The following is a 56899-nucleotide window of genomic DNA, read 5'->3' on the forward strand; positions in this document are numbered from 1 at the left end:
AATCTTCCTTTGAGCCAACCTCAGTTCAAAATGGGAATGTGTACGTTTTTTTAAAGAATGTCCGCATCCTACACCGACAACACCCTATATTGTAGTACGCAATATGAGGTGTTGTCGGTGTAAAATATATCCGATAAAAAGATAAATGTCCACTATTTAAAATGCAGAAGCCTGTGTTACTGTTTTGAATTTAGATTCATTATATATCGAAAACTTCCTTTGGGCGACCCTTTAATTATTAGTACATAGAATAAAAACTCCATCCCTTTCATTTTACTTCCTGGAATAGCATTTCTATTTGCTGAAAACACCCTTGTTTTATCTGGTAAATTAGGTTTTATTTCTTTTCAAAATTTAATTTGGAATTTTAGATATTTTCACGTATCTATTTTTATAAAGCCTTTATGCTTACTTCTCTTTTTTTTATATTTTATTGATTTTAGTTGTCTGATAATTAGCGCTTTGTGTGTTGTGTCTAAAAGTGCTATAATCGTATTCAAAAGTAGCAAAACCGTATGGCTAGGAATTCTACTTTTGTTTATTGAGAAAAAGAATCAAAATAGTAACTCTTAAATTTAATACGAATGAAAACGATCAATGACAGTTAACCCGAATCACTTTCCATGTGAAAGAAAAAACGTTAGAGAACGAATAATACTAATCTTTAATTGATAGAAATGAAAAATGCAGTAAATCAAACTAAAAAGATTTCTTTCCTGCTTTTGTGTATGTTGTTTTACAGCTTGGTTATAACGGCGCAGAGTGGGATATTAATAAAAGGAACAGTCGTAGATGATAATAATGAATCGATAATTGGGGCTAATATTACATTAAAAGGCAATAATTCAATAGGTACAATCACAGATATAGATGGTAATTTTCAAATCACAGTCCCTAATTCAAATGCGGTTCTTATTATTTCATTTATTGGTATGACCTCTAAAGAGGTAAAGGCAGAAACCAGTAAGATAATGAAGGTGATGTTGGAATCCGATAATTTACAACTGGAAGAAGTTGTGGTTGTGGGGTATGGACAACAGAAAAAAGCGAGTATTGTTGGTGCTATAACACAAACCAACGCCAAAACTCTGGAACGCGCTGGTGGTGTTTCCAGTCTTGGACAGGCGCTAACAGGAAATCTGCCGGGAGTAATAACCACTGCTTCTACCGGTATGCCTGGAGATGAAGATCCGAAGATTGTGATACGCGCGCAGAGCTCGTGGAACAACAGCGATCCGTTGGTGTTGGTAGATGGTATTGAACGTCCGATGAATACCGTAGATATTTCTTCCGTAGAAACAATTTCAGTACTTAAGGATGCTTCGGCCACTGCTGTATATGGTGTAAAAGGTGCCAATGGAGTAATACTGATCACCACTAAACGTGGACAGGAAGGAAAAGCACAAGTTCAAGTAAAAGCCAATGCTACGGTGAAAGTAGCATCAAAACTACCAGAAAAATTGGATGCTTATGATACTTTTATATTAAAGAATAGCGTATTGGAACGCGAAATGGGAATTTACCCCAGCGGATGGGGGTATTATAAACCTATGGATATTATTGATAAATATCGTAACCCGGCTAATGATGAAGAGTGGGACCGTTATCCCAATGTAGACTGGGTAGACGAACTTTTCAAAAGTCACGCTATGTCTTACAATTTTAATACCAATGTGTCAGGTGGTACTAAATTCGTTTCCTATTTTGTTTCTGTAGACTTTGTACACGAAGGTGACCTATTTAAGACTTTCCAGAATAACAGAGGTTATGAATCGGGTTATGGTTACAATCGGTTGAACTTTCGTAGTAATCTGGACTTCAACCTGACAAAAACCACCAAATTCTCGACCAACCTGTTTGGTTCCAATGGCGTACGTACATTACCTTGGGGTGCAAGTACAGGCGACCAGACTTATTGGGCTTCCGCTTACCGTACGGCCCCCGATGCTATGCGTCCTGTTTACTCAAACGGTTTGTTTGGCTATTATGACCCACGGAAGACTGATGTTCCTAACTCTGTTTCAAGTATAGCCGTATCGGGTATAGAAAAACAAACAACAACCCAGATTAATACCGACTTTATCCTGACGCAGGATTTAAGCATGATCATCAAAGGGTTGAGTGTGAAAGCTAATTTCTCGCTGGACCATACTTTCCTCGAGCATGAACGTGGTATTAACGACGAGTACCATTCTCCACACCGTATGTGGGTAAATCCAGATAGCGGAGATATTCTTTATGAACAAGGTGAAGATTTTAAAGAACAAATAATTTGGGGCACTAAAGCTGGTACAATAGATAAAGGGCAAAATTATCGTAAACTCTACTATTCAGGACAGGTAAACTATGCTCGCCAGTTTGGTAAACATGATGTGGGTTTAATGGGACTTTTCAGCCGTGAGGAATGGGCAAAAGGTAACGAATTCTATCACTATCGCGAAGACTGGGCGTTTCGTGCTACCTACAATTATGCTATGAAATATCTTGCTGACGTTAACGGTGCTTATAACGGTTCTGAAAAATTTGGTCCGAATAACCGGTTTGCTTTCTTTCCCTCTTTTTCAGCTGGGTGGATGCTTAGCGAAGAAAAATTTATGAAATCGCTCAAATTTATTGATATGCTGAAACTGCGCGCCTCTTATGGTAAAGTTGGAGATGATAATGTAGGTGGACGTTGGCTCTACCAAAACCAGTGGGCTTATGGAGGTAATGTCGTAATGGGAACCGTAACAGCTGCTACGCCTTATACCGTTTATCGTATCAGCTCTTTAGGTAATGCGGATGTTTCTTGGGAAACCGTAGAAAAGAAGAACTTCGGTGTTGATTATTCATTTCTTGGAGGCCTTGTCTCCGGTTCGGTAGATATTTTCAATGACACTCGTTCTGATATCCTTGTTAATGGATCAGATCGCGCTATTCCTTCTTACTTTGGTGCATCGGCTCCGATTGCCAACCTGGGTAAAGTGAAAAGTAAAGGATATGAAATATCGCTAAGACTTAACCATGTTTTTAATAATGGTCTCCGTTTATGGGGAAATGCCAATATGACACATGCTACCAATGAGGTTGTATTTGCCGATGATCCTGAGTTGAAAGCTGCATACCGTAAAAAAGCAGGGTATGCCATAAACCAGAATCATTCGTTTATTGATAACGGATTCATTAATTCATGGGATGATCTGTATGGAACTACGGTTTCGGAAGCTAACAATGCATCAAAACTCCCGGGCGATTATGTAATTGTTGATTATAACGGTGATGGTATAATTGATGATGACGATCAAGCTCCTTACGAATATACCGGAACACCACAAAATACTTATAGTACGACTTTGGGTGCCGAATGGAAAGGTTTTAGTGTCACTGTTCAGTTTTATGGTGTGAACAATGTATCCCGTACCATTGATTTTCCAACTTTTCATTCCTCGTCAAATGTGGCTTATGTGGAAAGTCAGTACTGGAGTAAAGATGGTTCGGGGGAAATTCCAATGCCTCGCTACGGAACCTCCGCTCCATCCGGAGCCAATGGTACCCGATATATATACGATGCTTCTTACCTGCGTTTAAAGAATGCTGAGATTTCTTACACATTTGGCGGAAAGTCAGTAAAGAAATTCGGTATGTCCTCGCTGAGGCTCTATTTGAATGGAGACAACCTCTACTTGTGGACCGATATGCCCGATGACCGCGAATCGAACTTTAGCGGAAGCGGAAGTTTTGGTGCATATCCAACCATGAGACGTTTCAATTTGGGTGTTGATATAACCTTTTAATAACAAAAGAAGATGAAAAAATATTTTAATAAGATAGCATCTATAGCGTTTATGCTGAGTCTTCTGGTATTGGGTGCTTGTACTGATTACCTGGATAAGGCGCCACAGAGCGATATAGATCCGGATGATGCCTATAAGAATTTTACTAATTTTCAAGGATTTGTAGAGCATTTATACAACCACATTCCATTGATAACAGCCGAAGATTATCACAATAACTGGAATTATGGTGAAGATGAATATTGGGAACCTACCGAACAACGTTTAGCTGCCAATCAGTTTGACCAAGGTAATTATTGGGCATGGGAGACTGCTGCGTATTCATGGTTTAAAACTGGAGGAAATCCAAACAGTTTTGAGAATAATGATAATGATCCGGCTAAAAATGGAAAAGGAAATTTGTGGGGATTATCATGGATGGCGATTCGCAAAGCCAATGTAGGTCTTGCCAATCTAGATAAATTAACTGATGCCTCGACCGAAGAACGTAATTTAATAGAAGGGCAATTGTATTTTTTTAGAGGTTGGTTTCATTTTATGTTGATGCAATACTGGGGAGGACTTCCTTATATTGATGAAGAATTGGCTTCTAACACAATATTTAAGCTTCCACGGTTATCTTATCAAGAAACTGCAGACAAAGCCGCTGCTGACTTTGAAAGAGCAGCAACATTGCTCCCGGTTGACTGGGATGATACAACTGCCGGAAAAGCGACATTGGGGAATAATAATATTCGTATTAATAAAGTGATGGCGTATGCCTATTTAGGCAAGAACCTTCTTTGGGCTGGTAGTCCGCTCATGAATAATGTATCAGGGGGAAATGCTTCGTACAATGCCGAATTTTGTAAGAGAGCAGCTGATGCTTTTGTGCAAGCCTTAAAGATATGTGAAGATAATAAACGTTATGAGTTAGCTGATTTTTCGGAATATACTCAATTGTTCTACACTTATAACCAAAGTGGTAAAATCCCGGGATTAAAAGAAGCTATCTTCTATGAGAATTTAATAAAATCGAACGGTCGCTTCCGCTACAATCAGGTAAATGATTATCGTCCACCTAGTTTAATAAACGAAGGTATCAAATGTTATCCCACTGCCAACTATGTAGATCTCTATGGGATGGCAAATGGGCTTCCTATTCCCGACATAACCAAGCCGGATGCAGAATCGGGTTATAATCCGGAATATCCCTGGGTAGGCAGAGATCCTCGTTTCTATCATGACATCATGGTAGATGGAGAAAAATGTGTGTTGGATGCTTCAAGAGTCGGTGGCGATCTTGAACGTCAATATGCCAGCCTTTATGAGGGCGGACGTTTCAGAGATGACCCATTGAATAGAGCTAAATCCGTGTTTACCGGATATATGCTGTCAAAATATATCTCAAAATATAATAATTCGTGGGAAGGCTATAGAGACAATTGTGTAATGGTATTAAGTCTTATGCGCCTGGCTGACGTATATTTGATGTATGCAGAAGCAACGATTTATGGTTATGGTGGGGTAAACAGTAAAGCTACAGGATATCATCTAACACCAATAGATGCGGTTAATAAGATCAGGGAAAGAGCAGGCGTAGGCTTGATTAATAATAAGTTTACAGGCAGTACTGAAAACTTTATGAGCGAGCTTCGTCGGGAACGCGCAGTTGAACTGGCATTTGAGGGACATCGTTTTATTGATTTACGTCGTTGGATGCTACTTTTAGAAAGACCTTATACACTGAAAAAGGCTGTTTATTTTGATCGTGGCACGAATGACGATGAACTATACGCTGATCCGTTGAATGCTCGTGTATTGAATCTGAGGGAAGAGATATTGCTCGAAAGGAAATATGAAGAGAAACACTATTGGTTTCCTTTCCTGAGGGACGATGTAACTATGTATCCGGAGTTTGTGCAAAATCCAGGTTGGTAATAGTGGAATAATTTAATTGATATCAAAATGAAGAAAAAGATAATACATATAAGCTCTTTACTTTTGGTCATATCTATGCTGAATGTGAGTGATATAAAGGCACAGGACAGAAAAGACAGCCTTGTTAATGTTGCTTTCGGACAGGTTGACAAGGAGGATGTCATTGGAGCTGTTTCTACAGTCAATATAGCCGATTTAATGGAGAAAAGCTATTCTACTTATTCTCTTGATGCCATTCAAAGCATGGTAGGAGGATATACTGGAACTATCTGGGGGCAGGGAGCTTTGATTCTGGTCGATGGTATTCCTCGTAGCCAGTGGACTTTACACTCTACTCAGGTAGAGTCAGTTACAATCCTGAAAGACGCGAGTTCAGTGGCTCTTTATGGCAGCAAAGGGGCCAAAGGAGTGGTTCTTATCACTACAAAAAGAGGGATAGAGCAACCGCTGTCTATTAACGTACGTGCCAATACGGGTTTTTATGTACCAAAGACTTACCCAACTTATTTGAATGCTGCTGAATACATGACTTACTATAATGAAGCTTGTCGTAATGACGGAATAACCGAAAGGTATAGTCAGTCAACTATTTATAACACGATAACCGGTACGAATCCCTATCGATACCCGGATGTGGACTTTTATAGCTCAGACTATTTAAAGAAGGCATATAACAAAACCGACGTGATAGGTGAACTGTCTGGAGGAAATAAACATGCCCGTTATTACTCGAACTTCGGTATGACTTACGAAAATGATTTGGTAAAGTATGGCGAAAAGAAGGAAGATAATACACTCACTTTTCGTTTGCGATCGAATATTGATATGAATCTTACCAACTGGTTGACAGCTTCGGCCGATGCAGCAATCGTTATAGCCAATGGCTATTACGGGGATGGGGATTTTTGGGGACAGGCGGCTACACTTCGTCCAAACTGGTTTTCGCCATTGATACCGGTCGATATGATAGATACTAATAATAGCTCACTTCAGGCAATGGTTGGTAATAGTCGTCACCTGATAGATGGAAAATATCTTTTAGGAGGACTGTCTACCAACCAAACCAATGCCTTTGCAGATATGTTAGCCGGGGGGTATACTAAAGCGCGAAACCGTACATTTCAGTTTAATGTATGTGTAGGTGCCGACTTGGGAAGTATACTTAAAGGGTTATCTTTTAAAACAGCTTTTAGCGTGGACTATGCGGATTATTATTCGGAAGTGTGGAGCGAAGCTTATGCAGTTTACGAACCCACGTGGACTACAGTCAATGGTAAGGACATGATTAGCGGTCTAACCAAGTATAATGTGGATAAACCTTCCACCAATGAATCTATCGGTACCACTAATTATACGCAAACCATGTCTTTTAGAGCACAGTTCGACTACAAGCGTACGTTTGCCCACAACCACAATGTAAGCGGAACATTAATGGGGTGGGGATACCAGCAACAGTATTCCAGAAGTGACGATACTGACGAAGCAGGAAGTGATTACCACCGTATAAGCAATGTGAACATGGGGCTTCAAGCTGGTTATAACTATCAGCAAAAATATTATGTAGACTTTACAGGTGCATTAGTTCATTCTGCTAAATTACCTTCAAAGAATCGCACAGCATTCTCTCCTACATTTACGGTAGGTTGGCGGCTGAGCAATGAAGATTTCTTTAAAGATAATGTTTCATTCGTAGACGATTTAAAACTGACTGCTTCGTATGGTAAATTGCATCAGGATCTTGACATCTCTGACTATTACTTATATAAAACAAAATATAATACTCAGAGTTCCTATTTTCAATGGAAAGATGGTGGTCAAGGCGGGTGGTTTTCCGGTATTGAGCGTAGTGGCAATGCTGAACTGTCATTTGTGGAGAGAGAAGATTTTCGCATAGGATTGAATACTTCTTTGCTGGATGGATTGGTGTCACTGGATGCAAATTACTTTATACAAAATACGAATGGATTACTTACGCAAGGTGCTTCAACCACATATCCATCGTTTTATAGTAGCCTTTTGCCCTATATCAACTACAATAAAGATAAACGTACAGGGGTAGATTTCTCATTGAACCTGAAAAAGAAAATGGGCGAGGTGGATGCTACACTTGGATTCTCAGGAATGTATATCTCAACCGAAGCTGTTCGCAGAGATGAAGCTTACCAGGAAACCTATCAAAATCGTGCAGGAAGAGCTTTAGATTCTTATTGGGGGTATATCTGTGAAGGATTCTTTCAAGATCAGGATGATATTAACAATCATGCATCGCAAACATTCGGTACTGTGCAACCGGGAGACCTGAAGTATAAAGACGTGAATAATGATGGTATTATTGATACGAAAGATCAGGTCGATCTGGGACATAATGGATGGAGTGTTGCTCCGTTTAGTTATGGAATCAACCTTACTCTTAAGTGGAAGAATTTCACATTCTTCGCATTAGGGACAGGTCAGTCGGGAGCTATTGGTTTCAAAGACTCGTCTTATTACTGGGTAAGAGGGAGCAGCAAATATTCAGATATAGTTAAGGGTGCATGGACGGAAGCTACTAAAGAAACGGCTACTTACCCCCGGTTAACCACAACTGATAATAGCAATAATTTCAGGAACTCTACTTTCTGGATGTATAAAACCGATCGTTTTGACCTGAAGAGGATACAAATTACATATGACTTTCCGAAGTTTATGTTCAATAATTCTTTTGTAAATGCCCTGAGTGTGTATTGCAATGCTGATGACCTGTTAACCATATCTAAAGAACGCGAACATATGGAGATGAATGTTGGAAGTTCGCCTCAATGCCGTTTCTTTAATGTCGGTGCTAAAGTGTCATTCTAAATTAACATAGTTGAATAATAGAATATGAAAAAGAATATATTATTTATTTTGACGATTGCTTTGATCTTTTTAAGCTGTGATGACTTGTTTTCTCCTGCTAATGAGAATTTCAAAGATCCATCTCACATGTACACTGAGCCAACTTTTGCACAAAGTTTCCTTATGAGGGCTTATTCAAAGATGCCTGGTTATTATGATAATAGTGATTATGCTACAGATGATGCGGTGACTAATCAGAAAAGCAATAGTTACTTGCAGGCAGCTACAGGTACCTGGACTGCAAATAGCAATCCCTTCAATCGTTGGGGTGATAGCTTTGACGCGATTCTTTATATTAATTACTTCCTTGATTATATTGACGGAGTTTCATTTGTGAATAGTGAAGAAGTGAACCAGCTGATGCGTATGCGTATGAAGGGCGAAGCGTATGGTATGCGTGCATATCACATGTACTATCTGTTGCGCAACCATGCAGGATATACAATAGACGGACAGTTGATGGGTGTACCTATCATCAAAGAATTTTTGGAAAGTACTGTTGATTTCAATTTGCCACGCGCTACATTCGCTGACTGCCTGCAATTTGTTTATGAGGATTTGGATAAGGCGGATGAACTATTACCTATGGAGTATAAAGACTTGACTTCTTCCAATGATATACCCGAAAAGTATAGGTCTATCACAACAGAAACAGCGCTTTATAACCGGGCGATGGGTGTGAATGCCCGTCAGCTATGTAGTGGATTGATCGTGCAAGCAATTCGCTCCAGAGTATCTCTTCTGGCAGCTAGTCCCGCTTTTCTGGATGGTAGTAACTCTGCATGGGAAAATGCGGCTAACTATGCGGCACAAGTGGTTGAATATGCCAATGGAAAGCCTGCTGCTAATGGACATACATATTATACAAACACCTCTGAAATTGACGGTTTGAGCGAAGGCTCCAATCCGCCAGAAATGATTTGGAGAGCAAATCTGTCGACTAATAACTCCAGTCAGGAAGAGCAAAACTTTCCACCCACATTATTTGGTAAGGGATATATGAACCCTACCCAGAATCTGGTAGACGCATTTCCAATGGCCAATGGTTATCCTGTTAACTATTCCGACCCGACAAAAAGCGGATACAATGCTTCAAATCCTTATGAAGGAAGAGACCCGCGTTTGGCTGCTTACATTATCTATAATGGAAGTACAGCAGGGGCTTCAAACTCTGTGATTTATACAGGTGGTGCATCGGGGAATGATGGTGTAAATGCTCTGGAAACTTCTACCCGTACAGGTTATTATATGAAGAAACGTTTGCGTATGGATGTAAATCGTAATCCGGCTTCTATTACTGGGAAAACGCATTATGATCCTCGTATCAGATATACAGAGATATTCCTGAATTATGCTGAAGCGGCAAATGAGGCTTGGGGACCCACAGGGAAAGGAAGTCGTAGTTATTCTGCTTATGACATCATCAAGGCTATTCGCGAAAGAGCCGGAGTGGGTAAAGACAATGGCGATCCTTTTCTGGAAGAATGTAAAGCTGACAAAAATAAAATGCGTGAGTTGATTCGCAACGAACGCCGCTTGGAACTTTGCTTTGAAAGTTTCCGGTTTTGGGATATGCGTCGCTGGGGAATGAACTTGACGGAAACCGCTCGTGGGGTGGATGTAAATAACAATGTATACACTTTCTTGAATGTGGAAGAACGTGTTTACAAAGATTATATGCAATATGGCCCCGTGCCTTATTCAGAAACATTAAAGTATGATAATTTGATTCAGAATAAAGGATGGTAAATCGTTATTGTAAACAGAATTTTAATTCGAAGGATATGAAGAAAAATAAAAGATATATATGGCTGGTGTTTATTGCTACTTTGATAACATCATGTAGTAATCAGGATGTGGACTTTCCTGACTTCGATTACCAGACGGTTTATTTCGCCAATCAGTATTATGCACGTACAATAGAACTTGGAGAAGACTTATATGTAGATAATTCTATTGATAATGAGCATAAAATGTTGATCAAAGCGACAGTAGGAGGAACTCGTAATAATGATAAAAAAAGAACAATCAATTTCAAAGTGGATGAGTCTCTCTGTAATAATCTCTATTTTGTGGATAATGACAATCCAGTTGTTCCTATGCCTGCTTCATATTATAAGTTGGCTGGTAACCAGATCGTCATTCCTTCGGGCGCCCTTTCTGGGGGAGTAGAGGTGGAATTAACGGATGCATTTTTTGAAGACCCTAAATCGCTTACTACAAATTATGTAATTCCATTAGTAATGACCGATGTACAAGGTGCTGATTCGATTCTACAGGGTAACCCGCAGCTAACTAATCCCGACCGTTGTATCGGTAGTGATTGGACTGTGCTACCTAAGGATTTTGTTCTTTGCGCAGTGAAATATGTGAATCCTTGGCATGCAATTTATGTAAGAAGAGGGGTTGATCAGATTACAACTAATAGTACAACGACTACGAATGTTCGCCATAAACAATATGTAGAGAATGATGAAGAGGTAAATATCACTACTAATTCTTTAACGAAAGGTACATTGGCTCTAAACATAAAAGATAGTGAAGGCTATACGGTTAACTATGATGTACTTCTGAACTTTACCGATGATGGTATTTGTAGTGTTAGCGGAAGTACAGATTCTTATGAAATATCCGGTTCGGGTAAGTTTGTATCGAAAGGTGAAAAAAATAGTATCGGAGGCCTTGACAGAGATGCACTTTATCTGGAATATAATGTGGATTTCAAGAATCTGAACATGAAATATGCTACTAAAGATACATTGGTGGTTAGAAACAGGGGAATAATACCCGAGTATTTTTCTGTAGAAAGAAAATAATTTTAAAACGAAGAAAGTATGAAATACATAAATAAATTATTTTTGGTTGCTACAGCATCTGCTCTATTGATTTCTTGTGCAGATCTTGATTATAAATCAGATCTGTTGGTAGAGAAACCGGATGATGTAGCTAAAGCTGAATACCTGAATAGTTTTGATTTGTTGAAGTCTTATATCACCAAAGATAACAACTCTCCTTTCAAACTTGCAACTTTCATCTCTCCTACGGCTTTTGAAGCTAAAGAGTTGGCTTATTCTACAGTGTTGAACAACTTTGAAGGCATTGACGTCAATGGAGCATTCCTTCCTGTCGATATGCAAAATACAGACGGGACATGTGACTTCAATAATGTAAACTCCATTGGTAGGGCTGCTAAAGATGCTGGTATTACTATATACGGAGGAACCCTCTGCTCTAATCAGGGCCAGCCTGCCGCTTATTTGAATAAGTTGATTGAACCAACCGTGATTCATCACGAAATGAAAAAAGGTACGGACAAAGTTCTTGACTTTGAAGAGGAAGTGATTGGTACGGAACTCATGTCCATTCAAAAAGACGCAAGCAAGAAGTATAATACCCGCATTGAGAAAGATCCTGTTGATGGTAATAATAAAACAGTCTATGTGGGGCCTAATGGAGATGGGTATTCAAGAGACTATTATCTCCCGATAGTAAGAGTAAAACTACCTGATGGAAAGACATTGGCAGATTATCAGAGCTTGAGTTTTGACGCATATTTCACTCCCAGTTCCAATACTGGTCAATTCAGATTGTATTTTTATTCCGCAGACGGAACTCGGAACCAATTTAATTTAGAAGATGCGGCTAGCTTAATAGGAGGTATAACGGGTAAGTGGCAACGCGAAATTACTGTCAATCTACAGAAAGAATCTCTCACAGCTCCTCCTTACGGAATCGCTTTGCCCGCCAGTGTGGCAAGTCTTAATGAGTTTGATATGGCTTTCGGGGTTGCGAGTTACAGTGCGGATTTCTATCTTGATAACATTAGTTTCAACTATGAAGAAACAATGGTTGGTGAATTTATTTTTGCTGATTTTGAGAGCGATAATATCGGTACCACCTATCCTTCCGTACAAAAGTTCGGCGACGACAGGCTCACTATTGAAGTTGTGTCCGATCCCGCAGGAGGTGATGGTAAAGTGGTTCAGGTTGGTCCTAAAAAGTCAGTGAACGAATATCACCTGCCTATGTTTGACGTGAAACTCCCAGCTGGTAAGACGCTGGGTGATATGAATGGCATAACCCTTGATGCCTATTGGGATGGAAGTGGAAATAACGGAGATATACGTGTGTACTTTTTACCTCCCGGATGGACCAACAGAGATCAATATAGGTATCAAAATTTCTCACTTGGTGATATAGTAGGTAATACACAGAATAAATGGGTGCGTAAAGCTACTATCGGTATACAAGGTGAAGGTGTATGCTCGTTCACAATTTCAGATGACCTTAAAGGTCTCACTGAATTTCAGATCGCGATCGGCCCTTGTACTCACACTCCGTTTTTTTATTTGGATAATCTTGGCTTTACCTGGCAATCGGAAGGTGGAGATGAGATTATTGAAAAAACAGATGAAGAAAAGAAGGCTATTCTTACTCCAGAACTTGAGAAGTGGATTGCAGGTATGGTTGAAGCCGGAGGTGAAAATATTACGATATGGGATGTGATAAGTGAACCGTTAGATGATACCAATAATGAAAACACCTTCAACTGGGGTGAATATCTAGGCGAGAAGGAGTATGCGCGTGTAGCTGTGAAGACAGCGCGAGAATCGTTAGAAAGTGAACTTAAACTCTTTGTAGGCAACACATTCTATCAAGGTATCGATATCAGTGGAAATGCGGATAAACTAATCGGTCTTGTTCGGGATTGGGAAGACAAAGCGGATGATGCTACGAATACAACTGTGATAGACGGATATAACATCCGTTTGAATGCCGTATATTCTGAAAATGCTACATTTCAATCAGCCTACGAACAAGAAATTATTGATCTGTTTACTAAGTTTGCCGCGACGAAGAGACCTGTACGTCTGTCTGGTCTTAGTGTAATGATAGAGGACGAGGGTGGAAATTTCATTTCTTTTGCTAAATCATTAAGCGCCCAGCGTGAAAGAGCCGCTGATTTTCTAGCATTTATCATGAAACAATACCGCCTATTGATTGATGCGGAATATCAATATGGTATATCTTTCGCAAGCATGACCATTACAGATGGTGGTAGTACCCTGTGCCCGTGGACATCCGGGTTCGGACGTACTGAAATATATGAAGGTATTGTAAATGGATTGAAAACAGACAATGCAGAGTAAGATGTGTTTTTAATTAAATTAGATTAAATATCCATGAAACAAATATTTAGAAATTTTCATATAGTGAAATTCATGCTGTTTGCCATTTTTATATTGGCCTTGTGTGGATGCAAAGATGATGATATAGAAACGACTCCCAACGGAGGTGAATTGGTAAATAAAACGGTCGAAGAAATCAATTCTAACCTCAGGGCTTTACAAAAACTCGTTACTGCTCAAGACGCAGACAAAGCCGTAAAAGTTTGTACTCAAATCTCCAATTCCACCTACAAGGTGGAATTGGAAGATGGTAACAGCTTCAATGTGCTGACTTTTGTTACTACGATAGGAAATACCGAAGGACCTGTGTATTCTCCTGTTATCAGTACTTTGAAAAGTGGCAATACTTATTTTTGGACGCTTGATGGCGATTTTCTTACGATTGCGGATCAGAAGCTGGAAGTTATCGGTGAAGAAACACCGGTAATTGGCATTGACTCTGATAATTATTGGACGGTGACATATGGTACAAATGCGCAGCGTCTGAATAGGAAAGTGGAAAATGGGACAGTAAAAAGTCTTTTCGATGAAGTGATTCTGACAAAAGATAAAGAAGTGAAGTTCTCCCTCAGGGGTGATACTCCTTTTCTTACATTAAGCAGAGTTTTCGGAGGAGGGGTTGATCCTATAGAACCAACGGGAGTTTTACGGCGTCCCATCTCTCCCGAAAATCCGGCATGGTTTATTCACATTGATTCGTGGAATACTCCCGATCCCCAAGCTATTATTGACCTTATTCCGGATGATATTCGTCCGTATGTCGTCTTCAATATATCACTTTCTATTTCGCGTGGAGACAATGGTGATTTTAACAATGTGGCTTATGGCTATGAAACAGCTAAGTCTTGGTTGCGTACTTGTGCAGAGAATAACGTTTGGGCTATGGTACAGGGAGCCAGTGGTGGTATATGTCATTGGCCTGACTATCAAAGTTATTCTCAATTTCAAGGTAGCCTTTTTGAAGAGTTCTATCGTGACTATCCCAACTTTATAGGTTTCAATTATGCCGAACAGGGTTGGGGATTCGGAAGTAATTCTGCTACCTATGATGAACGATTGCAGCACTTTGCAGGTCTGATGCAGTTGAGTAATGAATATGGTGGTTACTTAACTGTTAGCTTCCTTAACCCTAGCGGTGCGGCCTCTAATTCAGGTGTCGCTATGATAAAGAGAAGTAGCAATTTTGCTGATGCTTGCAAAAAATATCCTGAAAACTTTATTTCTTGCGAAAAATATACGCAAACTTATGGTTTCTTCGATATGGAAAGCACTTCTCTTGGCCTTTTTGTTTCAGGATTTGCGGGAAACTATGGCATGCGCTTTGATCAATGCGGGTGGTATAGCGATAAAGCTAAAGGTGAGATGGGATGGAATAATGATTCAGACTTCCCCGTGGCTACAGGCGCTATTCCTATTATAGAACATACTATGTTCACCGGACAAACAGTATTCGATGGTCCTGAGCTTATCTGGCAACAAAGTTTCAAAGAGGTAGGGACATCAAGTGCAGGAGATGGCTTTACCAAACGTAACTGGGAGACGTTCAAACAGTTTGATAATATTAATGTGGATATTTATCGAAAGATTATTGATGGTACTATTCGCATTCTGAGTCGCAAAGAAGTTATCGACCGTACTAAGTTTGTGGTGGTAAACGATATAAATCCAACTGGTTCTAATTACGATCCGGGGTATTCTGCTCCTGCCACTCTTTTCAAGGGACTCTATCTCATGGATGAAGATGGTATTCAGACCGATCATCACCTCTACTTCAAGAAGACAGGGCGTTATCCGGCAATCCCAACTGTGGCAGAATTGGCAGATGATCTTGCTAATAGCTTTATATATAAAATTGAGGCTTCTCAGTTTAATTCAGGAACGGGTTGGGGCGATATAAAGATAAAGCAAAATAAGTTTAACACGGTTTTCCCAGAAGAGTATACCAGTAACGGCATGTATGCCGGCCGTCATGAGAATGCATGGGTGGCTTATAACTGCTACGCTGATACTAAAACGGCCTCCATTCCTTTCAAGTATAACACTTGCGAGAAGATGGAACTGTCATTTGGTAAGTATTCTGTGGCCGCTATCAAGGAGCATGCCAATAAAGTTGACTTCTACTTGACCAATTACACGGAGAACGCTGCCCAGACTACTGATGTAATTAAAATATATGGAAGTTCTTCTAAACCATCGTACACTTACACAAATCGCGTTTCCGGTAATTCGTGCTCTGTAAGTGAGGAATGGAAAGACAATGTTCTTTCGTTGACTATTAAGCATAATGGTGCAGTAGATATTTCTGTAAACTGCTCCGGAACAGCTACCGGTCGTGAGACTTCCTATACGCATGCACAGGTAAGTACACCACTTAATCCGGATATGTACGAAGGACCACGGCAATATGAAGCAGAATATTTTGAATATAAGAATGTAGCCGAAGTTTTAAAGAATGCTATCAAAAATACCGGTTCGTTGAAAAACTATACTGCATTAGGATATCTCAACTTTGGTAACAGTTCTGATGCTTCGGTACGTGATCAGATTTCTGTAAATACAGATGGCACTTATACTATTAAAATTAAGTATAATGCTCCAACCGCCACAGTCAATACTGTTGACCTTTATATTAATGGTTCGAAGGTTACTACACCGGAATTTGCACAAACAGCTTCTAGCGACGATCCATGGCAAACAGTAGCCGTCTCTGTATCTTTAAATAAGGGCAAAAATGTGATGGAATTTAAGGCTAATGCTAGTGCTGTTGGTGAACTTTATTTTGATAACATTATAGTCGAAAGCATCTCGATAACTAATTAAATCGTCTTATAAATATTTATCTTGAGTAAAACAGGCATCTTAAAGATGTCTGTTTTATTAGGATATAAAAAATGAATATAAAATATGAAAAAACATAGTCTATGCTGTCTGATGCTTGTAGGAAGTTTTTTTATTCATGCACAAGACCTGACTCTCCGTTACGACCAACCCGCCAAAGTTTGGGAAGAAGCTTTGCCTTTGGGTAATTCCCGTCTTGGAGCCATGGTCTACGGAATTCCTCAGCGAGAGGAAATACAACTCAATGAAGAAACCATTTGGGGTGGAAGTCCTTACCGTAATGACAATCCGAAAGCTCTGGAGGCTTTGCCCGAAGTTCGAAAACTGATATTCGAAGATAAGAATGGGGAAGCAGATAGACTGATTAACCGGACGTTCTTCACCAAAACACATGGTATGCCTTTTCAAACAGCAGGAAGTGTGATCCTGAATTTCTCAGGGCATGATGATTATAAGGATTATTATAGGGAACTTGATCTCAATCGAGCCGTAACCACCACTCGCTACACTGTGGACGGGGTAGTGTATACCCGCGAAACCTTCTCGTCCTTTGCCGATGATGTTATCATTATGCAAATCACTGCCGGTAAGAAAGGGGCATTGAGTTTTGAAACTGGTTATGTGAACCATTCGGAGCACAAAATCTTTAAGAAAGAGAATGTACTTGTACTTGAAGGTAAAGGTTCCGATCACGAAAGCATATCCGGAGCTATCTGCTACCAAACGCATACATTGGTGAAAAACAAAGATGGAAAGGTAGAGGTAACAGACAGTAAGATTTCCGTAACAGGGGCAACTTCCGTTACCATTTATATTTCTATTGCTACTAATTTCGTGGATTATAAAACAATAGGGGCCAATCAGAAAACGAAAGCAGCCGCATTGCTTGCCACGGCAAGCCAGAAAGGATATGCATCTGCGATAAAAAAGCATACACAGTTATATAGGGAACAATTCGAACGCTTTAAACTGAATCTGGGAGGCTTGCCCGGAACATCCGATTTAACCACAACCCAGCGAATCCTTAATTTTCAGAAAGATCAGGATCCGGCTTTAGTTACATTACTATCTCAATTTGGTCGTTATTTGCTGATCTGCTCATCTCAACCGGGTGGCCAACCGGCCAACTTGCAAGGTATTTGGTGTAATAGCATGCATCCGGCATGGGATAGCAAATATACCATCAATATCAATACCGAAATGAACTATTGGCCGGCTGAAGTAACCAATTTGTCGGAAACACACGAACCTTTATTTCAAATGTTGAAGGAATTAAATGTTAGCGGACGAGAAACGGCTAAAGCGATGTATGGCGCAGAAGGTTGGGTAGCACATCACAATACCGATTTGTGGCGGGTAACCAGTCCAATAGATTTTGCCGCAGCCGGAATGTGGCCCACCGGAGGGGCATGGTTGAGTCAGCACCTTTGGGAACGCTATCTATTTACCGGTAATAAAGAATTTCTAGCAAACGCTTATCCGATATTGAAAGGAGCCAGCGATTTCTTCATGACTTCGTTGGTTGAACATCCCAAGTACGGTTGGATGGTGGTATCTCCTTCGGTATCTCCCGAACATGGGCCTATATCAGCCGGTTGTACAATGGATAATCAATTGGTGTTCGACATCCTTACCCGTACGGCTGAGGCTACTCGGATACTTGACGGAGACTCTGGTTACAGGGAACGTTTACTTGCAATGGCTGCAAAATTGCCTCCCATGCAAATAGGTAAGTATTCTCAACTTCAGGAATGGCTGGAAGATAGAGATGACCCGAAAAGTGATCATCGTCACGTATCCCATCTGTATGGACTTTACCCTGGGAATCAGATCAGTCCGTACACGAATCCTGAGCTGTTTGAGGCTGCTCGCAATTCTTTAGTTTACAGAGGTGATATGGCCACGGGTTGGTCTATTGGTTGGAAGGTTAATCTATGGGCGCGACTGTTGGATGGTGACCATGCTTATAAGATTATCAATAATATGCTGACATTGGCTGGAAAGGATTATCCTGACGGAAGAACCTATCCCAATATGTTTACAGCTCATCCGCCTTTCCAGATTGATGGTAACTTTGGGCTGACTGCTGGTGTTGCTGAAATGTTGCTTCAAAGTCACAACGGAGCTGTACAACTTTTACCGGCACTTCCGCAAATCTGGAAGAATGGTTCTGTATCTGGAATTATAGCACGCGGAGGTTTCGAAATCAGCCTGAGCTGGCAAGATGGAAAGGTATCCGAAGTGAAGATTTTATCCAAAATCGGGGGCAATCTCCGCCTTCGTTCTTATACGCCATTGAAAGGAAAAAACCTCAGAGAAGCCAAAGGAGATAATCCAAACCTGCTTTTGGCATCTGCTTCTATTGCTAAACCTATAATTTCAGATAAAGCATCCTTGAAAGGAGTTTCCTTGGATACTGTATATGAATATGATATACTTACCCTGCCAGGCAAAACTTATATATTTAAGTATATGAATTAAATAAAACTTGAAATATACAATAATTACAGTATTTGAGTAATGAACTTTTATAGCTATCTAAATAATAAAATATACTTTTAGAAGTGTTTATTATTATCTTTTAGATAGTTAATGTTATATGTATTTATATCTAATAATAGTAAAATAGTATTCATTTGTGGATAATTGAGGACGTATTTTGTTCTGATTATTTTGTATTTTTATCAAATACAATACTCGGTTATATATTACTAAAAATAATAAAGAATGTATTATGAATGATTTCATTCGGAACTTAAACAAAGACACAGCACAAAAGATTCGCGATATTGAAACAATGGAAAAAGATATGCTTAAAAGAGCCTTTCTATCAGCTCTTGTTTTGGTAGATGCTAATCTAAAGTTGAAAAATTTCACAATAAGCTATCAGTTTAAAGATGAAAATGAAGAAATATTCTTTTTCAAATACCTAAAACCTCAATTAGTATCTCAGCTAATATATCATTGTCAGGTTTATAATATCGAAATGAATTATCCAATAAGTGGTGTACATAATCAGCGTGAATATCTCAATCGTGAACTTGAGAATTTGCAGGACTACATTGATCGCAGACCTGAATTTTATAGTTATTATCGCTTAGGAGCCACTCATAATGATGTCTCTTATTTTACACGTGATAAACTGATAATGGGACGTCAATATCTTGAACCAAAAATGAGTGAACGGGAGCCTAGATATTCAACCAATGGAGATTACAAACGAGCTAAATTATTAGCGAATGAGCAATTGGAAGTTTTATTAAAAACGCGTCTCAATGAATTAGAAAAACCTCATAATGAAGAACAGCAACTTTCATGGGCGACAAAGAAAACTTATTTAATAGAACTGCTTTATGCTCTTGATTCATTCCATGCTTTTGGAAAAATACCATTAAAGAGAATAGTGTATGTTATACAGAAATTATTAGGTATTGATTTGGGGAATATTTCCAGTGCTTTTGCAGAAATGAGGGAGAGGAATGAGCCTACACCATTCCTTGATGGTCTTAAGGACGCTTTATTAGAGCGAATGAAACGAATAAATACGAGAAAGAAAAAGAAATAATCTGAATTATTAGAACTATTCCTCTATGTTTTTTCCATATTTTTCATTCTAAAATAAACTTGATTTAATGAAAAATTTAATCAGTAAAATCCCTTCCAATAGCGCTTTTTAAGAGAATTATATAAAAAAATATTCATAACCTCCTTATCACCGATCTGTTTTGACTGAAATTTGTATATATCAATTCAATCAGAGGGGCATTCTTGAAATGTTCCTCTGATTCTAAAACCTGTATGATATAACAAATAAAGATTTACCGGAATGGATGAAGATCATCATTGAACGCTTTGATAAAATCGGTGAGAACCTTGAAACGATGAGTTGGGTAAAAGATGTCTTGGTGGTGATACATTGCTCAATAATCATGATATGTGTTAAGTCCTTGGGGTAACCAAAAGAACGCTTGTCAGGTATAGACAGAAGAAACTTGTTCCCTATTATACCTACGATGATGGTTAAACGTACTACAAGGCATCCGAGGTTACAATATATAGGTGTTATGTTACCATGACGAACATTCTTATATCAATGCCAACCTATAATCGTTTATATTTGACCAATAACAAACCATTTCCATAAGCGTTGTTCTCTGTCAGTTTCCATTGGGATCTCATTGGAATATCATCAAATAAAGGAATGCCTTCACCTACTATTACAGGCACATAACATATATGCATTTCATCTATCAATCCTGATTTGAGTAGCATGGTGGCAATTTCTGCACCACCTGCAAGGAATATGTTTTTACCTGATTGTTGTCTTAAATTGTTGACAGTCTCAATTATATTCTCCGTAATGAACCTGATGTTTTCTTTATCCCCCCAATTATTATGTGAAATCACATAAGTCATTTGTTCGCTATATGGCCAGACCATATCTGTATTCACCATTTCCCGATACGTTCTTCCACCCATAATAATGGTATCTATGCCGGCTATAAATTCATTGTAACCGTAGTTGTTTTCTTCCGTAATGGGATACTGTGATAAAAAGTCTACGCTGCCATCTTTTTCAGCGATACGCCCGTCTATAGATGAGGCGATGTAAAGGATGATTTTTTTCATGTTTATTTTTTCTTGTGTGGTTATGTTAGCTATTTATATAGTTAAAGTCATATTTACGCAGAAGCGTGGTACTCCAACCATCCCGACATAGAGGCACTGGCATGCCTGGTAAACGAAAACAGAAGAAGTCCACGCTATACTTTGTATAGCATGAACATTTACTGCCGCCTCGTTTACCTTGTTTTATGTTGAAAAGTGCCAGTTTTCTATGTAGGGTTTCAGCGAACGTCATGATACTATTTAAACGGCACCAGCCGTTGTTTCATACTTAGTACAAATATAGCTAATCCTTTTGATTTCATCTGCTTTGCTCTCCTATTTCTTTCTCTTACTTCCTGTTTGTAGAGAAACATTATTCAGAATTTTAAAAGTTATTCCTATATATATTTCCATATTTTTATTCTTAGGATAAACTTGGTTTTGAGAAAAAGATTATTCGAAATCCCCTTATAGCAGAGCCTCTCAAGGTGGTCGTAGAAAAAAACACCCACAGTCTCCTTATCACTTATTCGTTTTTGTCTGAAATTTGCATATATCAATTCAAGCAGGGGGATATTCTTGAGGTATCTCTCTGATTTTAAAACCTGTGTGATATGACAAATAAAGATTTACCTGAATGGATGAAGATCATCATCGAACGTTTTGATAAGATTGATAAAACCCTCGAAAGAATGAATCGGGTAAAAAAATGTTTTGACGGTGATATCTTATTGGATAATCATGATATGTGTCAACTTCTTGGGGTTACTAAAAGAACTGTAGCTAGGTATCGCCAAAAGAAGTTATTGCCATATTATACATATGACAATGGCCGAGTGTATTACAAAGCATCCGAAGTGGAGCAATTCATGATAAAGAAAGGGAAATTGTGAGTTATGTTGAAATTAAAGAAGATACGCTAAACATATCGGGATAATTAGCCTACTTTAAACTCGATAGCAAGATTTATTATAGAGAAGCAGACCTTCGGGAATGAGAAACAAAAGAATCAATAAATGATGGAAAATTCATTCAATTCAAAGGAACAAAAGATTAGGAGTTTGACTATTTCCTTTCAACAAATCATTGACGAATTTGATAAATTCGATGCGTCGTTTAGAAATCCATTACTAAATGAAAAATTCCTAAGTGATGCTGAACTGGCTAAACTATTGCACATAGACCGAAGGACACTTAAACGATATCGCCAAGCCGGCAAAATACCGTATTACCGATTGAACGTAAAAATCATCTATAAGGAATCTGAAATCTATAAACTATTAGAAGAGAATTTTCATCCGGCTTATACATTAGAATGATTGCGAAAATAAATTTAGGATTTGGAGTGAAACGGTACAAGATACCGTTTTTTTCGTACTCCCGTGATACGGAAACAGGTATAAGACAGATGTTCGTAAGCGAGACGTAAAGTTTTTACATTCTTATAAATTAATTATCAGTTAGATATGGCGGTGCAGTCGATTCCTGGTGGCACTTATATATTCTTTTAGGTTACCTAAAAGGGCATCAGCAAAAGCCAATTCAAGTCAGTTCGATTTCTGTCTCTGCAACTCCTCATGAGAATCATTTCTTTACTGTTAGAGTGAGCAAATTAGAGCAAATCTTTCAATCCATAATTTTTCGTAGGTATAAATACAAAGTATATAAAGCTAGATAATGTATTATGTATTTATTTAAAGAGTGGATAACAACTTATGTCTATGATACCCTTAAAACCTTAATCCCATGGTGTAGACTGTGGGACTTTTATTTAGGATACTTTTCCTACACAATGTAAAGATGCTCATAACGATCAAGCAAGTTCAAGCCTCCGGTTCTCATCCAAATATTCTTTGAATATTTGGGGAGAAAACTTGCATGACCTATTCGCATCTTATTTTTTGTGCTTGGAAAAGTACCCAATTTGGGAATGATTGCAAATTTATTATATTTGATGAGGTTTTACCAATAAAATAGAAATATGGCACAGAAAAGTAACCCTAACAGGATAAGAGGTAGTTGTGTTCATTTGGTGTTCAGGTACAAAAAAAGAGTCACCTATGAAAGTAACTCTTTTTCTTTGAAAATGTGGGCCATCTTGGGCTTGAACCAAGGACCTCCAGATTATGAGTCTGTTGCTCTAACCAACTGAGCTAAAAGCCCTTACGAAAAATTAGCAGTTTTTGAATTACTAATTTATATGTTTCGTTTCACATTTTTTTGTTTCACAATTTTCGAAGTATCAACTTCAAACGAGCGCAGGATTATGAGTCTGTTGCTCTAACCAACTGAGCTAAAAGCCCGTATTAGCAATTGAGATTGCGGATACAAAATTAACCCTTTCTGTGGAAATATGCAAGAAATGGGTGAAATTTGTTGTTAAAACTTGTAGCGGCGTTTAGGATTTTTAGGGAACCATCCTTTCTTTACCCGTTCCTCCTGTTCAAATACTTCCTTGATGGTCCAGAAAGAAGAGAATGCAAATACTCCACAAAGAGAGGAGATCAGAATGTTTTCCACGTAAAGCGAAACGCCCACACCTATAACGCCAAGCACAAGAAATATCCACCAGCATCTTATACCCCAATAATATTCGGCCTTAACCACTACGGGGTGGAAAAGGCCTATAATGAGGAAAGTACAAATACCGATAAATAATCCTGAGAGGTGGTATTCGTTTAGAAATTCCATAGTCTGGTTATTTGTCCAGACGGATAGGAATCTCTTTTTTGATGCTTTGCTCCAGTGAGATTAATGTTTCTGTAGCTGTAACACCTGGAATCTCCTGCATTTTGTTGTTCAACAACTCCATCAGGTGCTCATTGTCGCTTGCATACACTTTGGTAAGCATTGTGTACGGACCTGTAGTGAAGTGACATTCAACGATTTCAGGGATCTTCTCCAATTGTGCTACTACGTCTTTGTACATTGAACCCTTTTCAAGGGTAATACCAACGTAAGTACATGTTCTGTATCCTAGAGATTTAGGATTAACGTGATACCCTGAACCCACGATGACACCCAGGTCAATGAGTCTTTGCACGCGCTGGTGAATAGCAGCACGCGAAACGCCACACTCAGCTGCAACGTCTTTAAAGGGTATACGGGCATTCTGTGAAATGATGTCCAGAATCTGCCTGTCAAGGTTGTCTATTTTTTCCATAAATTCAACGATTATATGCTTATGTTATCAAATTGTAAGCAAATATAGGACTTTATTTTATTTTTCCTATACAAAAGTAGGAAAATTGCATGAAAAGATAAAAAAACGTCGGGGGATTGCTGCTTACGCAGCGATCCCCCGACGTGGAAGAATATAGCGTTTTGCTATTTATTTAGCTTTTTCAATTTCAACCAATTCAACTTCGAAGATCAAAGTAGAGAAAGGTTTGATCTGGCCTTGGTCTCTTGAGCCGTAACCCAAATCCTGAGGAATATAAAGTTCCCATTTAGAACCAACAGGCATCATAGTCAATGCTTCTGTCCATCCTTTGATTACTTGGTCGGCACGGAAAGTAGTAGGCTCGTTACGCTTGTATGAGCTGTCGAATTCGGTACCATCAATCAAAGTACCTTTATAGTGTACCTTTACTCTTGAACTTGCAGTAGGAACTTCACCCTTACCTTCTTTGATTATTTTATATTGCAATCCGCTTTCAGTTGTTTGTACGCCTTCTTTTGACTTGTTTTCAGCAAGGAATTTCTCGCCTGCTTCTTTGTTATCAGCGTATTGTTCAATGACAGCTTTTTCTTTGATTTTATCCACAGCACTTTGGCTATAAGTTTGTGCAAACGGCATAGTCATTTTGGTAGTGTCATTGGTAACACCTGCTACGAAACCTGCGATCATGTCGTTTTTGCTCAGGGTTTTAGTCGTGTCGGTACCAAATATTTGTTGGTTAAGACCTTCTACCCAGTTTTTGCTAACCATCTGACCAATTTGCATACCTGTAAGGTAAGCGATGTCTTTTTTGCTTGTTTTCTGCGAACCTTCATTGAAACCTCTCATGAAGTCGGCCATATGAGTTGTGTCCACACCTTGTTGGAGCAGGAACATTTGCAGACCTTCTGTGCGAGCCATACCGGTTGCATAAGAAAGTGAGTCAATGTCAGTTTTTAACGTTGCTTTTGGGCTTTGAGCCGTACATGATACCAAGCTAGCTGCAACGGCAGCTACCATCAGAATACTTACTTTTCTCATTTTGCTTTTTATTAATTATTATAATACTTCTATTAGTTCTACATCGAATATTAATGTGCTGTGAGGTGGAATCATCTCACCAGCTCCCTGAGCTCCGTAGCCTAACTCGGATGGAATGTATAATCTCCACTTTGAACCTTCGGTCATTAATTGAAGAGCCTCTACCCATCCCTGGATTACCTGATTTACACCAAAAACAGCAGGCTGACCACGTTTGATAGAGCTATCGAAAAGAGTTCCATCAATCAGCGTGCCTTCGTAGTGGCATCTCACCTGATCGGTTGCTTTAGGTTGTTTACCATTTCCTTCAGCAATCACTTCATATTGTAGTCCACTTGGCAATGTTTTAATTCCGTCTTTCTTTGCATTTTCTTCAAGGAATTTTTTTCCTTGTTCCACATTGGCAGCATTCATTTTTGCTTCCAGTTCTGCAAAATATGTATTTACAATCTCACGGGCTTCCTGATGGGAGATGGCAGTTGGGTTACCTTCAAGTACATCGCTGATAGCCTGGGCGAAATCTTTTACTGAGATGCCTTGTGCACCCATACTGAGTAAGTTTTGGCCAATACCGAGGCCGATAGCATAACTGAATTTATCCATTATTCTCTTTTGATTTTTAGTTGTTTATGCAGGGCTGAACATTTCGTTTTCAGCTATTTGTGCATAACAAAAGGCAAAAGTACATCAATTATTTGAATCATCCCCTTTTTAATTAATTAATTTTTCTTATTTTGGCATGCGGCAAGGGCGGCAAGGTGCCGCTGTCAGGTTGCTGTGCAGATGGCGATAAATTGAAATGGACTTATGAAGAAATTAGTTGTTTTATCGGGTGCGGGTATGAGTGCCGAAAGTGGAATCAGTACGTTTCGTGATGCTGGTGGGTTGTGGGATAAATATCCTGTAGAGCAGGTTGCTACTCCCGAAGGATATCAACGTAACCCGGAACTGGTGTTACGTTTTTATAATGAACGGCGTAAACAGTTAACTTCTGTCGAGCCTAACCAAGGGCATAGGCTGTTGGCTAGGTTGGAGAAAGATTATGATGTGACGATCATCACGCAAAATGTAGATAATTTGCATGAGCGGGGTGGTAGTAGTCATATCATTCATTTGCATGGTGAATTAACCAAAGTAACTTCCAGTTACGCACCGAATGATTCCCGTTATATCAAGGAATTGAAACCGGAAGAATATGAAGTAAAGATCGGTGACCTGGCCGGAGACGGATCTCAGTTGCGTCCGTATATTGTGTGGTTTGGTGAAGCGGTACCAATGATAGAAACAGCTGCAAGTTATGTGAGTCAGGCAGATATATTAGTGATCATCGGTACTTCTATGAATGTGTATCCGGCAGCAGGGTTGTTAAATTATGCTCCTGTTGGGACACAAGTTTACTTGATCGACCCGAATGAAGTAAATGTTCAATCTTCCCGTAAGATTGAGGTTATCCGGAAGGGGGCATCGGAAGGGGTTGCTGAGTTATTGACCCGGCTTCGTCAGTAACCGGAGTACGAACCAAAGATGGTAGCATATAGTGCTGGCCCAGCCATAGTGTTTAGCCATGATGCGGAACCTTTCTTTGAGCGATGCTTTACGGTTTGCCGTTGTCATTCCTTCCTCAAGGTAATCAATGATCGTTAGTTGGGTGTTATGGAGTGTTTTGGATTTCTTCATGATACGAATGCACCAGTCAAAGTCCGATGAGTAGCGGTATCGCAGGTCATAAGGTTCTGCCAGCGAGCGTTTTGCAAAGAAAGCCTGATGGCAGACCAGCATCCCTTGTTTAAAACTCTTCCAGGTCAAAGTTTCCGGAGCAGAAAGGCGACGCATGCGCAGAAAGTGGCGTTGCTCATCGACTAACGCAGTTTCACCATATAAAACATCAGGCAACCCGGTTGAGTGGATGGATTGTACCATTCGCATCAGCGTATCATCTTCGCGAAGGCTATCGCCTGCATTAAGAAAGCAAAGGTAGTCGCCTGTGGCCAACGCTAAACCCTTGTTCATGGCATCATAAATACCTTTGTCCGGCTCGCTTACCAGGATGTGGATGTATGGACGATACTTTTCTATAATTGCCGGTGTTGTATCTTTGGAAGCTCCATCAATGATGATATATTCAATGTGGTGATAGGTTTGTGCAATCACACTTTGTATAGTATCTTCCAACACCTTTTCGGCATTGTAAGTAACAGTGATAATACTGAACTTGGGGTTGAGGCGATTATGCATGCGTACCTGTTACTTTATTATAAATGTCGATATATTTTTTAGCGATAATTCGTTCGGAATAGCTACTGACTACTTTACGTACGGCTTGTTCGGAGAGTATGGCATATTCCGAATCAATGAGTGTCCAGTGCAGACCATTGGCAAAGTCTTCTGCCGATTTATATTGGGCTACATATCCGTTATGCAGGTGATCAATCATCTCGGGTATACCTCCTACGTTAAAGCCTACACAAGGCACACCACATGCCATAGCCTCCATGATGGTATTCGGAAGATTTTCCTCAAGTGATGGGGTAGCGTATAGGTTCACCGCATTATAGATATTTACGATATCATGCTCGTTGCTTACATAATCCAGGGCATATACCCGGAAGGGAATCTGGTTTTCCAAATAAGCAGATTTATGTCCGAAAGCAACAATACCCAATGTCTCTTTTAGTTCCGGGCATCTCGCAGCCAGCAGGTTACAAGCCTCGATGAAATAATGGATGCCTTTGCGCTCATCTTTAATTTTCACGGAGCCGAACAGGATTAGTGGCATTTCTTTCGGTAAGTTCAGTTTTCTCCGTGCTTCTTCTTTACTTCTAGGTTTGAATAGGTTAGTATTGATTGGATTAGGTATGCTGGTAACGGTTTGTCCGGTAAGTAATGCGCTCTTTTTAGCCAATCCTTCCAGCCAACGACTACAAGCAACAAAAGTCATAGGGGCTGTTTGGTATAGCTTCTTTTTTTTGCGGAAAGTCCGGTACGACAGGTCTTTTGTGCCACTCTTATAAAGGAATGGACATTCGTGGCATTCGTTTTGGTATTTAGTACATTCGCGGGCGTGGTGGCAGATACCAGTACAGGGCCACATATCATGCATTGTCCATACAACAGGTTTGCCTGATTGCAGTATCTTTCGTATATCTTTCAGAGACAACATTCCCTGGTTTATCCAATGCAGATGAATAATATCTGCCTGTTGGAATTCGGGTAGGGAAGTGATGTTGGTTCCGGTGTTAGCTATATCTACGGCAAACAGGTTGTTTCTTTTGAACCAGTTGGCCATCCATATTATTGCACGCTCCCATACAAAATTCACAATGTTCCGCCAGCTACGTTCCAATTGAACCACACTGATTTGTTCGGTCTGCTTGTCACGAACCAGTAATTTTGCTTTGATTCCATTGTTCTTTAGAGATTCCATCAGACGGCTGGCTGCAATGGCTGCGCCTCCAATGCGCTCGGAAGTATTGATAAGCAGTACTCTCATAACAGGGATATTTTCTGCAAAAGTACAAAATAAAGTCGTTACTTATTCCGGCTAAAAACCTTTTTATAGATGTAGCGTACGATTTTTCCCAGCCAGTTATATCTCATCCCGTGATCCTTAAGCGCTATAGCATACATGGATTCAATTGCGGGGTTCTCTTCAATGGGGATATCTTTTAGAATTATTCGTTCTGTTCGATATGGGCGGTCATATTCGAACCAACCGAAGATACGAAGCGTATTAAAGTGTGTTCCCTTTCCTAATCCGATATTTCTTATAAGGGTATGGGTGGGAGTAAGGCATAGACCCTTGTTTTTATGTATTGCTATTTCCCAACAGATATCCCAGGGGATAGGGTTTCTATCCAATGATTTCAGGCATGGGAATGCTCCTCCATATTCAATTTTATTGATATCTTCTTTACTCATTCCTGCCAAAGCCTCTTCGCGTGTGGTATAGTGGGTAAACAATTGCCAGCTATCTTTCCATGTAGCCCAGGCGCCTGCGCCCGACATGTGGGGGGTGAAGTAAGTATCTCCGTATTCAGGAATGTCAAGGTTGGTAAACCCGGCAATATGCATTACTTTCTTCTCGTCTTTATATTTCTCCAGTGCCTCATTCATGTAAGTCAGGAATACGGACGAGGTGCAGATGTCGTCCTCCAATACGATGACGGTTTCATGTCGTGAAAGTACATGGTTCAGTCCTTCAATAATATTGCGTTCCAGATAAATATTCTCCGGTCTTTCTATGACGATCACCTCTTTGAACCCGGAAATGGTATGAAGAAAGCGTCTTACTTCGTTTACTTCTTTCCATGACTCTTCATTCTTTCCTCCGTCACTGAATATATATAAAGCCGTTTCGGAGGCCAGCTCGTTCTTTTGGAGGAATTCGATGGTTGTTCTTGCGTTGTCTACCCGGTTGTATACGAACATCGCAATGGGTGATAATGCTTTCTTGTTCATTCTGTTACTCCTTCCTCTGTCATTCCTTTAATCAGTTCCGGATTCATATAAGCGGCATGTGTTTTCCGCTTTTCTACCGGAGGTAGCGTCATGTAGTCGCCAAATACTTCGGTAAGATATAGATCAGGATCATTCGGTCCATAAAACTCCCTGCCTTCAAACGTGATGGACTTTACAGGGTAAATACCTTTGTTCAGGTGTATAATGCCATAACCGTTGGTATGTGTGATGCAGGAAGAATACTTGCCTTTTCCACCGATGGTACGTAAAATACTCCACAGTCCTCTGCAAATAGGGTATTTGACAGAGAAGTAAAAGAATTCTGCAAAGGCACGGAAAGTATAATAATGCTGACTGTGCAGGATATGATAGGCCACCGATAAACTCCGCGTAACCTTCTTCGTTAGGGATTGAAATTTTGTAGGAAAACCAATGAAAGGCGTAATGTCTATATATAAACCTTTCTGGTAAGGTGCACTGAAATCATCTCTGAATTCTACGTAGAAAGAGTTCAGGTTGCGTACTTTGGGTAAAACACTAATGATGGACGGGTCGGTCTTTTCTGTTTGAAGGAAAAGATGTGCTGGGAATTCTTTAGGGGCGATTTCTGCAAACCTTTTATAATCATCCACAGGCATGGCAATATCCATGTCATCATCCCAGGGGATGAACCCTTTATGCCTTACAGCACCTAATAATGTGCCTCCATCCAGCCAATAGGTAATATTGTGCTTCCGGCAGATCCGGTCTACTTCGGTCAGAATATCCAATTGCACCAACTGGCATTTCCGGAGTAGACTTTTGTTATATTCGGTGAGTATTTTATTTTCCATCTTTATGATCTGATTAAAAAGCCGGCATCTCTGAGGAGATGTAACGGTGTAAAAAGTGCTTTTATCCGGTTTCTTATGGATATTTTCTTAAAGAAAGCAGAAACATGGCGCCCGCAAACAAAGCAGGCTTTTAGTATTTGTATGGTATTGCCCTGCATGTAAACAATCACCTTCTGTGCCGCAACGGTTTTGAAGGGTAATGCATAGATTACGTTGAAATATCGTTGAGGTATATTCCGTTTTCGTTGTTGGAAGAGTGCGGCGAATGATATTAGTATACCATGAAAGGCACTGTAAGTTTTTGATTTATTCTTCCGGGTGGCAGCTTCCGGGTGCCTTCTCCAATAAACCAGCCCTTCGTTAATATAAGATATGGGACCGAGTGTAATGCAAACCAAAGCTGTGATATAGGCATATGCCAGATTGGGTTCCTGTTGATAGAGCCGTTTGATGATTGGCAGGGCTTTACGGGTAAACAAACATTCGTGCCCCGGTATAAAAGGCTTTAATATGAGGCGGAGTTCGGAAACAACGGGTTCTTCTTTATGCCTCTCAGAAAGAATAGTATGTGGCGACTCTTCGAAAAGGAGCGAGTTGTGGAATACCATACTATGCCCCTCGTTCAACTTTTCAATTTGTTTTTCTATCTTTTGGGTATGCCAGATGTCATCCTGGTCGGAAATGGCAATAGCATCTCCTTTGGCTTTGAGTATGGCCGACAGGAAGTTTTGGTTATATCCTAACTGGCGTTCGTTGGTAAATAGTTTAATGAAGGCATATCGCTCTGCGTATTCCCTGATGATCTCTATGGTCCCATCAACCGACCCGTCATCTTGTACGATAAGCTCATAGATAGGGTAGGTCTGCCCGATAATGGAGTCGAGTTGTTCGCGCAGAAACTGTTCTCCGTTGTAGGTACACATCACTATGGAAACTCGTGGGTGGGTCATGTTGTTAGGATAATAAATGCGAATTTAAGTATTTCTGCATAATTTCACCACGTTCGGTAATAGGAAGTGCTGCAACTTTCTGTAAATCTTCGGGTTCGCAATCTGCCGGGAGGGCATTTGGATATAGTTTCTTTAGTAAGAATAGGCTGGGACCTGTGGTGATGCTGCCTATAAAATAGTCTGATGCCAGTAGTACTTTCATCGAGGCCAGGAAGCGAGTCATCTTATTTCTTTTCTGTATGTAGCCAGTTTGGGTGAATGCGCTGTTTACATATCCTTTCTCCTCCGGAGTGCATAGTGTTAGCCAATGGGTGTTGGGAGATAATTGCTGTAAGCGTGCAAATATGGCATAATCATCGGTCAGTACAAATACGGGTTTGTTTTTGGCCTGATTTGATAGGATATGAATATAATGTTCCGGAGGTAGAAGTTCGGTTTCTGTTACTTTGTCTCCTCCCCGTACCTGGCAACCGATATAGTGGGGCGGTAGTTGCAGACCGGAAATGAGTTTATTGCATTCGTCGGTGGTTTCTTTATTGAAGCGGAAGGTGATATCTACCATGATGCCGAAAGCGTGGATATAGTCGCCATCTATTCCTAATTCCGGAATCCGGAAGTGTTGGTTGTGATTGAAGTGAACGCTATGGTTGAGCAATACCCGTTTTTTATACGTTTGCAGGGCAAGTATAGATGCCCGGAAGTTGATAAGTATGGTTTTTAATTTCCATTTTATCAGTCGAATGCTTTTTTGTTTTAAGCTTGAAGAAAGGATCTTATTCCATTTGGGAACAGTATGGATGTTGTGCTTCCGGTGAAATTCCTCCGTAACCTCTTCGCAGAAGGGTATGAAGTAATCCGTCCAGCCTTTATCGTATCCAAAGTTGGCATCGGCAGAGTAGATTTTGAACTGTATCTTATGTTGCAGGCAATACAGCATGGCATTGACCATGTAGGTATATTCGGCAAAGAAGCCAGAGTCTACCCCCAGATGGAAGATGAGTGTTTTCCGAAAAGAACTGTTCAGCTTTTTATATTCTTCTATTATGTCTTTCATGCCTTCTTTCTTTTCGTGAGGTATTGTATGCTTTCCTTGAATGTAACGGATCGGCTGGCCCACATCAGGAAGATATAAAGCGAAGCTGCAATACTTATTTTAGCTGCAAAACGAATGTAGATGTTTGCTATTGGCTCTGTGATGTAATGTGTGGCAATCATTACTCCGGCGGCGATGAGGGCATAAGGAAGAATGTCTGATAAGGCTTCGAATAGATTGAGCCTGATTTCTCTTTGGACAAAGAAGTGCCATACGAACAGCCAGCAGATATTGGCTACGACATAGACAATGAGCATGGTGTATAGCCCGTAGGGGTAGGCAGCTATGGTGCATGCAAGCAGGATGAGCCCCAGTGATATAACTGTCCACATGAATATATGCGATTTTCCTTTGCTTATGATCAGTTGTTGGTAGAGGTGGATGATAGGGACAAAAGCTCCCCAGATACACAGTATCTGAATCATGCCTGCACTGGGCAACCACTTGTCGGTTATGGCAATGACTATCAATTCTTCGGCAATAAGTCCAAGTCCCAGCATGGCGGGGAAGGAGGTGAATGCTGCAAAACGCAGCATCTTACGGAATACTCTTTTCTGTCGTTCAATATCATCGGCAACGCTGGCAAAGACGGGTTGGGCAACTCCGTTTATCATACCTTGAATGGCTTGTTGCCCCATTCCATTCCATTTATAGGCTTGATTGTAGAAACCTACATCTCTGACGGAGTAGAATTTGCCTAGTATAATGGTTAGCAGGTTGTGATTGATGTGGTTGAAGATGTTGGTGATCAGAAGTTTATAACTGAACCTGATCATGTCTTTCAGTGGGGTGAAGTCGAACCGGAAGGATGGCCTCCAGGGCGAGAAATACCAAAAGCAGAGGGTTAGTGTACCGATGTAGACCAGGTTTTGCGTTGCGATGCCCCAGTACGAGAATCCGAGGTAGGCTAACGTGACTCCTGTAATGCCCGAAAGGGTCAGTGCAATGATTGAGGAGATGGCACGCTGTTTAACCATCAGGTTGCGGAACAGGTAGGCGCTATGGGCAATGCCAAGGCTGGATATGAAGAAGCCGAGGAAGGAATAGCGGGCCAGTGCGGTGAGGTCGGAAAGGTCGGACTGGTCGTTCTGCTCATAAAAAAGGGTGATGAGTGGTGCTGCCAGAAAGAGCAGAAGGTACAGAAGCAGGCTAAGCCCGGCGTTGAACCAGAAAACGGCGTTGTAGTCTTTGTGATCTACTTGTTTCCTGTTGACGATGGCGGCTGTGAATCCGCTTTCTTGCAAGGTGCTGGCGATGAGTGAAAAGATAGTAAGCAAGCCCACCATCCCGTAATCTTCTTCATTCAGGATGCGTGCCAGAAAGATTCCGAAGAACAGGGTTAGTAGTTGCTGAACGCCATTGCTCAGTCCTCCCCAAAATAATCCTTTGGCTGTTTTATCTTTTAACGTTTCACCCACCTTGTCATTTACCGTTTACCATTTACAATTTACCATTTGTTATTTATCATTTACCATTTCCAGTCACCCTTCGCCACTGTATTGATTCAATAACAAATTGTAAATTGTAAATGGTAAATAGTAAATTACTTCACTTCACTACCCGGCTTCACGGTTTTCTCGGGCATAATCACTGCCAGACTGCCGTCGTTGTTTTCGGCGCTGAGAATCATTCCTTCGGAAACAATGCCTTTCAACTTGCGTGGTGCAAGGTTGGCGATGAAGCAAACTTGTTTGCCTACCAGTTCTTCGGGTTTGTAATATAGTGCAATGCCCGATACGATGGTGCGTGTTTCCAGTCCGTCGTCGATCTTGAATTGCAACAGTTTATCTGCTTTGGGTACTTTCTGGCATTCCAATACAGTACCTACACGGATATCGAGCTTGGTGAAGTCATCGAATTCGATATTCTCACGAACCGGCGCAGCCGGCGAGGCGCCGGAGCCGGATTCGCCTTCGGCGGCAGCCAGATTTGCTTTCTTTGTATCAAGCAACTTCTGCACTTGTGCTTCGATAACATCATCTTCGAGTTTCTCGAACAGTAATTCAGCTTTGTTCAGAACGTGGCCTGCAGAGAACAGGTCGGTTTGTCCCAGCTCTGCCCAGTCGAAGCTCTCCATATTCAGCATATCGCGCAGCTTTTGCGAGCTGAAGGGTAGGAAGGGTTCGAAAGCAATGGCCAGGTTGGCGACAAGTTGCAGGCTGATATTCAAGATAGTAGCTACGCGGTCCATGTCTGTCTTTGCCAGTTTCCAGGGCTCGGTATCTGCCAGGTATTTGTTACCGATGCGGGCCAGGTTCATGGCTTCCTTTTGTGCATCGCGGAACTTGAATACGTCTAGTAGCTTTTCTACTTCGGTCTTTACGTCGGCAAACTCTTTTAGGGTTTCCTTGTCGTAGTCGGTGAGTTCGCCTGCGGTGGGGACTTTACCCTCAAAATACTTATGGGTAAGTACGAGTGCGCGGTTGACGAAGTTTCCATATACGGCTACAAGCTCATTGTTATTGCGCGCCTGAAAATCCTTCCAGGTGAAATCATTGTCTTTCGTTTCCGGAGCGTTGGCCGTAAGCACGTAACGCAGTACGTCTTGCTTTCCGGGAAAATCTTCCAGATATTCGTGCAGCCATACGGCCCAGTTGCGCGAGGTCGAGATTTTATCTCCTTCGAGGTTCAGGAACTCATTGCCCGGTACGTTGTCGGGCAGGATGTAGCTTCCTTCGGCTTTGAGCATGGCGGGAAATACGATGCAGTGGAACACGATATTGTCTTTGCCGATGAAATGAACCAAACGGCTTTCGGGGTCTTTCCACCATTTTTCCCACGAGTCGGGGAATAATTCTTTGGTGTTCGAGATATAGCCGATAGGCGCATCGAACCACACGTAAAGCACTTTGCCCTCGGCACCTTCTACGGGAACGGGGATTCCCCAGTCGAGGTCGCGGCTAACGGCGCGGGGTTGCAATCCCATATCCAACCAGCTTTTGCACTGTCCGTATACGTTGGGACGCCACTCTTTATGATCTTCCAGAATCCACTTGCGCAACCATGCTTCGTGCTGATCGAGAGGGAGATACCAGTGTTTGGTTTCTTTCATCACGGGTGCACTCCCGCTGATTGTGCTTTTGGGGGCGATCAGGTCGGTGGGCGATAGCGATGTTCCGCACTTCTCGCATTGGTCGCCATAAGCGCCTTCCGAGTGGCAGTGGGGACATTCGCCGGTTATGTAGCGGTCGGCAAGGAACTGATGCACTTCCTCGTCGTAATACTGTTCGGAGCTTTGTTCAATGAATCCACCTTTGTCATATATGGTACGGAAAATCTGCGAAGCCAGTTCCCGGTGCGTTTGCGAAGTGGTACGCGAATAGATGTCGAACGAAATACCGAACTTCTCGAACGAATCCTTGATCAGCGTATGGAAACGGTCTACCACATCCTGCGGTGTAACTCCCTCTTTCTTTGCGCGGATGGTGATGGGCACCCCATGCTCGTCCGAGCCTCCGATAAAAACAACTTCTTCTTTCTTGAGGCGCAGATAGCGTGCATAAATATCTGCCGGTACGTATACTCCGGCAAGATGGCCAATATGGACCGGGCCGTTGGCATAAGGCAATGCCGAAGTGATGGTGGTTCTTTTAAATTTATTTCCCATATATGTATTGTTATTATTTCATTTATATGCAACCGTCCGCATGGAAGCTTGGGTGCAGCGCCTCGCTGCCTGGGTACGGCACCTTGCCGCCCCGCAAAGGTAGTGATATTATTCTAAAAAGAGTGTGACCTTGGGGGGTCCATTTTTCTTTAAACCGTTGTGAACCTTTATAAATAGTAGGAGATATTTGCCGGGCAACAGGCAGAAATCAGAAATGTAATAAGCTTACTCCCTTTGAGATGTAGGTGTCGGCGCCATTTAGATGTACATGTCGAGGCCGTTTAGATGTACATCTAAATACGCCTGAACTACCGGCTCAATAAACCAAAGAAATACTCAGTTTAAACCAAAGCCACTTCGGAAAGAAGAAAATGTCAATACATTTATAGAGAAATCACTATTTTTTCTATAACTTGCCACCTCAAACCAATACCTATGAAACGCCATATTGTTAACTTTATTATTTTTACATCCATTTCCGTTTCCCTTTGCGCAAAGTCGCCATCCGATTCCCTGCTCATGGCTTTAGACAAAGCAATAGCCGAGAGCGGAAGGTATGAAAAACAGAAGACCGACCGGATACAACTGATTAAAGATGAACTGAACAATCCCCGCATCTCCGAGGCCGACAGATACCGCGTGCATAGCCGCCTGTTTCAGGAATACGAATCTTACAACTGCGACTCTGCCCGTTACTACGTCGACCGTAATCTGGATATTGCCCAACGTACCGGCAATCCGGATTGGATGAATGAGTCGCTGATCCGGAAAGCAAACATCCTGGCCTTTACCGGCCTGTATAGTGAAGCCATTGACCTGTTGCGGAAAGTCGACCAGCAGCGGTTGCACGATGATAAGCTGGCAGAATATTACACCTCATTGCAAAACATATACCTTTACCGCGCCGAGTATGTGTCGGGTGATGAATATATGTACGTCTACCTGGACTCAATGAACGTTTACCGCGATCTGACTTTGCACTATCTGCCCGAAAGTTCCTACGAATACACCATCGTGATGGTTCCCCGCCTTATAGACCAACAACGGTTGGAAGATGCCGAGCGCATGCTGTTGACTTACCTCGGGAATCGTCAATCGGGCACAAGAGATTATTCGGTCCTGACCTCCATCCTGGCTTTCGTTTATGAGTGCAGCGGCGATCCGCAGCAACGTAAAATCTACCTCCTGAAGAGTGCCATATCCGACATACAGGCGGTGGTAAAAGAGAATAACTCCCTGCGCGCACTGGCCGAACTCTTGTACGAAGAAGGGCATATTGCCCGTGCCGACCATTACATGAAAATAAGCATGGAAGATGCCAACTTCTTCAATGCCCGTTTGCGCAATATTCAGGCATCGAAAATGCTCCCCATCATCGACAGTGCATATCAGAAGCAAAAGGAAGCACAACGCAAGGAATTGCAGGTTCTTCTTTTAATCATCAGCATCCTGTCCGTGTTCCTTCTCGTGGCGGTGGTCTATGTCATTCTCCAGATACGCAAAGTGGCTCGTGCACGTCGCCGGGTGATCGAAGTGAATAAAGAACTGAAACATCTTAACCACGAACTAACCGAAGCCAATAACCAGCAACGCTTAACCAATCATACCCTGACCGAGGCGAACCATATTAAAGAAGAATATATCGGCCGTTTCCTTGGGCTTTGCTCTGCCTACATTGATAAGCTGGAAGCCTACCGCCGGATGCTGAACAAGAAAGCGGCCTCGGGCAAAGTGGAAGAACTCTATAAGACGCTTAAATCCAATCAGTTTATCGAAGATGAACTCAAAGAATTTTATGAAAACTTCGATAGTTCCTTCCTGAGCATCTTCCCCGATTTTGTCGACCGTTTCAATACACTGCTTCCGGCGACAGAACGAATCGTGCCCAAGCAAGACGAACACCTCACTACCGAACTTCGTATCTTTGCACTCATCCGGTTGGGTATTAATGATAGCCAAAAGATCGCCGGCTTCCTGCGTTACTCTATTACCACGATTTATACTTACCGTTCCAAATTGCGTAATAAATCACTTTATAAAGAAACGTTCGAGGAGGAAGTGATGAAGATCGGCTCTTTCGGAGCTGATTAAATCAGCTCTCTGCACTGAAACAAAACTGTTTCCGGATCAGTAACAACCGGTCCTATTCTTCAAGAAATGAGGCGAATAATTGTAAATTGAAAACAGAAATATTAGATGTAAAATGTGTATCTTCGCATAAACTAACATACAAACCATGAATAAAGCCGAATTAGAAGCCCTCCGCCACAAACTGATTCGTAACATCAACGAAATCGAAGATGAAGAAGTACTCCAGAACATCGGGGAATATCTTGCCTCAGTGAAATGCCCCACCACTGCCGACTATCCGTTTGCTCCTTCCAAGGAAGAGTTGCACAGTATTATTGAACAGGTTCTGGAAGATGACCGGAATGGACGTTTCTATACCAGCGAGGAAGTTTTTGGTAAACTAGGGATACTCAGATGATATTACGTTGGTCACCTCGTGCCGAGATGGATTTGACTAGAATCCATACCTGGTATGCACAACAAGCAGGTCTAAAAACAGCCGATCGTATTCTTTACGATATTTGGAGTTCTGCAGAACTTCTCCGTACCCATCCCAACCTCGGATACCTCGAGCCCCTTTTGGAATCCTTTCCCCAGAGTTTCCGAACTTGCATAGATGCTCCCAACTATAAAATCATCTACTGGGTCGAAGATGACATTGTAAAAGTAGCCACCGTTTTCGACTGCCGCCAGCGGCCGGAACATCTGGTACATATCTTTAGTACCGGTAGCGATTGGGTATGCGAACCACAGGTAGAATATAAAAAGATCCGGTAATCCCCTCCAATTAACCGGATTTCTTTCTATCCCCATCTCTATCCCATTTAGATTTTTGCCCTTCCTTTAACCTGTCATTCCTTTGATATTCAGCAATATACCTCTTTGCTGCATTTAGATTTCTTTTAGTCGCCACCCTTCCCCTTGCTTTTTTCCCGGATATTTGTATCGCTGCCTGATGAGTAGCGCAGCACATATTCATTGAACTAAAATCTAATAATTATGGAAGTCGCAAAAAGAAAAAGAACATTTCTCAGGCCATTCTTTCTTTTGATGGTAGGGTTATTCTTTTCGGTAAGTGTATGGGCACAGCAAACCACTGTGCGCGGTACGGTAAAAGATGCCACCGGAGAGCCGGTTATCGGTGCCAATGTTTTGGTAAAAGGAACCTCTGTCGGTTCAATTACAGACTATAACGGAAATTACCAGATCACCGGAGTAGACCCCCAGAAAGACATACTTGAATTCTCCTTTATCGGGTATAAAGCCATAGAAGTTGCCTGCAACGGTAAAACCCAAATCAATGTAACCTTATTAGAAGATACCGAACTGCTCGACGAAGTCGTTGTAATCGGTTACGGACAAGTACGTAAAAGCGATGCCACCGGTTCACTCAGCTCGGTAAAAGCCGATCCATCCGTTCGTGGACTTGCTCCTAACGCACAAGATATGCTTGTAGGTAAGATTGCCGGCGTACAGGTTACCAATGGCGGCGGTTCCCCATCATCCGGTGCAACCATTCGTATTCGTGGTGGTTCCTCTCTTTCCGCAAGTAACGACCCACTTATCATTGTTGATGGCGTGCCTCTGGATAATCAAGGTATTGGTGGTGTCGGCAATATGCTGAGCGCCATTAACCCTACCGATATTGAATCATTTACCGTACTGAAAGATGCCTCGGCCACGGCCATTTATGGTTCCCGTGCATCTAACGGGGTAATTATGATCACTACCCGTAAAGGTAGTAGCGGCAAGCCCCGCATCACTTATGATGGCAATGTATCTGTAGGTGTGCGTGTCAATGAAGTCGATGTACTGAGCGGCGACGAATTCCGCGCCTTTGTACAGGAAACATTTACCGGCGCTACCAACTACGATGAAGTAATGGGTAAGCTGGGAACCGCCAATACCGATTGGCAAGACGAGATATTCCGTACCGCCGTCAGCACCGAACATAACCTGAGCGTTTACGGCTCAATCAAAGATGCACTACCTTACCGTGTATCTGCCGGATATACCAATCTTAATGGTATCCTGAAAACGTCCAATATGGAACGCTATACGGCCAGCATTATGCTGACTCCTTCATTATTTCAGGATCACCTGAAGCTGAACCTCAACGGTAAAGGTATGTATATCAAGAACCGTTTTGCTAATCAGGGATCTATCGGAGCGGCGGTTGCTATGGACCCCACCAAGCCGGTGTACGATACGGACAGTCCTTATGGTGGTTTCTATACCTGGACAGGTACCGACGGCAATATACTCGGTGTGGCTACCAAGAACCCCGTATCCATGCTTGAACTCTCAAACGATGAATCGGAAGTATATAACTTTATTGGTAGCGCTCAGTTTGACTACAAAGTACACTTCCTACCCGAATTACGTTTGAACCTGAATTTAGGTTTAGACTATTCGAGCAGCGAAGGTGGTAAGTACATTCCCGAATTTGCGCCTACCGACTTCCTGAATGGTGGATACGATGGTAACTGGGAACAGACCCGCCGCAACAGTCTGCTTGACTTTTATGCGCAATACGCAAAAGACCTCAACTTTCTCAGTAGCCGTTTTGACGTTATGGGTGGATATTCCTGGCAACACTACTGGCGTAAAGGAAACAACCACGATTACCGCATCTCCAAGTTCGACGAAGAGGGCAATCCTGAGGTTGTAAGCATCAATAGCTACGAAACAGAGAACTACCTCGTTTCCTTCTTCGGTCGCTTGAATTATACCATTAAAGATAAATACCTATTCACTTTCACCTTGCGTAATGACGGTTCTTCGCGTTTCCATGAAGATAACCGTTGGGGATTATTCCCATCGGCAGCTCTTGCCTGGAGGGTAATCAATGAAGATTTCCTGAAAGACTCTAAAGTCGTAAGCGATTTGAAACTTCGTTTGGGCTGGGGTGTTACCGGACAACAAGACATCAATCAGGGAGACTACCCTTATCTGGGCCGTTACCAATATGCCGTTGGAAATCAGACCAATTATATAAGTGGCTATAACAATGGTACACCCAACTGGATATCAGTGATGCGCCCTACCTCTTTCAACCCCGACCTGAAATGGGAATCTACCACCACTTATAATATTGGTATTGACTACGGCTTCTGGAATAACAGAATCAGTGGGGCACTCGATGTATATTATCGCAAGACTAAAGACCTGATCAACGCCGAAACTAAAGTGGCTGCAGGAACAAACTTTGGCGAATATGTAGTAGCCAATATCGGTTCATTAAAGAATATCGGAACAGAATTCTCAGTCAATGTTATTGCTATAGACCAGAAAGACTGGAAGTGGGAAATCGGTGGAAACTTTGCTTATAACAAGAATGAGATTATAGAACTGAGCTACGGCGACAATAAAAATGCACTCCGCCGCTACGGAAATACCGGTGGTGATGGTGGCTTCCAACTCATGGCCCACTCCGTAGGCAATCCGGCAGGCATGTACTATGTATATGAACAGATTTACGATACAGACGGCAAGCCCATCGAGGGACTCTATAAAGACCGTAACAACGACGGGCAGATCAATGAAAACGACCTTTATCTGCATCATAAACCAACCCCCGACTGGACATTCGGCTTGAACACCAAGTTAACCTGGAAAGCATGGGACCTTTCTGTGGCTGGTCACGGAAGCATCGGCAATTACAACTACAACGCCATTGCAGCCAACAATGCTGAGGTTGGTGCACCCCGCGTATATGCGAATGAGTTCCTGTCTAACCGCGTAAAAACAGCCTTTGATACCAACTTCCAGACAAAGAAAGTATTGTCCGATTACTACGTGCAGGATGCTTCGTTCTTCCGCATAGACAATATCACACTGGGATGGTCATTCAAAAAGATATTCAAAGCGCCTTTGAGTGGACGTGTATATGGTTCCGTTCAGAACCCTGTAGTTTTTACTAAATATGACGGACTTGATCCGGAAGTTTCGGGCGGTGTAGATAATGACTTCTACCCCAGACCGTTGACTATGATCTTTGGAGTAAACATTAATTTTTAATCAGTAGCTAGAAGTAAGTAGCTAGTAGTCAGAATACGCTGCCGTATAGTAACTCAAAAGCTATAAACTATAAACTCATAAACTATAAACTCAAATGAAGATATATAAAACAATCTTGGCCGTAGTGTGCGGCTCTATGTTAGGCCTGACTTCTTGCGTCGGCGACCTCGACACCAAACCTCTGGGCGAAAACGAACTTCTGCCCGAAAAAGCATGGGCTAGTGAAGATAGTTACGAGCGATTCCTGGCTAAACTATACGCCGGATTCTCATTGTCGGGCAATGAAGCCCCGTCGGGCATGTATGACATTGTGGGTGATGACCAGGGCGAAGCAACCTTTATCCGCTCCTACTGGAATCTGCAACAGCTTCCTACCGATGAGGCCCTTATTGCCTGGAGCGACGACGGACTGGACGGATTGCAGTTCAATCAATGGACTTCCAGCAACCGCTTCTGCGAGCTGACTTATAATCGTATATTGCTTAACGTGGCTTATTGTAATGAATACCTCCGCCAAACCACGCCCGAGTTGCTTGACTCGCGTGGTGTAAGCGATGCCATGAGAACGCAAGTTGCCACATTCCGTTACGAAGCCCGTGCCTTGCGTGCCATGAATTACTATATATTGATAGATTTATACGGAAATGTACCCTTTATAAATGAAGAAGACGGTGTTGGTTCCTTCCTGCCCGAACAAAAAGACCGTGCATTCTTCTTCAACTGGATAGAAACCGAATTGAAAGAGTGCGAAGGTAAACTGCCGCAAAAAGGTATGCAAACCTACGGCAAGATCAATGATCCTACGATATGGATGATTCTGGCTAAAATGTACCTGAATGCAGAGGTATATATCGGAGCAAACCACTATACCGACTGTCTGACTTACCTGAACAAGGTATTAGGCGCCGGATACAGCATTGATCCGGTTTATAAGAACATGTTCGGTGCAGACAATCACTTGTCGCCGGAAATCATTTATCCTATTGTATTTGATGGTAAATACGCTACCTCTTACGGAGGCACTACCTACATCATGGCAGCCGCCTATGGTTCGGATATGAATCCCGGCGATAACTTCGGATTGGCACAATCATGGTCGGGTGTCCGTGCATTGGAGACGCTTACTTATCAATTTACAAGCGGTGATGAGCGTGCTTTATTCTGGAAAGACAAACGTACACAGGCGAACACGCAATGGAGCGATTATAACTCCGGCTGGGCTGTTATTAAGTACACTAACCTGAAGAGCGATGGCACTCCGGGTTCCGACAATGTATTCCCCGACACGGACTTCCCGTTCTTCCGTCTGGCCGATGCCTATCTGATGTATGCCGAGGCCGTACTGAGAGGTGGACAGGGAGGAACCAAAATGCAGGCGTTGACATACGTCAATGAATTGCGTGGCCGTGCCGGTGTATCTAATATCAGTGACAATCAGCTGACGTTGGACTTCCTTCTGGATGAACGTAGCCGTGAACTGTATTGGGAAGCACACCGCCGTACCGACCTTATCCGCTTCAACAGGTTTACCAGCAACTATTCGTGGGCATGGAAAAACGGAGTGTATGGTGGTACAGCAACACTCGACTCTAAGTACAACCTCTTCCCTATACCGGCGGCAGAGTTGGTGGCTAACCCGAATGTGAAACAAAACCCTGGATTCTAAGGCCTCACCCCGACCCTCTCCAAAGGAGAGGGGGAAAGGAGGGATCGCTTCAGTATAATATAAATCCAACCATATTCAGAACAAATAAAATATATAGATTATGAAAACACGAATTAATAATATAAGAAACACCATGCATAAACTAGTGCCGCAAGGTGTAACTTTTTCCCCCTCTCCTTTGGAGAGGGCTGGGGTGAGGCTCTTGTTACTATGCATACTTTTTCTCTCTTCGTGCGAGGACAATGACACTACCCCTGTAATGACAGGCATCAGTGCCAGCACATTGAATTCCATTCCTATTCAAAGTACCGTACTTATTGAACCCGGAAAAGGGGAGGCGCCGTTGCTGTGTACCTTTACGTGGTCGGCTACACAATTCTTTCTTGATGGTTCCGATGTGTACACCTCGGCAGGGAAGGTAGACTATACCCTCGAAATAGCAAAAGCCGGTGACGAATTTGCGGGTGCACAAATACTTGCCTCAACCGCTAACCTGCGTGCCGATATCATGGTGGCCGATATCAATGATCTTCTAATCAATAAACTTATGGCCGAACCGGGCGAAGTTTTTGATGCCGAGTTCCGTATCGCCGCCACTTATGGCGAGGGGCTACCTAAAGTAGAGTATTCTACGAACTCCCTGAAAATGTCGATCACTCCCTATAAACCGACAACCGGCATACCTTCTGTATATCTGGTGGGTGATATGAATGGATGGAGCAATACCAATACAGACTTTAGAATGTTCCGTAGCGACAGCGATGATGAGAACAAGGTTTATACCTATACCGGACGTCTGGCGGGTTACTTTAAAGCATGTCCCGAAGAGTCTTTAGGCTCTTACAAGATGTATTGCAGCAATCCGGGTGGCGTACTGACCTATGAAGACCGCGGCGATGGCTCTTTCTTTGCCGAAGATGGTTACTACACCTTCACGATTGATGTAGATGCTATGACGTGGACGCTCGAATCTTATGATATGACGGGAATCGACCCTTGGCCCGATCTGTATCTGGTAGGCGCTTATAGCGGATGGGGCAGTATAGATGCCGGTAAAATGACTGCTTTGGCATATGATCCTCACATCTGGACGTTGAGCATTACGCTGGATACGGTAGAGTACGGTGTGAAGTTCCGTGTAGGCGATAACTGGGATAACCGTTGGTGCCCCGCCGTTCCAAACGCTGTGCCTTATGGCGTGGCCGACTTTAACCCGACGGGACATGACAACAATATCGACCTGGGCACGAATGCCGGCGATTATAACGTAATATTCAACGACCTGACCGGTCAATATATCATAGAACTACAAGAATGATGAATCTTAGATCAACCCTATTCGTTTTATTGATGGTGGTTGTCGGACTAATTGGTTGCAGCAGCGACCCGGATACGCCTGATCCGGGTCCCGGCACCGAACCTCCCGGCAATGAAAACATTCAGCCCATCACCAAAAGCAACCGTGTGATATACGAGGTGAACGTACGCAATTACTCCACCGGAGGAAACTTTGCCGGGCTGCAAAAAGACCTGCAACGCCTCAAAGAAGTTGGAGTAGATATCCTCTGGCTGATGCCCATACACCCCATAGGAGAGCAGAACCGGGGCGGGACACTGGGCAGCCCGTATTCCGTGAAAGACTATAAAGCCGTCAATCCGGATTATGGCACGCTGGCCGATTTTAAATCTTTAGTCTCGGCTGCCCATGCACTGAATATGGAGGTCTGGCTGGATTGGGTGGCCAATCATACCGCCTGGGATCATCCCTGGGTTTCGGAACATCTGGATTATTATGCCGAAAAGAACGGCCAACGCCCTTACTCTCCGGAGAACTGGACGGATGTTGCACAACTCGATTTCAATAATCCCGGTTTACGGGCAGCCATGATCGACGCCATGCAATACTGGGTACGCGAGGCCGATATTGACGGTTACCGTTGCGATGCCGTGACGTATGTTCCGCTTTCTTTCTGGAAAGAGGCTCGCCCGGAGGTAGATAAGATTAAGAAGATAACCTGGTTGGCCGAGGGCGATAAGCCCGAATATATGGAGGTCTTTGACTATGACTATGCCTGGGGATTCAACAACGATTTGAATGATTTTGGTAAGAGTAAAGATGTATCCAAACTCATTCAGGCGTGCGAGAATCTGTATAATAATGCCGATTATGCATCGAAAGGCCGGATGGTTTACCTCACCAATCACGATCTGAATGCATACGACGGAACGGAGTTTACCCGCTATGGAGGCTTTGTCCTTCCGCTTACTGTGCTTTATTTTACCATTTATGATATGCCGTTGCTGTATAACGGACAGGAAATTGGCATGAATAAAACAATGGGACTGTTTGACGCCAATCCTGTGGCATGGACGCCGGTAAATACAACTATGAGCAATCTGATCAAGCAACTCACCCGTTTGAAGAGAACCCAACCTGCCCTTGAAAGTGGCGCCGGACGGGGAACGTTGACGCGTTATCAGACGACTTCGAGTAACGTTTATGCGTATTCCCGTAAAAAGGGTGATAGCGAGGTGGTCGTATTATTAAACTTCTCTAGTGCACCGGCGAATACCCGTTTCAATGGCGCTACACCAAGTGGGGAGTTTAAGAATTATTTGAGTACGGATACAGATAAACTGACGTTTACGGCTCAAACCACAGTTACACTACCAGCCAATGGTTATGCAATTTATGTGAAATAGGATAGGAATGATTTTAGCCCTACAAATAATATCCAAACCAGCTTAAAACAATGTTTAAACCCACTAAAACTAACCTCTTTTCCTGTACAACTTTAGTTAGCCGGTTGCAACCAGCTCATTAGCCGCTTGCAACCAGCCAATGAGCCGCTTATAACCAGCCAATGAGCCGGTTGCAACCAGCCAACTTAAATTATGCAGAAATAAAAGTTATAATTGACACATTTGAAAGTTAATCTCAGGCAGAAAACAAATAAGGTTATTCTTTCTCAAAACCCTACATATAATGAATAGAAAACAAATCATCCTCTCGTTGCTCTTATTTATAACCCCGCTCGTTATACACGCAGAGCACCTGACCTCCCCCGATGGAAACCTCCACCTGGATGTACAGATAGAGAACGGTATCCCGGCCTATCAATTAATATATAAAGGTAAAACCGTCATCCAAACCAGTCGCCTCGGACTCGAAACCGAAGAAGCATCGCTCTCTTCCGGATTCACACTAACCGATGCCAGTCACTCTACTCTTGATGAAACCTGGACCCCGGTATGGGGAGAATACAGCCAAATCCGTAACCATTACAACGAATTGGCAATCACCCTCGTTCAAAACGAGAAAAGCAACCGCACCCTCCTTATCCGTTTCCGCCTGTTCAACGATGGCTTAGGCTTCCGCTATGAAATCCCTACCCAAGACGCCCTAAACTACCTCGTGGTAAGCGACGAAGTAACCGAGTTCAACCTCACCGGCAACCATACCGCATTCTGTATACCGGGCGATTACGACACCAATGAGTTTGCCTATACCACCGCACCACTTTCCGGAATCAAAGAAGATATGGAGCGCCGGACGGCGAAGAAGCCCTACGAGTCCAAAGCCCTCGGCCACCTGGTTGTTCAAACCCCGCTGATGCTTAAAACCAACGACGGACTATACATCAATATCCATGAAGCAGCATTAGTAGGCTTCACCTCCATGTCTCTGAACATAGATGATAAGACCTACCGGATGAACGCCCACCTTACCCCCGACAAGAACGGGAAGAAAGGCTTCCTGCAAGCCCCCGCCAATACTCCCTGGCGCACCATTATCGTAAGCGATGATGCCCGCCACATTCTGGCCTCACAAACCATCCTCAACCTGAACGAACCCTGCACCTGGGAAGACACCTCCTGGATCAAACCCCAAAAGTTCGTCGGCGTATGGTGGGAAATGTTTACCGGCGATGGTGGCACCTGGGCATACAGCGATTACTACAAAGCCAAACCCGGCATTACCGATTACACCAAGCTCAAACCCAATGGCCGCCACCGGGCAAATACCGAAAACGTTAAAGCGTATATTGATTTTGCTTCCGAGCATGGCATTGACGCCGTATTGGTCGAAGGTTGGAACGAAGGCTGGGAAGATTGGCGTTCCTATAATAAAGACCGTCAGTTCCTGTTCACCAAATCCTACCCCGACTTTGATGTTGTCGCCTTGCGCGATTATGCCAAAGCCAAAGGCGTGCGCCTGATGATGCACCACGAAACCTCATCCAACGCCGCCGACTATGAACGCCAGCTCGACCAGGCATTCCAGTTCATGGTCGATAACAACTACAACTCCGTAAAAACCGGATACGTAGGCTATATCATTCCGCGAAGCGAATACCACTATTCGCAATGGATGAACGACCATTACATCCATGTCGTGAAACGGGCCGCCGATTACAAAATCATGGTAAACAGCCACGAAGCCACCCGCCCCACCGGACTGTGCCGCACCTATCCCAACTGGATAGCACAAGAATCGGCGCGCGGTGGAGAGTTTGAAACCATGGGAGGGAATGATCCCGACCATACCACCATACTGCCTTTTACCCGCCTCATGGGTGGACCGATGGACTATACCCCTGGCATCTTCGAAACCCGGATGAGCTATTACAATGGCGACAAGATGAACGAAAAAGTGCATACCACCCTCGTAAAGCAAATGGCGCTATACGTCACCATGCCCAGCCCTTTGCAAATGGCAGCCGATCTTCCTTCGAACTATCGCCGCTTTATGGATGCTTTCCAGTTCATCAAAGACGTAGCCGTAGACTGGGACAATAGCTGGTACCTTGAAGCCGAACCGGGCGATTACATCACCGTAGCCCGTAAAGCCAAAGGCAAAAACGAATGGTTCGTTGGTGCCATTACCGACGAGAATCCCCGCCAGGCAGCCATCTGTTTTGACTATCTGCCGGCCGGAAAAGAATTCATCGCTACCATCTACGAAGACGGTAAAGACGCACATTGGGATACGAATCCGCAAAGCTATCATATCCGCAAAGTTGTAGTCACCCACAAAAGCCTCCTGAAACAACAACTGGCATCCAGCGGTGGCGTTGCTATCAGTATAAAAGAAGGAAGTAAAGAAGAGGTAAAAGGATTAAAACGCATTAAATGATGGAGCTTGCTTCATGCATTTAATACTTAAAGTTAACAATGTAGGAAAGCGCGGGCTGTGAAGTTCGCGCTTTTTTTAAGGATAAAAGTCGTATAAGTAGCTGTTTTAAGAATACAAGTAGCTCTAGTGATAAAACGTAAGTCCGTTTCGGGCTTTAACTTTGCATAATAATTTCGCAAGTTTTATACAAGGAAAGAATTAAACCTATTTGATATTAAAACAACCACTTAATTTTATTATTTAAATGAAAACAAAATCTTTATTGGCTGCCTCGCTTGTTCTTGTTATGGGAATGGCGGGTTGCAGTAAATCAATTGACGATGAAAGCCCTGTGTCGGGCAAAGCTGACAACGTACTTCTTGTAACACTCCCCAACACTGTTAAATCTACCCGGGCTATTGAAGATCCGGTCGATGGCAACACCACCGGCTTGAAAGATGTAACCGTATTCCTTCTTAACGGCTATATCGTAGAGAAGGTGGCAGAGTTTGAACAACAAAACATCAACGACCATTACCTGCGTATTGAGCAAGTATCTTCGAGCGTTGACCGGGTAATCGTCATAGCTAACAAAGCCGACGAAAACATTCTTGGATTAAAGAATGTGGATGAGATTAGAAACTATCCTTTCACCGTCAAAACACAACATAAGGGTCAGGGACTCGATAACAGAACCCTGATGGGCGAAGCAAATGTTGTTGCCGCTCCTGAGGAAGATCCGAACTCCGATGGACACCTTTTCAAGAAAGCCGTAGTAACGCTTAATGCGATAACGGCACGTTTGGAAATCGGTGCTGTCGTTCCCGGCGATGGGGTGGACAAGGTAGACCTTATTGCTGTGTATGTAAATAATGCCTACGGCACTTACCCGCAAAAAGACCTGATATTCCATAAAGAAGATGACCCGTGTTGGGTAGTGGATATGGTAAATAACCCTGGCGCCAATGTTGGTTCTAAAGACCCTATTAGCGCCTTTACCCCGGAACCTTATGACCCGCAGGAATATACCAACCTGGGCGATGCACAGGTTAAACAGTCAAGCGATAGCAAGGTGTATGCTTACCATGTATTTCCGGGCAATATTCCACATATTGTTATGCTTGTGAAGCTGGAACTCCTCGAAGGATACTACGAGGTAGACGACCTGGGCAATCCTCTGAAATACAAATATGGTTACGTTACCTTCAGCAAGTTTAATACAGGTCTTCCCTCTCCGGACGATTATGTAAAGGAGATGCTTCCGCACAATATCTACAAAATGGGTGTAGGCTCCAAAGGCATTAAGATCAATGCAAAAGATGTGACCGATAAACCCGAAAAAGGACCGTACGATCTGGGTGTATATGTTGATATCTTACCTTGGGAAATCAATGAAGTGACTCCTGAAGTTTAAATGAATACAATAAAAACCATAATCCTTAGCTGTTTTACTTTCCTCTTCTCTTCCTGTATAAGGGAAGGTATGATCGCATGTCCGCCAACAGTTAATTTGCGACTCACATTTAGCTATACGGGCGACACCGAAAATCCAACCATGTTCATGCGTTGCATAGACCAGGTAGCGCTTATGGTTTACGATGAAAGTGAAAGATTAATTTTAACCCGGAATATAAGCAAAGATGAACTTATAATACAGCAAGGTACTGAATTGTACCTTGCTCCCGGTAACTATAAAATCATTTGTTGGGGAAACACCCATGAACATACAGAACTCTACCAATGCGAATCATTTGCCGGCGGCAGGCTCCATCATCCATTCTTCGCCGAAGGTAAAGAGATGCCTACCCATAGTCATCTTTATTATGGAACATATACTGTAGAGGTTTCCGATGAAGGAATCGTTCAAGGTGATATACCCTTTCGTGGCGCCCATATCAATATTGAAGTTTATATACGTGATGCGGATATTGCCGCAGATGTCCCCGGCAAATACCCTCAGATAGAAGCGCATCACCTTATGCCGGAATATGATATGGAGATGTTACCAGCGCAATCTTATTCAACAACCTATTATCCGGAAACAACATTCAACCCGGAAAGACGTTTGAATCAAACCCTCTTTCAAGTACTCAGGTTTGGTGACGACAATCCGGTATACATTGAGATTAAAGACCCGTCCGGAATGTTGAAATGTAACATTGAACTGAAGAAGTACATGGCGGATAATAAAATATCCGTGGATAATAAAAACGAAGCAACTGTTCCTATACTTATTGAATTTACAGACCTCGGAACAGTAATAAAACTTCCCGAGTGGATTATCAACGAAGTAAACCCCGGCACCCGATAAAGCATATACCTGATAGAAAGATAAATGAAACAGAGAATAATATATATACTTCTTGCATTAACACTTCTATCTTCCTGCGGAAACGAAATGGAGGATCGGGAAATCATGCCCGATGAAGAGGTATATATGAATCTCTCCACACGTGTCCTTGATCCGTCGATGACGCAAGTACGTATCATTGTTACTGACGATTTATCAGGCCAGGTTCTTATCAATCAGTATCCCGCATTACCTGCCGAATCATCTGGTGAGTATCGACTTTCCATACGTACCGGGCAACTCAATTTTTATATGATTCTGAATGAACCGGCCGCACTTACCCCTAAACTATCAGGCATCAAGCATCATTCGGCCATTTCCAGACTGATGTTGAATACCGTGGATCTTCCTTCCGGTGAACCGGTTGACGATTCGCCAAGCCTGACCAATCTCCCGGCCATAGGATGGACCAAAGCCATCGTTCGTGCCACTTCCGAAACTCCCGGATATGGTGAAGCCAGCATAGATGGCGGTACCACCTGGCATAAGAACATCCATATCTCTCTCGAAAGAATGGCTGCTAAGGTGACATTGGCCTTGCGGAAGAAAACGTCGGCATCTTCGGACGCTATTACGGTGAATAAAGTATCACTGACCCATGTACCTCATTATGAATATCTTCTGCCGAACGTTTATGAGTCGGATCAGTTTGAGTCGTCCTTACTTTATAGTACGCCATCCTTGCAATTTACGGCCAATACGGACTACTATACCAAAGTATTCACCGACCATGTAATCCCCGAATATATACCTGTAAATCCGGCTGACGGAGATATGGCTTTGTGTTTAAAGATCGAAGCAGTGTACAACCAAAAGAATGTAGTGTACTATCTGCCTGTAAGAAAGGATTTAGGTGTGGAGGAATATTCTATCCGGCGCAACAAACACTACCTCATCAAAGCTACCCTGGCTACGGAAGGAGAAACAGTCTATATCCCTGAAGTAAAGTATCAGGTGGCCGATTGGTCGGATCATATCATCGAATCGGAATTCCTCGAAGAGTCGGCCATTACCTTCTCCCGGCATTGGGACCCGAATGTAGATATAGTCGGAACGGATATCCACGTTGCAAACAACGAATACGTAGACTTTTATTTTACCCTTTCGCGTCCTAAAGGTAGTTCGTGGACTGCCACCTTAACCAATCCTATCGACTTTATGTTCGACCATACCGATGGCGCCCTGTCAACCGGAACTGCACGTGAAGGATACGAATACAAGATCAGGATAAAACCGCGCCGGGAAACCCAACTCAATGGTGTAAAAACTGAGTTTTACATAACGGTAAATAACGGAGTGGGGCATGTAGAACTCAATCTGCCTGGCGAATCCATAGGAGCAAAGAACAGATACACAATCAAGCAAACACCAAATTAACGAATGAAACAACTATTCATCATATCGCTATTCCTCATTCTGCTTCTTTCGGGATGTACGAAGGACGAGGCAGGTAGTGTGAATCCTATCGACGGACAAACAGTCTTATTCTCATTAATCAACCAGGGGCATGATGCCGTTACGCGTTCCACCCTTCCCGGCGAAGAATCCCTGAATGAGAATCGGATAGACCGTTTGGATGTGTTTTTCTTCACTCAGGACGGGCAATGCTTATATTATCCTACTGCATCACAGATGGAGAAAGATGGGGCTACGGTGAAAATAAATGTCCCCGGGAAGATTATGAATATGCTTTTCGGAGAAGAGTTGAGGCTGTATGTTGTAGCCAATTGTGATCTCTCACGAGAGATGCTGGAAGACAAAACGTATAGCCGGCTGATTGAAACAGTACATGGTGTGTCGCGGGATTTCAATCCTTATGCTTTCAAAGCCCAGGATCATTTCCTTATGGATGGAGTTTTATCTGTAAATGAACTTACGGAAGAACGCACTGATCTCGGCGAAGTGATTCTCAGCCGTGCCGCATCGAAGATCAAAGTCGAGATTACCGGAGCAGCTATTGAAGGGTATGAACCGGTAGAAGCCTTCGTTAGGATAAATAATTACCTGGAATCGACAGCATTGGGGCAGGAGGCACCTTTGTTTATTGCAGGACAGAATGATTATAAACATTCGGAGTACCGGCCCATATCCTTGCCCGGAAAGACGCAATACCCCACCGCCCCGTTCTATTCGTATGCCAATAATTGGGAATATGGAGATTCGCAGGAAAGCTATATAACCATCCGGGTGAAATGGTATAAAAATGAAGGAGGCGCCGAACCGAAAGATTATTATTACCGGTTGCCTTTTACTAATATCCTCCCCGATGATGACAAATTCTGTTTGAAGCGTAACTATATCTATACCTTTAAGGTAAATATAGGCGTATTGGGTGGACTGGACCCGGATCAGATGATTGACCTTACTCCTGCCTTTGAGATTAGAGATTGGAGTACGAACCATATCGTTGCCAAACTCAATCCATATGATTATCTGATGGTTTCCGAAACCCATGTGGAAATGCATGATGTCGATAAGCGCTCTATACAATACGTATCGAGCCAGCCGGTAAGCGTGGAGATAAAAGACGTCTACCATTTTACTTATCTGGCATCAGGAACGATACGCGAAGATAAAATAGAACCGGGCGATCCGCGCTATCCGGCGATTAAACCCGATGAAGCGACCAGTCAAATCAATATAACTTCGCCTATTCCCGCGAATTATGTACCTGTGATGATCCATTTCAGGGTAGAAAACACCAAGGGATTATTTCAGGATGTGTACGTTATACAATACCCCCGTCAGTATATCACCTCCCAATATTCGGATTGGAATGATATCGACTTTAAATGGTATAAGGATCAGGGGCGTACCTCGTTTTGGTCTAATAATGGGAATGGTAGCAGCACTATGCAGAACTTTAACCTGTACACCATTACAACAACCTCGCTGGACCCTAACGATCAGTTTACAATCGGTGGTGATCTGATGCATGAGGAGAAGAGTGCTGCCGACTTTGACAACATAATTCCGGTGACCAATAAAGACGCTGCAAGCAACAGTCTTGTTTCTCCCCAATTTGTAATTGCTTCGCAGCGGGGGATTACTTCCACAAGTACATCTTATTCATCGGCACAGGTGCGTTGCGCATATTATATGGAAGGCCCCTATGGCAGAGGCACGTGGCGGATGCCCACTGTTGCGGAAATGTTGCTGATTTCAAAGCTTCAGAGAGATGGCAACAGTGCGATAAAAGATCTGTTCACGCCCGGTAGTAGCGGTCAGGCAGGTTCCGACAGGTGGTGGGCAGCCCGGCAAGATGTGATAGACGGTACGGAATACTATTACAGCGTCAGGGTTACCACCGGCGAATTGGTAAGAGAAGCATTCTCGCCGGGAAATAATGTTGCCTCTGTGCGTTGTGTACGCGATGTTTGGAAAAATTAAATGAAGAAACAGATAGAATGAAACTCCATAATATAATCGTATTTGTATTTGCTTTTCTTGTAGTGTCCTGTACAAAGGACGATTCCATGACGAATCCGGTTACTCCCGCCGATAGTCGTGCGTTTACTTTTGATGTTTATATCCCTCAGGAGCAGACCATCGCTACCCGGGGCGAAACGATACAGCCGGGTATGATTGATAACCTGTATGTACTGGTGTTCGATGCAAATGGTACTTTCCTGACCCGTGCCCAGGCAACCGCGGCAGCCGAACCGGGTAAATACAATGTGTTATTATCTCAAACCGATCCCGATGCTCCTCAGGAGGAGAGGAAACGTATCATTCATTTTGTGTGCAATTATAATTGGTCCGGTTTCTCGGATGTGCATCATGTGGGTAAACATGAAAATGAAGTGGTGGCGGGACTTTCCGTTACCGGCGGAACGATAGCTTATTGGCAACGTGTGGAGTTGGCAAACGGCATTGTTCAACATGCTTTTCCGGCTACTATTGAACTTCTGCGGAATGTAGCAAAGATATCCGTACTGGATAATTCTATTTATAATCCGACGATGCCATATCTTAGCGAAACTCAGTTTGTATTGGGCGATTATTATGATTATGGAACCATAGCGCCTTTTAATACAGGTTCTCTTACTTTCGAAGAAGGTGCGGTTTGCGAGTCTCCTTATGCTACGTCACAGGCCGTATCCGAATCATCTTTTGTCAAGGCCGGCGGTGGAATGTACTCCGGCGAAACGATATTATGCTATGAACGGAAAAACTCTCACTCTAAAACACCGATGTATATCATTATCAAAGGAAAGTATAGTGGCGACCAGAAGTATTATTACTATAAGATAGATGTGATTGATGAAGGAAAAGAGGAGCTTTTTGATATCACACGGAACTATCATTATATAATTGATATTCAGGAGATCTCCGGACCGGGTAAACCAAGTTTGCAGGAAGCTGTGAATAGTCCGGCATCGAATAATCTTCTTTACTCTGTGTTGTTGGAAGATTATACGGCTATCTCCGACGGTTATTCGGCGTTAAAGGTTGAAATGACTTCAACAACCATTGTCCGGCCGAATAAGGAGTTCTCTATTTCTTTTAGTTATGTACCGGATATTAGTAGTGGGATTGAAGATAACGGTCTGGTTACTATCGAGCTTCAGCAGGACCCTCTTGCACTGGTGGTAGACCCTGCAAGTCAGGTGATAGATAGGACTGCGGGCGAGGCTAAATATACAGCAAAAACGGTTGCGGTTGTTCCGGAATATGATGTATATACGGCCAAAGTTATTCTGAAAGCTACATATAATGGGGTTACACTCCGGCGGGTAGTGTCATTGAGATTCCGCCAGCCTTCGGAGTTTGAGCAGGTGTATGTTTCTCCTTCCGGTATACCTGCCAGTGCGGGTGAGGAAGTGGAGTTGCATTTCACGATTCCATCTGATATACGAAGTAGCTTGTTTCCGCTCGAAGTATTTATTACTACGCTATCATTAACTCCCAATCTGGCTTATAATGATGAGGATAGGTTGACTCTCGACTATTCAGTGCCGGGTGTGTATCGCTATAAATATATAGTAAGAGATGCGGAAGATTATATACTGCACTTCAAAACAACTTCAACCACAACCAATGAAACGCTCAGAATCGAATCGGAGTTGTTCGCTGCAAAAGAGATCGTCTTAAAGAATTAACCCGTAGGGGCGGGCCTTGTGTCCGCCCAATGCACAGGGTTAAGTCTCTTTTTCATCGTTTTGTTGTAAATGGAAAATGAGTTGTTAACCTACCACCTCCCCCTTCGAGGCTGTGTAAAAACTCCTATTCGTCATTGCGAGTTGCCACTATATTAAAATATAGAACTATTTGATAATGACAATATCCACCCCCTGCCCCCGCCAGCGGGGGATACGATGCCGCAGGTA

The 56899-nt window shown here is 42.5% G+C and carries 38 protein-coding genes, 1 tRNA gene and 1 pseudogene; 26 read left to right on the forward strand and 14 right to left on the reverse strand.

The annotated features are described in order from the left end of the window. Positions 1-671 precede the first annotated feature (671 nt). The 10 genes and pseudogenes from D0T87_RS06315 to D0T87_RS24535 all read left to right on the forward strand — a co-directional run. Positions 672-3773, forward strand: a complete 3102-nt coding sequence (locus tag D0T87_RS06315) for a TonB-dependent receptor (RefSeq protein WP_163174031.1) — start codon at positions 672-674, stop codon at positions 3771-3773. A gap of 12 nt (positions 3774-3785) precedes the next feature. After that, complete coding sequence (locus D0T87_RS06320; protein WP_163173916.1) at positions 3786-5693, forward strand: RagB/SusD family nutrient uptake outer membrane protein; 1908 nt, start codon at positions 3786-3788, stop codon at positions 5691-5693. A gap of 27 nt (positions 5694-5720) precedes the next feature. Further along, a complete protein-coding gene (locus D0T87_RS06325) occupies positions 5721-8531 on the forward strand; it encodes a SusC/RagA family TonB-linked outer membrane protein (RefSeq protein WP_163173918.1) in 2811 nt (936 codons plus the stop codon). Positions 8532-8555: 24 nt separating this feature from the next. Next, positions 8556-10319, forward strand: coding sequence for a RagB/SusD family nutrient uptake outer membrane protein (locus D0T87_RS06330; RefSeq protein ID WP_163173921.1), 1764 nt, complete (start codon positions 8556-8558; stop codon positions 10317-10319). A gap of 35 nt (positions 10320-10354) precedes the next feature. Beyond that, positions 10355-11386 carry a DUF5627 domain-containing protein gene (locus tag D0T87_RS06335; protein WP_163173923.1) on the forward strand — a complete coding sequence of 344 codons (1032 nt, stop codon included), beginning with the start codon at positions 10355-10357 and terminating at the stop codon, positions 11384-11386. Positions 11387-11404: 18 nt separating this feature from the next. Further along, positions 11405-13720 (forward strand): endo-1,4-beta-xylanase, encoded by a 2316-nt coding sequence (locus tag D0T87_RS06340; RefSeq protein WP_163173925.1) that lies wholly within the window; start codon positions 11405-11407, stop codon positions 13718-13720. Between the two features lie 33 nt (positions 13721-13753). Further along, on the forward strand, positions 13754-16579 hold the full coding sequence (locus tag D0T87_RS06345; RefSeq protein ID WP_163173927.1) for a glycoside hydrolase family 98 domain-containing protein: 2826 nt from the start codon (positions 13754-13756) through the stop codon (positions 16577-16579). 84 nt (positions 16580-16663) lie between these two features. Next, positions 16664-19078, forward strand: coding sequence for a glycoside hydrolase N-terminal domain-containing protein (locus D0T87_RS06350; protein WP_163173929.1), 2415 nt, complete (start codon positions 16664-16666; stop codon positions 19076-19078). A gap of 253 nt (positions 19079-19331) precedes the next feature. Next, a complete protein-coding gene (locus D0T87_RS06355) occupies positions 19332-20162 on the forward strand; it encodes an RteC domain-containing protein (RefSeq protein ID WP_163173931.1) in 831 nt (276 codons plus the stop codon). A 265-nt stretch (positions 20163-20427) separates the two neighbouring features. Next, positions 20428-20618, forward strand: a pseudogene (locus D0T87_RS24535) (DNA-binding protein); the annotation flags it as partial. 80 nt (positions 20619-20698) lie between these two features. On the opposite strand, the gene D0T87_RS06360 reads toward D0T87_RS24535, so the two are convergent. Then, positions 20699-21226: a dihydrofolate reductase family protein gene (locus D0T87_RS06360; RefSeq protein ID WP_163173933.1), complete on the reverse strand. Its 528-nt coding sequence runs from the start codon at positions 21224-21226 to the stop codon at positions 20699-20701. A 593-nt stretch (positions 21227-21819) separates the two neighbouring features. Here D0T87_RS06360 and D0T87_RS06365 point away from each other — a divergent pair. Both D0T87_RS06365 and D0T87_RS06370 read left to right on the forward strand, forming a co-directional pair. Beyond that, on the forward strand, positions 21820-22098 hold the full coding sequence (locus tag D0T87_RS06365; RefSeq protein ID WP_163173935.1) for a helix-turn-helix domain-containing protein: 279 nt from the start codon (positions 21820-21822) through the stop codon (positions 22096-22098). A gap of 168 nt (positions 22099-22266) precedes the next feature. Continuing rightward, a complete protein-coding gene (locus tag D0T87_RS06370; RefSeq protein WP_163173937.1) occupies positions 22267-22524 on the forward strand; it encodes a helix-turn-helix domain-containing protein in 258 nt (85 codons plus the stop codon). Between the two features lie 770 nt (positions 22525-23294). On the opposite strand, the gene D0T87_RS06375 is transcribed toward D0T87_RS06370, so the two are convergent. The 5 genes from D0T87_RS06375 to D0T87_RS06395 all read right to left on the reverse strand — a co-directional run bounded on the left by D0T87_RS06375 (position 23295) and on the right by D0T87_RS06395 (position 26009). Continuing rightward, a tRNA-Ile gene (locus D0T87_RS06375) sits at positions 23295-23368 on the reverse strand. 216 nt (positions 23369-23584) lie between these two features. Beyond that, entirely contained in the window at positions 23585-23896 is a 312-nt protein-coding gene (locus D0T87_RS06380; RefSeq protein ID WP_163173939.1) for a DUF4491 family protein, read from the reverse strand. Positions 23897-23903: 7 nt separating this feature from the next. After that, positions 23904-24368 (reverse strand): Lrp/AsnC family transcriptional regulator, encoded by a 465-nt coding sequence (locus D0T87_RS06385; RefSeq protein ID WP_163173941.1) that lies wholly within the window; start codon positions 24366-24368, stop codon positions 23904-23906. A 168-nt stretch (positions 24369-24536) separates the two neighbouring features. After that, a complete protein-coding gene (locus tag D0T87_RS06390; protein WP_163173943.1) occupies positions 24537-25406 on the reverse strand; it encodes an FKBP-type peptidyl-prolyl cis-trans isomerase in 870 nt (289 codons plus the stop codon). 18 nt (positions 25407-25424) lie between these two features. Continuing rightward, positions 25425-26009, reverse strand: coding sequence for an FKBP-type peptidyl-prolyl cis-trans isomerase (locus D0T87_RS06395; protein ID WP_163173945.1), 585 nt, complete (start codon positions 26007-26009; stop codon positions 25425-25427). A 204-nt stretch (positions 26010-26213) separates the two neighbouring features. Here D0T87_RS06395 and D0T87_RS06400 point away from each other — a divergent pair, with 204 nt between their 5' ends. Then, positions 26214-26912 (forward strand): NAD-dependent deacylase, encoded by a 699-nt coding sequence (locus D0T87_RS06400; protein WP_163173947.1) that lies wholly within the window; start codon positions 26214-26216, stop codon positions 26910-26912. Here the strand turns inward: D0T87_RS06400 and D0T87_RS06405 are convergent. The 8 genes from D0T87_RS06405 to metG form a co-directional block, all read right to left on the reverse strand. Next, entirely contained in the window at positions 26889-27641 is a 753-nt protein-coding gene (locus D0T87_RS06405; protein WP_163173949.1) for a glycosyltransferase family 2 protein, read from the reverse strand. The genes D0T87_RS06400 and D0T87_RS06405 overlap by 24 nt on opposite strands. Beyond that, positions 27634-28896, reverse strand: coding sequence for a glycosyltransferase family 4 protein (locus tag D0T87_RS06410; RefSeq protein ID WP_163173951.1), 1263 nt, complete (start codon positions 28894-28896; stop codon positions 27634-27636). Before D0T87_RS06410 ends, D0T87_RS06405 begins: the two co-directional genes overlap by 8 nt. Before the next feature lie 38 nt (positions 28897-28934). After that, positions 28935-29864, reverse strand: a complete 930-nt coding sequence (locus D0T87_RS06415) for a glycosyltransferase (protein WP_163173953.1) — start codon at positions 29862-29864, stop codon at positions 28935-28937. Next, positions 29861-30697: a phosphorylcholine transferase LicD gene (locus D0T87_RS06420; protein WP_163173955.1), complete on the reverse strand. Its 837-nt coding sequence runs from the start codon at positions 30695-30697 to the stop codon at positions 29861-29863. Before D0T87_RS06420 ends, D0T87_RS06415 begins: the two co-directional genes overlap by 4 nt. 2 nt (positions 30698-30699) lie before the next feature. Beyond that, complete coding sequence (locus D0T87_RS06425) at positions 30700-31647, reverse strand: glycosyltransferase (RefSeq protein WP_163173957.1); 948 nt, start codon at positions 31645-31647, stop codon at positions 30700-30702. 4 nt (positions 31648-31651) lie between these two features. Beyond that, a complete protein-coding gene (locus tag D0T87_RS06430; protein ID WP_163173959.1) occupies positions 31652-32701 on the reverse strand; it encodes a hypothetical protein in 1050 nt (349 codons plus the stop codon). Next, on the reverse strand, positions 32698-34158 hold the full coding sequence (locus D0T87_RS06435) for a lipopolysaccharide biosynthesis protein (RefSeq protein ID WP_163173961.1): 1461 nt from the start codon (positions 34156-34158) through the stop codon (positions 32698-32700). Before D0T87_RS06435 ends, D0T87_RS06430 begins: the two co-directional genes overlap by 4 nt. Positions 34159-34283: 125 nt before the next feature. Then, entirely contained in the window at positions 34284-36347 is a 2064-nt protein-coding gene (gene metG, locus D0T87_RS06440) for a methionine--tRNA ligase (RefSeq protein ID WP_163173963.1), read from the reverse strand. 435 nt (positions 36348-36782) lie between these two features. On the opposite strand from metG, the gene D0T87_RS06445 reads away from it, so the two are divergent. The 13 genes from D0T87_RS06445 to D0T87_RS06505 all read left to right on the forward strand — a co-directional run bounded on the left by D0T87_RS06445 (position 36783) and on the right by D0T87_RS06505 (position 56671). Continuing rightward, complete coding sequence (locus D0T87_RS06445; protein ID WP_163173965.1) at positions 36783-38438, forward strand: DUF6377 domain-containing protein; 1656 nt, start codon at positions 36783-36785, stop codon at positions 38436-38438. A gap of 145 nt (positions 38439-38583) precedes the next feature. Continuing rightward, a complete protein-coding gene (locus tag D0T87_RS06450) occupies positions 38584-38835 on the forward strand; it encodes a hypothetical protein (RefSeq protein WP_163173967.1) in 252 nt (83 codons plus the stop codon). Then, the gene (locus D0T87_RS06455) at positions 38832-39194 is read left to right on the forward strand and encodes a type II toxin-antitoxin system RelE/ParE family toxin (RefSeq protein ID WP_163173969.1); all 363 of its coding nucleotides are present in this window, start codon (positions 38832-38834) and stop codon (positions 39192-39194) included. Before D0T87_RS06450 ends, D0T87_RS06455 begins: the two co-directional genes overlap by 4 nt. Positions 39195-39416: 222 nt before the next feature. Beyond that, a complete protein-coding gene (locus tag D0T87_RS06460; RefSeq protein WP_163173971.1) occupies positions 39417-42437 on the forward strand; it encodes a TonB-dependent receptor in 3021 nt (1006 codons plus the stop codon). A 94-nt stretch (positions 42438-42531) separates the two neighbouring features. After that, the gene (locus D0T87_RS06465) at positions 42532-44103 is read left to right on the forward strand and encodes a RagB/SusD family nutrient uptake outer membrane protein (RefSeq protein WP_163173973.1); all 1572 of its coding nucleotides are present in this window, start codon (positions 42532-42534) and stop codon (positions 44101-44103) included. A 100-nt stretch (positions 44104-44203) separates the two neighbouring features. Then, a complete protein-coding gene (locus tag D0T87_RS06470) occupies positions 44204-45421 on the forward strand; it encodes a SusE domain-containing protein (RefSeq protein WP_163173975.1) in 1218 nt (405 codons plus the stop codon). Further along, entirely contained in the window at positions 45418-46806 is a 1389-nt protein-coding gene (locus tag D0T87_RS06475; RefSeq protein ID WP_239063515.1) for an alpha-amylase family glycosyl hydrolase, read from the forward strand. The genes D0T87_RS06470 and D0T87_RS06475 overlap by 4 nt, the downstream gene beginning before the upstream one ends. Positions 46807-47089: 283 nt before the next feature. After that, the gene (locus tag D0T87_RS06480; protein WP_163173977.1) at positions 47090-49240 is read left to right on the forward strand and encodes a glycoside hydrolase family 97 protein; all 2151 of its coding nucleotides are present in this window, start codon (positions 47090-47092) and stop codon (positions 49238-49240) included. Between the two features lie 244 nt (positions 49241-49484). Beyond that, the gene (locus D0T87_RS06485; protein ID WP_163173979.1) at positions 49485-50633 is read left to right on the forward strand and encodes a hypothetical protein; all 1149 of its coding nucleotides are present in this window, start codon (positions 49485-49487) and stop codon (positions 50631-50633) included. Further along, positions 50634-51530: a FimB/Mfa2 family fimbrial subunit gene (locus tag D0T87_RS06490; protein WP_163173981.1), complete on the forward strand. Its 897-nt coding sequence runs from the start codon at positions 50634-50636 to the stop codon at positions 51528-51530. It abuts the gene before it with no gap. A 24-nt stretch (positions 51531-51554) separates the two neighbouring features. Beyond that, positions 51555-52946 (forward strand): hypothetical protein, encoded by a 1392-nt coding sequence (locus D0T87_RS06495; protein ID WP_163173983.1) that lies wholly within the window; start codon positions 51555-51557, stop codon positions 52944-52946. Between the two features lie 3 nt (positions 52947-52949). Further along, a complete protein-coding gene (locus D0T87_RS06500) occupies positions 52950-54959 on the forward strand; it encodes a fimbrial protein (RefSeq protein WP_163173985.1) in 2010 nt (669 codons plus the stop codon). Positions 54960-54976: 17 nt separating this feature from the next. Beyond that, positions 54977-56671 carry a hypothetical protein gene (locus tag D0T87_RS06505; protein ID WP_163173987.1) on the forward strand — a complete coding sequence of 565 codons (1695 nt, stop codon included), beginning with the start codon at positions 54977-54979 and terminating at the stop codon, positions 56669-56671. The last annotated feature ends 228 nt before the right edge of the window (positions 56672-56899 follow it).

The organism is Bacteroides sp. 51, assembly GCF_010500965.1.
In the GTDB taxonomy this organism is placed as follows: Bacteria; Bacteroidota; Bacteroidia; order Bacteroidales; family Bacteroidaceae; genus Bacteroides.

What these genes read in the sequence shown, in the direction of transcription:
- D0T87_RS06320 (WP_163173916.1), top strand. Translation starts at nt 3,786, where the DNA reads ATGAAAAAATATTTTAATAAGATAGCATCTATAGCGTTTATGCTGAGT.
- D0T87_RS06325 (WP_163173918.1), top strand. Translation starts at nt 5,721, where the DNA reads ATGAAGAAAAAGATAATACATATAAGCTCTTTACTTTTGGTCATATCT.
- D0T87_RS06330 (WP_163173921.1), top strand. Translation starts at nt 8,556, where the DNA reads ATGAAAAAGAATATATTATTTATTTTGACGATTGCTTTGATCTTTTTA.
- D0T87_RS06335 (WP_163173923.1), top strand. Translation starts at nt 10,355, where the DNA reads ATGAAGAAAAATAAAAGATATATATGGCTGGTGTTTATTGCTACTTTG.
- D0T87_RS06340 (WP_163173925.1), top strand. Translation starts at nt 11,405, where the DNA reads ATGAAATACATAAATAAATTATTTTTGGTTGCTACAGCATCTGCTCTA.
- D0T87_RS06345 (WP_163173927.1), top strand. Translation starts at nt 13,754, where the DNA reads ATGAAACAAATATTTAGAAATTTTCATATAGTGAAATTCATGCTGTTT.
- D0T87_RS06350 (WP_163173929.1), top strand. Translation starts at nt 16,664, where the DNA reads ATGAAAAAACATAGTCTATGCTGTCTGATGCTTGTAGGAAGTTTTTTT.
- D0T87_RS06355 (WP_163173931.1), top strand. Translation starts at nt 19,332, where the DNA reads ATGAATGATTTCATTCGGAACTTAAACAAAGACACAGCACAAAAGATT.
- D0T87_RS06360 (WP_163173933.1), bottom strand. Translation starts at nt 21,226, where the DNA reads ATGAAAAAAATCATCCTTTACATCGCCTCATCTATAGACGGGCGTATC.
- D0T87_RS06365 (WP_163173935.1), top strand. Translation starts at nt 21,820, where the DNA reads ATGACAAATAAAGATTTACCTGAATGGATGAAGATCATCATCGAACGT.
- D0T87_RS06380 (WP_163173939.1), bottom strand. Translation starts at nt 23,896, where the DNA reads ATGGAATTTCTAAACGAATACCACCTCTCAGGATTATTTATCGGTATT.
- D0T87_RS06385 (WP_163173941.1), bottom strand. Translation starts at nt 24,368, where the DNA reads ATGGAAAAAATAGACAACCTTGACAGGCAGATTCTGGACATCATTTCA.
- D0T87_RS06390 (WP_163173943.1), bottom strand. Translation starts at nt 25,406, where the DNA reads ATGAGAAAAGTAAGTATTCTGATGGTAGCTGCCGTTGCAGCTAGCTTG.
- D0T87_RS06395 (WP_163173945.1), bottom strand. Translation starts at nt 26,009, where the DNA reads ATGGATAAATTCAGTTATGCTATCGGCCTCGGTATTGGCCAAAACTTA.
- D0T87_RS06400 (WP_163173947.1), top strand. Translation starts at nt 26,214, where the DNA reads ATGAAGAAATTAGTTGTTTTATCGGGTGCGGGTATGAGTGCCGAAAGT.
- D0T87_RS06405 (WP_163173949.1), bottom strand. Translation starts at nt 27,641, where the DNA reads ATGCATAATCGCCTCAACCCCAAGTTCAGTATTATCACTGTTACTTAC.
- D0T87_RS06410 (WP_163173951.1), bottom strand. Translation starts at nt 28,896, where the DNA reads ATGAGAGTACTGCTTATCAATACTTCCGAGCGCATTGGAGGCGCAGCC.
- D0T87_RS06415 (WP_163173953.1), bottom strand. Translation starts at nt 29,864, where the DNA reads ATGAACAAGAAAGCATTATCACCCATTGCGATGTTCGTATACAACCGG.
- D0T87_RS06420 (WP_163173955.1), bottom strand. Translation starts at nt 30,697, where the DNA reads ATGGAAAATAAAATACTCACCGAATATAACAAAAGTCTACTCCGGAAA.
- D0T87_RS06425 (WP_163173957.1), bottom strand. Translation starts at nt 31,647, where the DNA reads ATGACCCACCCACGAGTTTCCATAGTGATGTGTACCTACAACGGAGAA.
- D0T87_RS06430 (WP_163173959.1), bottom strand. Translation starts at nt 32,701, where the DNA reads ATGAAAGACATAATAGAAGAATATAAAAAGCTGAACAGTTCTTTTCGG.
- metG (WP_163173963.1), bottom strand. Translation starts at nt 36,347, where the DNA reads ATGGGAAATAAATTTAAAAGAACCACCATCACTTCGGCATTGCCTTAT.
- D0T87_RS06445 (WP_163173965.1), top strand. Translation starts at nt 36,783, where the DNA reads ATGAAACGCCATATTGTTAACTTTATTATTTTTACATCCATTTCCGTT.
- D0T87_RS06450 (WP_163173967.1), top strand. Translation starts at nt 38,584, where the DNA reads ATGAATAAAGCCGAATTAGAAGCCCTCCGCCACAAACTGATTCGTAAC.
- D0T87_RS06455 (WP_163173969.1), top strand. Translation starts at nt 38,832, where the DNA reads ATGATATTACGTTGGTCACCTCGTGCCGAGATGGATTTGACTAGAATC.
- D0T87_RS06460 (WP_163173971.1), top strand. Translation starts at nt 39,417, where the DNA reads ATGGAAGTCGCAAAAAGAAAAAGAACATTTCTCAGGCCATTCTTTCTT.
- D0T87_RS06465 (WP_163173973.1), top strand. Translation starts at nt 42,532, where the DNA reads ATGAAGATATATAAAACAATCTTGGCCGTAGTGTGCGGCTCTATGTTA.
- D0T87_RS06470 (WP_163173975.1), top strand. Translation starts at nt 44,204, where the DNA reads ATGAAAACACGAATTAATAATATAAGAAACACCATGCATAAACTAGTG.
- D0T87_RS06475 (WP_239063515.1), top strand. Translation starts at nt 45,418, where the DNA reads ATGATGAATCTTAGATCAACCCTATTCGTTTTATTGATGGTGGTTGTC.
- D0T87_RS06480 (WP_163173977.1), top strand. Translation starts at nt 47,090, where the DNA reads ATGAATAGAAAACAAATCATCCTCTCGTTGCTCTTATTTATAACCCCG.
- D0T87_RS06485 (WP_163173979.1), top strand. Translation starts at nt 49,485, where the DNA reads ATGAAAACAAAATCTTTATTGGCTGCCTCGCTTGTTCTTGTTATGGGA.
- D0T87_RS06490 (WP_163173981.1), top strand. Translation starts at nt 50,634, where the DNA reads ATGAATACAATAAAAACCATAATCCTTAGCTGTTTTACTTTCCTCTTC.
- D0T87_RS06495 (WP_163173983.1), top strand. Translation starts at nt 51,555, where the DNA reads ATGAAACAGAGAATAATATATATACTTCTTGCATTAACACTTCTATCT.
- D0T87_RS06500 (WP_163173985.1), top strand. Translation starts at nt 52,950, where the DNA reads ATGAAACAACTATTCATCATATCGCTATTCCTCATTCTGCTTCTTTCG.
- D0T87_RS06505 (WP_163173987.1), top strand. Translation starts at nt 54,977, where the DNA reads ATGAAACTCCATAATATAATCGTATTTGTATTTGCTTTTCTTGTAGTG.